Origin of the sequence: Allobosea thiooxidans, assembly GCF_900168195.1 — a bacterium.
Lineage (GTDB): Bacteria > Pseudomonadota > Alphaproteobacteria > Rhizobiales > Beijerinckiaceae > Allobosea > Allobosea thiooxidans.
This window is the reverse complement of record NZ_FUYX01000003.1, coordinates 392,333-448,226: the sequence shown is the minus strand read 5'-3', so window position 1 is coordinate 448,226 and position 55,894 is coordinate 392,333. Positions and strand designations below refer to the sequence as shown.

Genomic DNA, 55,894 nt, shown 5'->3' with positions numbered 1-55,894 from the left:
CATCAGCGCGAGGGAGAGGATCAAGGTCAGCGCGGGCCACAGGGCCATATGCCACCACATCGGCCAGTCGCCGTATTTCTCGGCGAGCAGGATGCCGCCGACGACGATGTGGCCGACGATGGTGATGACGATATAGGGCGGCAGGTCGTCCGCCTGCTGATGGTGCAGCGGCTCGCCGCAGGAAGCGCAGGTCTCGATCGGCTTCAGGAAGGCGCGGAACAGCCGGCCGTTGCCGCAATGCGGGCAGCGGCCCTTCAGGCCGCGCGATACCGCCTGGCGCCAGTCGCGCGCCTCGTCATGCGCTGCCGCCGCGTCGTGGAACTGGACGCCCATTACCGCCTCTTGCCGGAACCGCTCTTGCCCGCCCTGGCCTTGCCCTTCTTGAAGGCGGCGGGGCGGCTCATGCCATATGGCGCGCCGCCGCGGCGTTTGCCAGCGTGACCGGTCGTCACAAGCCGGCCGGCGGAGAGCAGTTCGAAACGCAGGGCGCCGGCCACGGGCGCGGCCTCGACCAGCTTCACATGCACCTTGTCGCCGAGCCGCCAGCTCTCGCCGGTGCGCTCGCCGATCAGGGCGTGGGCGGCTTCGTCATAGCGGTAGTAGTCGCCACCCAGCGTCGAGGCCGGGATGAAGCCGTCGGCGCCGGTGTCGTCGAGCTTCACGAAGAGTCCCGCGCGGTTCACGCCGCCGATGCGCCCATCGAAGCTCGCGCCGATCTGGCCGGCGAGGAAATGCGCGATCAGTCGGTCGGTGGTCTCGCGCTCGGCCGCCATGGCGCGGCGCTCTGCGGCGGAAATGCGGGTTGCGACCTCGCGGAGCTCCGCGAGCGTCGTGCTCCTCGGCAACCCGTCATCGCCGAGCTTCAGCGCCGTGATCAGGGCGCGATGCACGATCAGGTCGGCATAGCGGCGGATCGGCGAGGTGAAATGGGCGTAGCGGCGCAGGTTGAGGCCGAAATGGCCGTAATTCTCGGCGACATACTCGGCCTGGGCCTGGGTGCGCAGCACCACCTCGTTGATCAGCGTCTCGTTCTCCGAGCCCTTGATCATCGCCAGGATGCGGTTGAACAGCACCGGCCGCAGCGCCCCGTCCTTCGGCAGCTTGATGCCGATCGAAGCCAGCACCTCGCCGAGCGCGCGCATCTTCTCGAGCGAGGGCTCGTCATGGCAGCGATAGACCAGCAGGCTGCCGGCCTTCTCCAGCGTCTCGGCCGCCGCGACATTGGCGAGGATCATGAATTCCTCGATCAGCCGGTGCGCCGCCAGCCGCTCCGGCACGATGACGCGATCGACCGAGCCGTCCGGCTTCAGGATCAGCTTGCGTTCGGGCAGGTCCAGTTCGAGCGGCTGGCGCTGGTCGCGGGCGCGGGCCGCGATGCCATAGGCGGCCCAGAGCGGCATCAGCACGCTCTCGCGGATCGGCGCGGTCTTCTCGTCCGGCTTGCCGTCGATGGCGGCCTGCGCCTGCTGGTAGGAGAGCTTGGCGGCCGAGCGCATCAGCACGCGGTGGAAGGAATGGCTCTTCTTCGAGCCGTCCACCTTGAGCACGATCCGGACCGCTATGGCGGGCCGGTCCTCGTTCTCGCGCAGCGAGCACAGGTCGTTCGAGATCCGCTCCGGCAGCATCGGCACGACGCGGTCGGGGAAATAGACCGAGTTGCCGCGCTCCAGCGCCTCGCGGTCGAGCGTCGAGCCCGGCCGGACGTAAGACGCGACATCGGCGATGGCGACCGTGACGACGAAGCCGCCAGCATTGCCCGGGTCCTCGTCCGGCGCGGCGTGGACCGCGTCGTCATGGTCCTTGGCGTCGGCCGGGTCGATGGTGACGAGCGGCAGCGCGCGCCAGTCCTCGCGCCCCTTCAGGCTCGCGATCGGGGCGTCGGCCGCCTCTTGCAGGGCGGCGGGCGGGAATTCGTGCGGGATGCCGTGGGCGTGGATCGCGATCAGGCTGACCGCGCGCTCGGACTTGATCGAGCCCAGGCGCTCGCGCACCTGCGCTTCCGGCGGGCCGAAGCGGCTCTCGCGCCGCAGCGAAACGGAGACGAGGTCGCCATCCTGTGCCTCGCCGGTTCGGCCCTTCGGGATCAGCGCCTCGCGGCCCTGCGCCTTCTTGTCGATCGGCACCAGCCGGCCCGAGCCGTCGGGCAGCGCCCGGAAGATGCCGAGCACGGCCGCTCTCGCCTTGCCCATGATCTTGAGCACGCGGCCGGAATAGGCGAAGCCCTCGACGCCCCGCAGCCGGGTCAGTTTCAGGATGACCTGGTCGCCGACGCCGGGGGCGGGCGCCGCGCCCTTCTGCTTGCGCCGGCCCTCGCGGGCGCGCTCGACGAGGATCTGCGGCGGCGGGCCGGCTTCCTCCGCGTCCCATTCGAGCGGCTGGGCGACGAGATCGCCCTCGCGGTCGCGGCGCTTGATCTCGGAGAGCAGGACCGGGGGCAGGGCGCCGCGCGGATGCACCGGGCGTTCCTTGCCGTCGCCGCCGATCTCGCCCTCCTGCTCCATCTCGCGCAGCAGGCGCTTCAGCCAGATCTTGCCGCCCTGGTCGAGGCCGAAGGCACGCGCGATCTCGCGGCGGCCGACCTCGCGGCCGGCGGCACGCTCCTCCTCGATGAAGTCGAGGATCGCCGCGCGGCTCGGTTCAGGAACGGACAAGGCCGGTACTCATCGGGCAAAGTTGGAAGCAGGACACGATGCCTGTCTGCCATGCCTCGCGCCGTCGCGCCAGCATTCGCGAGATCAAAAGAAGAAGGGCCGCCCTTTCGGACAGCCCTTCCATTGTCGAACCGCGATCCAGCGAGCCGGATCAAAGGTGCGAAAACTCACGCGGAACAGGAACCCCAGCAAGAAGAGGTCCAGGTCCACCCGCCTTGCACCAGCGGTTGATGACAATGAGACACTGGATCACCTCCTTTCAGTTGTTGCCGACAAGGATGAGGCTAAGGCGATTCTCTCGGAGTCGTAAATGCCAAAAAAGTCACTGTGCCCCGCCAAAGCCGGGAGCCTTTGACCGCTGAAATCATGAGCAAATGCTGCGATGCACAAAAAGCGGGCGGGCAAGCTGGCGCTCGAATAGGCAATTTGGCTTCGATGAGCCCAATGATTGCGTTGAGACGGCGGTGTTTCGCAGGAAGTTCAGGAAAATTCTGTCAAACGACAGGGATTTGCGCTGTTGCCGCCATGTCTGCCGAGCTTGGCACAGGCCTTGCGAAAGTTGCTTCCGGGCCGGCGAGGCCTGCCGGCGTCGAGGGGCGCCGCCAACAAGCATTGCTTCGGGAGATGTCCGTGAACAGCAATCGTCGCGAATTCCTCGGCACGGCTCTGGCCGGTGCCACCTTCCTCGGCGCCTCCCGCCTGCCGGCGGCGGCGCAGCAGGAGACCATCAAGGTCGGCATCCTTCACTCGCTCTCGGGCACGATGGCGATCTCCGAGACGACGCTGAAGGACGTCATGCTCATGCTCATCGAGGAGCAGAACAAGAAGGGCGGCCTGCTCGGCAAGAAGCTGGAGGCCGTCGTCGTCGACCCCGCCTCGAACTGGCCGCTCTTCGCCGAGAAGGCGCGCGAGCTGATCACCAAGGACAAGGTCGCGGCCACCTTCGGCTGCTGGACCTCGGTCTCGCGCAAATCGGTGCTGCCGGTCTTCAAGGAGCTCAACAACATCCTGTTCTACCCCGTCCAGTACGAGGGCGAGGAGAGCGAGCGCAACGTCTTCTATACCGGCGCCGCACCGAACCAGCAGGCGATCCCGGCCGTCGATTATCTCGCCAAGGAGGAGAAGGTCGAGCGCTGGGTGCTGGCCGGCACCGACTACGTCTATCCGCGCACGACCAACAAGATCCTCGAGGCGTATCTGAAGTCCAAGGGCGTGAAGCCCGAGGACATCCTGATCAACTACACGCCCTTCGGCCATTCCGACTGGCAGACCATCGTCTCCGACATCAAGAAGTTCGGCTCGGCCGGCAAGAAGACGGCGGTGGTCTCGACCATCAACGGCGACGCCAACGTGCCGTTCTACAAGGAGCTCGGCAACCAGGGCATCAAGGCGACCGATATCCCCGTCGTCGCCTTCTCGGTCGGCGAGGAGGAGCTCGCCGGCATCGACACCAAGCCGCTTGTCGGCCATCTCGCCGCCTGGAACTACTTCCAGTCGATCAAGACGCCGGAGAACGAGGCCTTCATCAAGCAGTGGCAGGCCTTCACCAAGAACCCGAAGCGCGTCACCAACGATCCGATGGAAGCCCATGTCGTTGGCTTCAACATGTGGGTGAAGGCGGTCGAGAAGGTGAAGTCGACCGACCCGGACAAGGTCATCGACGCGCTGCCCGGCATCGAGGCGCCGAACCTGACCGGCGGCATCTCGAAGATGCTCCCCAACCACCACATCACCAAGCCGGTCTTCATCGGCGAGATCAAGGATGACGGCCAGTTCGACGTGGTCTGGAAGACCGACGGCCTCGTCCCCGGCGATGCCTGGTCGAAGGAGCTCGACGGCTCGAAGGATCTCGTCGGCGACTGGGTCGAGAAGAAGTGCGGCAACTTCAACGTCAAGACCGGCAAATGCGGCGCCGCCTGAGATCATGAGGGGGAAGGGCGGCACGGGAAAGATCCCGGCCGCCCTTCGGTTTTCGCCGCCTGCCAAAGCGGCTTCGCAGTCGAGCCCTCATCCTGAGGAGCGAGCAAAGCTCGCGTCTCGAAGGATGCTCCAGAGAGCGCTGGACCATCCTTCGAGACGCCGCTGTGCGGCTCCTCAGGTTGAGGGCTGGAGCCAGGTCCAGCTGTGAGACGAGCCAGGTTGATGTCCTTCCTTCACCGCCTGAAGCACGCACTCGTTATCCTCGTCGCGCTGGTCGCGGCCTCGGTCGCGTCGATCGCACAGACCACCGACGAAGCCTTCAAGCGGCTGGCGGCCGACAGCTATTCCGACACCTCCCGCGCCATCGAGATGCTCGTGGCGAGCGCCCATCCCAACGCCGCGCAGATCGTCGAGGCGCTGGGTGACGGACGGCTGTTGGCTGGACCGTCCGACGTGGTGGTGAAGACCACCGCCGGCGGCTTCGTCGATGCCCGCACGGGGCAGGCGCTGGGCGCCGCCCCCGACGGGTTGAAGCCGGTGCGCCTCAACAATGCCGTGCGTCGTGCGGTGCAGGCCGCGCTCGGCGGCCTCGGCCTGCTCAATCCCGATCCGGCGAAGCGGATCGCTGCCGCGGAAGCCGTGTTCAAGTCGCGCGATGCCGGCCTGCTGCCCGTCGTCGAGGCCGCAATCGGCCGCGAGACCGATCCGCCTGCGCTGAAAGCGCTCCGCCAGGCCCAGGCCGCGATCCTGATCGCCCGTCCCGATGCCCAGCCGCTCGATCGGCTCGCCGCCGTCGAGGTGCTCTACGAGCGTGGGGATCAGGACGCATTGGCGACGCTGCGCGCCCTGCCGGGCGACGCGACGCCGGCCCTCAGGGAGGCGCAGGCCAAGGCCATCGCCGCCATCGAGGGCCGCCTCAGGCTCTGGGCCATCGTCCAGAATCTCTGGTACGGGCTTTCGCTCGGCTCGGTGCTGTTGCTGGCGGCCATCGGCCTCGCCATCACCTTCGGCGTCATGGGCGTCATCAACATGGCCCATGGCGAGATGGTGATGCTCGGCGCCTACACCACCTTCGTCGTGCAGGAGCTGATCCGCGCGAACGCGCCCGGCCTGTTCGACTGGTCGCTGGCGATCGCGCTGCCGGCCGCCTTCATCGTCGCCGGTGCGGTCGGCATCGCCATCGAGCGCGGCGTCATTCGCTTCTTGTACGGCCGCCCGCTGGAGACGCTGCTCGCGACCTGGGGCATCAGCCTCATCCTGCAGCAGGCGGTGCGCACTGCCTTCGGCCCGACCAATCGCGAGGTCGGCGCGCCCGCCTTCATGTCGGGCGCCTTCGAGCTCGGCGGTCTGGCCATCACCTATAACCGGCTCTGGATCATCGTCTTCGCCGCGCTGGTCTTCGCGGCGTTGCTCGCCATCCTGAAGCTGACGCCGATGGGCCTGCAGATGCGCGCGGTCACCCAGAACCGGCGCATGGCCTCGGCCATGGGCATCCGCACCGGCCGCATCGACGCGCTGACCTTCGGGCTGGGCTCGGGCGTGGCGGGATTGGCCGGCGTCGCGCTCTCGCAGATCGACAATGTCAGCCCCAATCTCGGCCAGAGCTACATCATCGACTCGTTCATGGTCGTGGTCTTCGGCGGCGTCGGCAATCTCTGGGGCACGCTGGTCGGCGCCATGACGCTCGGCGTCGCCAACAAGCTGCTCGAACCCTATGCGGGTGCCGTGCTCGGCAAGATCGCGCTCTTGGTCTGCATCATCCTGTTCATCCAGAAGCGCCCGCGCGGCCTGTTCGCGCTCAAGGGCCGGGCGGTGGAAGCATGATCGCCCGCTTCCTCCTCCAGAACATGGACCGGCGCGCCGGCATCTTCCTCGCCATCCTGCTGGCCTTGGCCGTGTTGGTGCCGGCGGCGAACCTGCTCCTGCCGGCAAGCTCGCCCTTCCATGTCCCGACCTCGACCCTGGCGCTCTGGGGCAAGTATCTCTGCTACGCGCTGCTGGCGGTCTCGCTCGATCTGGTCTGGGGTTATTGCGGCATCCTCAGCCTCGGCCACGGCGCCTTCTTCGCGCTCGGGGGGTACGCCATGGGCCTCTATCTGATGCGCCAGATCGGCACCCGCGGCGTCTATGGCAATCCCGTCCTACCCGACTTCATGGTCTTCCTGAACTGGCAGGAACTGCCTTGGTACTGGTGGGGCTTCTCCTCCTTCCCCTTCGCCATGCTGATGGTGCTGCTGGTGCCCGGCCTGCTCGCCTTCGTCTTCGGCTGGTTCGCCTTCCGCTCGCGCGTCACCGGCGTCTATCTGTCGATCATCACGCAGGCGCTGACCTATGCGCTGCTGCTCGCCTTCTTCCGCAACGACATGGGCTTCGGCGGCAATAACGGCCTGACCGACTTCAAGGACATCCTCGGCTTCAACGTCCAGGCGCAAGCGACTCGCGCAGCTCTGTTTTCCATGACCTGCGTCATGCTGGCAGCGGGCTTCCTGATCGCCCGCGGCATCGTCGTCTCGAAGCTCGGCAAGGTGGTGATCGCGGTCCGCGACGCCGAGTCCCGCACCCGCTTCCTCGGCTACCGGGTCGACCGCTTCAAGCTCTTCGTCTTCACCGTCTCGGCCTGCATGGCGGGGGTGGCCGGCGCGCTCTACGTCCCGCAGGTCGGCATCATCAACCCCAGCGAATTCGCCCCGGCCAACTCGATCGAGACGGTGATCTGGGTCGCGGTCGGCGGGCGCGGCACGCTGGTCGGTGCGGCGCTGGGCGCTGTCGTGGTGAACGGTGCCAAGACCATGTTCACCTCGGGCTTCATGGCGCCTTACTGGCTTTTTGCGCTCGGCGGTCTCTTCGTCGTCGTCACGCTGTTCCTGCCCAAGGGCATCCTCGGTACGGCCGAGGCCCTGTGGCGCCGCCGCCGCAAGCCGGAAACCATGCCGGCGGCCGAGCCGGCCCCGGCGGAGTGAAGGCGATGAACGCTCCCGTGCCCGGCGCACTCACCTCCTCGCTGCTCTATCTCGACGGCGTCAGCGTCTCCTTCGACGGCTTCAAGGCGATCCGCGGCCTGTCGCTGACCATCGAGCCCGACGAGATGCGCGCCATCATCGGTCCCAACGGTGCCGGCAAGACCACGATGATGGACATCATCACCGGCAAGACGAAGCCGGATGTCGGCACCGTGATGTTCGGCGGCACCGTCGACCTGACCAAGCTCGACGAGGCCGCGATCGCCAATCTGGGCATCGGCCGCAAATTCCAGAAGCCGACGGTCTTCGACAGCCATACGATCGAGGACAACATCCTGCTTGCGCTCAAATCGAAGCGCACCGTCGGCAAGACGCTGTTCTGGAAGACGGAGGAGCCGCAGCAGAAGCGCATCGACGACATCCTCGGCATCATTCGCCTCGCCGACAGGCGCGACCGGCTGGCCGGCTCGCTCTCGCATGGCCAGAAGCAGTGGCTGGAGATCGGCATGCTGCTGGCGCAGGACCCCAAGCTCCTGCTCGTCGACGAGCCCGCGGCCGGCATGACCGATGGCGAGACGGCTCAGACCGCGGTGCTGCTCAAGGAAATCGCCAGGGACCATTCGGTCATCGTGGTCGAGCACGACATGGGCTTCATCCGCGAGCTCGGCGTGAAGGTCACGGTGCTGCATGAGGGCTCGGTGCTGGCGGAAGGCCCGCTCGACCATGTCAGCGCCAATGAACGCGTCGTCGAAGTCTATCTGGGGCGGTGAGGATGGAATATTTGCTCAGCCCTCATCCTGAGGAGCCGCGAAGCGGCGTCTCGAAGGATGTTCCAGATCGTTCCAGAGCCTCCTGGAACATCCTTCGAGACGCGCTCCGGCGAAGCGCTCCTCAGGATGAGGACTATGGGGAGGGAGGTCCATGCTGACCGTCGACGCCATCGACCTGCATTACGGTGCCGCCCAGGCCCTGCGCCGCGTCTCCGTCACGGCCGAGACCGGCAAGGTCACCTGCGTGATGGGCCGCAATGGCGTCGGCAAGACCTCGCTGATGCGCGCCATCGTCGGCCATCAGCCGATTACCGCCGGCTATATCCGCCTCGATGGAGAGGACATCTCGGCCCTGCGCAGCGAAGAGCGCGCACGGGCCGGCATCGCCTATGTGCCGCAGGGGCGGGAGATCTTCCCGCTGCTGACGGTGAAGGAGAATCTGGAGACCGGCTTCGCGCCGCTGAAGCGCCGGGAGCGCTACGTTCCGGATGAACTCTTCGACCTCTTCCCCGTGCTGAAGTCGATGCTCGGCCGGCGCGGCGGAGACCTCTCGGGTGGCCAGCAGCAGCAGCTCGCGATCGCGCGGGCGCTGGTCACCCGACCCAGGTTGCTGGTGCTGGACGAGCCGACCGAGGGCATCCAGCCCTCGATCATCAAGGATATCGGCCGCGCCATCGACTATCTGCGCAGCAAGGGCGGCATGGCGATCGTGCTGGTCGAACAGTATTTCGACTTCGCCCGCGATCTCGCCGACACGATGTTCGTGATGGATCGCGGCGAAGTCGTGCTGTCGGGACCGATGGCCGAACTCGACGGCAATCAGGTCCAGCGGCTGATCCAGGTCTGAGAGCAAGACCCGCTGATCAAGAGTCGACGGGTCCAGAACATGCCACGCGTCAGGCTGCCATGTCGCGGGCGGCGAAGACTTCCTTCGCCGCGAAGAGACCGTTCAGCGCGGCCGGAAAGCCGGCATAGACCGCCATCTGCATCAGGATCTCGGTGATCTCCGCGCGCGAGAGCCCGACGTTCAGCCCGGCCTCGATATGCACCTTGAGCTGGGGCGCCGCATTGCCCATCGCTGCAAGCGCGGCGATCGTCGCGACCTCGCGGGCGCGCAGGTCGAGGCCGGGCCGCGAATAGATATCTCCGAACGAAAATTCGAACACGTAATCGGCGAAATCGGGTGCGATGTCGGCGAGAGCCGCGATCACCTTGTGGCCGGCTTCGCCATCGATCTCAGCGAGGGCGCGCTTGCCGCGCTCGAGACGACTGTTGGCGGCGTTGGAAAAGCTCTGCGTCATAATCATCGATCCTCTTATCGGAGTCGGCATAGCCGTCGATTTTGGTGTCGAGGACGAGAAGGCAGGCGTTGAGCTCGTCTACCCGGGCACGGACCTGTTCACGGTGCCGTTCCAGCAGGGCGCGACGCTGGGCTCCGGTTTCGGAGCCGAGTTCCCGCAAGGCGGCATAGCGCAGCATCTCGCGGATCGGCATGCCCGTGGTCTTGAGCTTGCCGAGGAACTCGATCCAGACGAGGATCGAAGCGTCGTAGTCGCGCTGGCTCGACCGGTCCCTGTCGGCATAGGGCAGGAGCCCGATCCGCTCGTAATAGCGGATCGTATGGGCCGATAGTCCCGAACGCCTGGACAGCTCGCCGATCTTCATGGGCGCCTTCTTCTCATCACGACGCCCGGGAAGCTACGGCTTCGAGCGCGCTCTAAGTCAAGCGCCCATCAAGGCGGAAAATCCGGCCGGGTCGGCCCGCATGACGGAGGAGCTCGACGGTTGAATCGAAATCTCAACCGTGGAGCTTCAAGCCCTTGACGATCTTGTCGATCTCCTTGCGCTCGGCATGGAGCCCGAGGCCGACGAGATCGAGATCGGCCGTCGCGACCGCTGCCACCGCGGCGCGGTTGTCGCTGTCGTTGCCGGTGGCGAACAGCTCGTTCGTGTAGAGATGGGGCCGCACGCCGCGACCCTGGGCGCGCTGCAGCACCTGCTTCAGCTCCTCGCTCGTGGCGGCGAAGATCAGCACAGGCTGCCGGACGAGCGGGCCGTAGAACCGCCCCGAGCCGTCGCGATAGGGCTCTCCGGAAATCTCCGGCGCCGCGCCGACGAGCCCGCCGGCGAGGAAGCTGGCGACGTTGAGTTTCTGCCAGGTCGCGAGATTCTCGCGCACCACGATGGCGATCTTGGTATCGTAACGCATGGACCGAGCGGTAGCCGAGGCAGGAAAGGCGCGTCTTGAACGATCGTGCGGATCGGGCGCCGAGGATTGGGTGAAGCTCGGCACCGGCGCCGACGGCCTCGAGCGGATCGAGGCCTTCTTCCGCGGCTACGCCTATGATCCCCACAGACACGATACCTATGCCTTCGGCCTGACGCTCTCCGGCGTGCAGCGCTTCGACTATCGCGGCGCCCGGCGCGACAGCCTCAGCGGCCATGCGATCGTCATCCACCCGGACGAGATCCATAACGGCCGCTCCGGCATCGCCGAGGGCTTCCGCTATCGCATGCTCTATGTCGAGCCGCGGCTGATCCGGGACGCGATGGGCGAGCGGGGCAGGGCCTTGCCCTTCGTCTCGGCCGCCGTCTCGCAGGACCGGCGGCTGCTCGGTGCCATCGTCTCGGCCTTGCAGGATCTCGATGGGCCGCTCGATGCGCTGGCGGCGGATTCCATGGTCGCGCGCCTCGCCGATGCGCTGCTCGCGCTCGACCCGTCGGCAGGCAGGATGCGGCCGGGCCGCGTCGATCTCGCTGCGCTGGCGCGGGCCCGCGGCCATCTCGACGCCCATGCGACGCAGGCGGTGGATTCGGGGCAGCTCGAAGCGGTGACGGGGCTCGACCGCTTCGCGCTGGCGCGGCAGTTCCGCGCCGCTTTCGGCACGAGTCCCTACAATTACCTGGTGATGCGCCGGCTCGATCGGGCCCGCAGGATGCTGGCGCGGGATGCATCCCTCTCGGACGCCGCCTTCGCCTGCGGCTTCGCCGATCAGAGTCATCTGACCCGCCAGTTCCGCCGCGCCTATGGCATCACGCCGGGACGCTGGCGCGCCCTGCGCAAGCAGGCCGAACGCTAGCGCCGGCTTGCTCAGCCGGCCGCCTCCATGCTTGAAGCAGCGACAAAAGCGGTCTTCGCGGAGTGTCGGACATGCAGCTTGGAGTGATCGGCCTCGGCCGGATGGGCGGCAACATCGTGCGTCGGCTGATGCGCGCCGGCCATGAATGCGTGGTCTATGACCGCGATCCGAAGCCGGGCCAGGCGCTCGCCGCCGACGGTGCGCTCCTGGCGGCCGATCTCAGGGACATGGTCGCCAAGCTGAAGGCGCCGCGCGCGATCTGGGTGATGCTGCCGGCCGGCAAGATCACCGAGGCGACGCTCGCCGAGCTCGCCGGCCTCGTCGAGGCGGGCGACACGCTGATCGACGGCGGCAACGCCTTCTGGAAGGACGATGTCCGCCGTGGCAAGGAGCTCGCCGCCAAGGGCATCCACTACATGGATATCGGCACCTCCGGCGGCGTCCACGGGCTGGAGCGCGGCTATTGCCTGATGATCGGCGGCGACAAGGAAGCCTTCGACCGGCTGGAGTCGATCTTCAGGGCGCTGGCGCCGGGCAAGGGCGAGATCGAGCCGACGAAGCACCGCGAGGGTCGCAACCCGACGAGCGAGCAAGGCTACCTGCATTGCGGCCCGACCGGTTCCGGCCATTTCGTCAAGATGATCCATAACGGCATCGAATACGGCATGATGCAGGCCTTCGCCGAGGGCTTCGACCTGCTGCGCAACGCCTCCGCCAAGGAGGGCCTGCCGGCCGAATACGGCTTCGATTTCGACGTGGCCGAGATTGCCGAGGTCTGGCGCCGTGGCTCGGTCGTCACCTCCTGGCTGCTCGACCTGACGGCCGAGGCTCTGGCCGCCGACGAGGAGCTGTCCTCCTATACCGGCAACGTCTCGGATTCGGGCGAGGGCCGCTGGACGGTCGACGCCGCCGTCGAGACCGCGACCCCGGCCGAAGTGCTGACCTCGGCGCTGTTCGCCCGCTTCCGTTCGCGCGTCGACCACACCTTCGGCGAGAAGATCCTTTCCGCCATGCGCGCCGGCTTCGGCGGCCATGTCGAGCCGAAGAAGCAGGGCTGAGCCGCGTGAGTGCAGAGCATAAGGGCGGACGCCCGTCCGTCATCGTCGTCATGGGCGTCGCCAGCTCCGGCAAGACCTCGCTGGGCGAGCGGCTGGCCGCGCGCCTCGGCTGGCCCTTCCGCGACGCCGATTCCTTCCACCCGCCCGAGAACGTCGCCAAGATGGCGGGCGGCACGCCGCTGACCGACGAGGATCGCAAGCCCTGGCTCGCCGCGATCGCCGCCTGGATCGACGAGCTGCGCGCCAAGGGCGAGCACGGCATCGTCACCTGCTCGGCGCTGAAGCGCGCCTATCGGCAGGTGATCGTCGGTGACCGGCCCGATGTGACGCTGGTCTATCTCAAGGGTTCGCGCGAATTGATCGGTCGCCGCATGGCTGCCCGCCAGCACCACTTCATGCCGCCGGCCCTGCTCGACAGCCAGTTCGCCACGCTGGAGGAGCCGGGCGCCGACGAGCGGCCGGTGGTCGTCTCGGTGGAGGACAGCAAGGACGCGATCGTGCAGGACGTGGTCGAGCGGCTGGGGCTGTAGCTCCTTACGATTGTTGCCTCGCCGCGCCATTCCGGGGTTGCGCACAGCGAAGAGCGGGAGGCCACGAGCACGACCTCTCCGTCATGGTCGGGCTTGTCCCGACCATCCCCGTCTTCGCTGATCGAAGGTCGTGTTCAAGACGTGGATGCTCGCCACAAGGGCGAGCATGACGCGAACTGGATAGCCGTCGTGTTTATGGGCCGGTTCGGACCTCCGGTCCGCCCCGGGGGCGCAGTGTCACGTCACCTCGAACCAGCTCCACAGCCCGAGGTCGAAGCGCTCCAGCACGGTGGAGGAGATCAGCCAGCGGCCTGGATTGTCGGCGATGAAGGCGATGTGCAGCTTCTTGCGCTCCGGGATCTGCACGGTGTCGAGGAAATAGTTCTCCCAGCCGTCGTCGAGCGGATGCAGCAGCCGGAAGCTGTGGCCGTGGACATGGAAGGGCTGGACGAAGGCCGTGCGGTTGTCGATCGCCATGACGATCGGCGTGCCGCGCTTGACGCTGAACAGCGGCTTGCTTTCGAGGCTGCCGACGCCTCCGTTGATGCGCCACGGCTTCGCCAGATCGACGCCCGAGAAGTCGAGCTTCTGGTCGTCGCCCAGCGTCGCGCCGCCCTCGACGACGATCTCCGGGCGCAGCGCATCCTGCATCCGCACGCCGAGCGGCAGGGCCGGGTTGAGCTTCAGGGCGGGCATGGCGGCGCGCGGCACCTGCGGCTCGCCTGCGGTCACGATCCGCACCAGAGGCAGGCCGCCGCCGATCAGGGCGGTGACGTTCACCGCGGCGCCGTCCTCCACCGGCAGGTCGAGGACGACGTCGTAGCGTGTGCCGGGAGCGAAAGGCAGCTGCGACCGGACCGGGGCGAAGCTCTCCGTCGGCTGGCTGTCGACGGCGATGACGGTCGGCTGGCCGCCATCGAAGCGCAGCCGCATGATCCGGGCATTGCAGGCATTGGCGAGCCGCAGCCGGACGCGTGCGCCGGGGCGGGCCGTGATCGGCGCCGGTGGCGAGCGGCGGTTCACCGTGACCCAGCTCCCGAGGCGGCCGACGGATGCGCCGGCCTGGCCTTGCAGGACGAAGGGCTGGATAGACTGGTCGTCGCCCAGCAGCCAATCCGACACCAGCACGGGCAGGTCGAGATCGACGCCCAGCGGCTCCTTCTCCTCGACGACGATGAGGCCGCCGAGACCCCGTCCGCAGGGTTCGGAGGAGGCGCCGAGCACGAGTGGCCGGTAGAGCAGGGTGCCGCTGTCCGGCGGCGTCAACCGGATCTCGCCGGTCTCGCCGGGGGCGATGGGCGGCTGGGTGAAGCCGCCGACGCCGTCGCGCACCGCTTCGCCGCGCAGTCCGTAGCAATGCAGCCCGAGCGGCGCCGTGGTCCGGTTCTCCAGCTTCAGGCTCAGCGTCTCGCCTTGCTTGATTCGCAGGGAAGGTGCCGGGTTGGCGCCGTCGAAGGCCCAGATCTCGGTATCCGGCGCCGGCGCCGGCCGCAGCCGCGTCCTGGTTGGGGCGGCCGTCAGCGGACCGGGCTGCGCTTTCGGCATCTCGGCCGGCGTCTGCGCGAGCGAGCCGGCGGACGACAGCACAGCCGCGCCGCCGATCCCGGCCAGCAGATGGCGGCGGGAGAGGAGGGCCGGTCGGGTGGAGCGCAGCATCGTCATGCCCATCGCATAATCCGGCAGGCGGGCGCTGGCGAGAGGCAGGTCCGGCCCGCCCGGGAAAAGCGGCGGGCGCGCCTTCTTTGCAGAACCGTCATTTTTTTGCTGCAACCGCCAGCCGAAATGCGTATAGCGCTGCGGCTTGACGATGGCCGCGCTGCGTTTGCTCGCGCGCAGCGCTATCGGCCGGCGGGCGTGGCGGAACTGGTAGACGCACTGGATTTAGGTTCCAGCGGCGAAAGTCGTGGGGGTTCGATTCCCTCCGCCCGCACCATCGGTCTACGATCATCGCGCGCCCGTCAGGGCGAAAAACGATGATCGATGTGAAGAGTTTTTCGCGAGCGCGGCGGCGGTCGATCCGGCGTCGCGCTTTGGACATTGAGACGTAACGAGCTGTTGGCGGTACAAAAATGAACGTGACCGAAACCCTGTCCCAGGGCCTCAAGCGCGAATTCCAGGTGGTGCTGAACGCCGCCGACCTGAAGACCAGGCTCGACGACAGCCTCCAGGACCTTCAGGGCAAGGCCAAGATCAACGGCTTCCGCCCGGGCAAGGTGCCGGTCGCCCATCTGCGCCGCCTCTATGGCCGCTCGGTCATGTCCGACGTCCTGCAGAACGCCGTCAACGAGGCGAACCAGAAGATCGTCGCCGACAACAACCTGAAGCTCGCCTTTGAGCCGCAGATCCGCTTCCCCGAGAACAAGGAAGAGATCGAGGCCGCGATGGAGGCCAAGGGCGATCTCGCCTTCACCGTCGCGCTCGAGGTGCTCCCGAAGATCGAGCTCGCCGACCTGTCGGACGTCTCGCTCGTGAAGCCCGTCGCCGAGGTTCCGGACGCCGATGTCGATGCCGCGCTGCTGCGCATGGCCGCCGGCAACCGCAGCTACGCCACCAAGGGCGAGAAGGCCAAGGCCGAGAAGGGCGACCGCCTGATCATCTCCTTCGTCGGCACGCTCGACGGTGAGAAGTTCGACGGCGGCACGGGCGAGGGCATCCCGCTCGATCTCGGCGCCGGCCAGTTCATCCCGGGCTTCGAGGAGCAGCTCGAGGGCGCCAAGACCGGCGAGAAGCGCACCGTCAAGGTGACCTTCCCCGAGAACTACGCGGCCGAGAACCTCGCCGGCAAGCCGGCCGAGTTCGAGGTCACCGTGACCGACGTTCAGGCCCCCGAAGCCGTCAAGATCGACGACGAACTCGCCAAGGCCTTCGGCATGGAGTCGCTCGACAAGCTCAAGGAAGCGGTGAGCGAGCAGATCGGCCGTGACTTCGCCGCCCAGTCGCGTCGCAAGCTCAAGAAGGGCCTGCTCGACGCGCTCGACGGCAAGTACAGCTTCGAGCTGCCGCCGACCCTGGTCGAGCAGGAGTTCTCCAGCGTCTGGAACCAGGTCGAGGCCGACATGAAGGCCGCCAACAAGACCTTCGCCGACGAGGACACCACCGAGGACGCCGCCCGCGCCGACTACCGCAAGATCGCCGAGCGCCGCGTGCGCCTGGGCCTCGTGCTGGCGGAGATCGGCGAGCAGGCCAAGGTCCAGATCTCGGATGACGAGGTCACCCAGGCCCTGATCGAGCGCGCTCGCCAGTTCCCGGGCCAGGAGAAGCAGGTCTGGGAGTTCTATCGCAAGAACCCGCAGGCTCTCGCCGAGATCCGCGCCCCGATCTTCGAGGAGAAGGTCGTCGACCACCTCCTCGGTCAGGTGAAGGTCGAGGACCAGACGGTTTCGCGTGAGGCGCTCTACGCCGACGAGGATGCCGAGGAGACCACCGAGGCCAAGCCGAAGAAGGCCGCCGCCAAGAAGACCAAGAAGGCCGAGGCCAAGGCCGACGAAAAGGCTGACGACGCCTCTGCCTGAGGTCGTCTTGCAGCTCTGACGCCGCATTCGCGCCGCCGGCCTTCGCGACCGGCGGCGCTTCCCTTTTCAGGCGCGACTGCCGTGCTTATGTGGTTGTCTTCCGAGACGGCCGTCGATTCGAACAAACCGCCGTTATCCGGCGCCTGCACCCGAGGACTGACCATGCTTCGCGATCCGATCGAGACCTACAACAATCTCGTCCCGATGGTGGTCGAGCAGTCGAGCCGCGGCGAGCGGGCCTTCGACATCTATTCGCGCCTGCTGCGCGAGCGCATCATCTTCCTGACCGGGCCGGTCGAGGACGTCTCGGCCTCTCTGGTCGTGGCCCAGCTGCTGTTCCTCGAGGCCGAGAACCCGAAGAAGGAAATCTCCTTCTACATCAACTCGCCCGGCGGCGTGGTCACCTCCGGCCTGTCGATCTACGACACGATGCAGTTCATCCGCTGCCCGGTGACGACGCTCTGCGTCGGCCAGGCGGCCTCGATGGGCTCGCTGCTGCTGACCGCCGGCGCCAAGGACATGCGCTTCGCGCTGCCGAATGCGCGCATCATGGTCCACCAGCCCTCCGGCGGCTATCAGGGCCAGGTCACCGACATCCTGATCCACGCCAAGGAAGTCGAGAGCCTGAAGAAGCGGCTCAACGAGATCTATGTGAAGCACACCGGGCGTCCCTACGAGGACATCCACAACGCCCTGGAGCGCGATAATTTCATGACCGCCGATCAGGCCAAGGAGTTCGGCCTGATCGATCAGGTCATCGAAAAGCGCCCCGAAGACGCCGCCTGAGGGCTGCGACGCGTGGTCTCGAAGCTGTGGGTTGGCGTGCCGACCCGCAGGGACCATATTGAACGAGGATCGGCCCCGTGTTTGCATGGGGTCGGGGGTGAGCGGACGGGCGCTCCATCATGATCCGGTTTGGATCGACCCTGCGTATCCGGATGTATCGGAACGGGTCGTTAACCCAATCATCGTGATCTGAGCGCTTATTGATGACGGAGAGACGACGGTTGCATCCGCCTCGGCTGGTGTGGTCCCGGTCTCCGGAACTGGAGATGGACAATGGCTAACAAGCCCGGCGGCGACTCGAAGAGCACGCTGTACTGCTCTTTCTGCGGCAAGAGCCAACACGAGGTCCGCAAGCTCATCGCGGGCCCGACCGTGTTCATCTGCGATGAATGCGTCGAGCTCTGCATGGACATCATCCGCGAGGAATCGAAATCCGCGCTGGTGAAGTCGAAGGACGGCGTGCCGACTCCCAAGGAGATCCGCAAGGTTCTCGACGACTACGTCATCGGCCAGGAGCACGCCAAGAAGGTGCTCTCCGTGGCGGTCCACAACCACTACAAGCGCCTCAGCCACGCGACGAAGCACAACGACGTCGAGCTGGCGAAGTCGAACATCCTGCTGATCGGGCCGACCGGCTCGGGCAAGACGCTGCTCGCGCAGACGCTCGCCCGCATCCTCGACGTGCCCTTCACCATGGCGGATGCGACGACGCTGACCGAGGCGGGCTATGTCGGCGAGGATGTCGAGAACATCATCCTCAAGCTGCTCCAGGCCTCCGACTACAATGTCGAGCGGGCGCAGCGCGGCATCGTCTATATCGACGAGATCGACAAGATCAGCCGCAAGTCGGACAACCCGTCGATAACCCGCGACGTCTCGGGCGAGGGCGTGCAGCAGGCGCTGCTGAAGATCATGGAAGGCACCGTCGCCTCCGTGCCGCCGCAGGGCGGGCGCAAGCATCCGCAGCAGGAGTTCCTGCAGGTCGACACGACCAACATCCTGTTCATCTGCGGCGGCGCCTTCGCCGGCCTCGACAAGATCATCTCGAGCCGCGGCAAGGGCACCTCGATCGGCTTCGGCGCCAAGGTTCAGGCGCCTGACGATCGCCGCACCGGCGCGATCTTCCGCGAGGTCGAGCCCGAGGATCTGCTGAAGTTCGGCCTGATCCCCGAATTCGTCGGCCGCCTGCCGGTGCTGGCGACGCTCGAGGACCTCGACGAGGCGGCGCTGAAGACGATCTTGACCGAGCCGAAGAACGCGCTGGTCAAGCAGTATCAGCGCCTCTTCGAGATGGAGGACACCCAGCTGACCTTCACCGACGAGGCCGTCAGCCTGATCGCCCGCAAGGCGATCGAGCGGAAGACCGGCGCGCGCGGGCTGCGCTCGATCATGGAGGGCATCCTGCTCGAGACCATGTACGAGCTGCCCGGCCTTGAAGGCGTCGAGCAGGTCGTGATCGGCCCCGAGGCGGTGGAGAGCAAGGCACGCCCGCTCTTCATCTATGCGGAGCGCGAGGACGAGACGAAGTCGGCTTCGGCCTGACCTCTTCCCCGGTTGCGACAACAGGACGCGCGCCATTGGCGCGCGTTTTGCGTTGTGATGGGGCAAGGCCCGCCCGCGGTCCCGTATCGCGGCGGGGCGGTTCGAAACTGAAACACTCACGCGTTTCCGATCGGGCCATGAACGTCATGCGAGCACCCGGGTGCTGCCGTCGGCAGAGCTGTGTGGAAGCTCCTGTGAAGCAACCCGCAGAGCTTGGGCGGATCTGTTCAGTCCGGCAGCCTGTGGATCTCTTCCCGGAGTCGCTTCTCGCCATGACGTTTCAGGTCGTCCGCTAGGAAAACGCTCTGAATTCGACGCCGGGTGGAGACGATTTTTCCGGCTTTCCGCCAACGCAAGGCAGCGGTGCATGAACCGGATGCCTCGCTTGAAAGCCGGCGAGGAAGTCTCCACCTTAGGTGCACTTGCGAGAGTCGCATGCCTATCGAGGGTGCGGCGCGCAGGGGCGGAGGGCGAATGGTCGCCCGGCCGCATACGTCCGATCGCTCCGCCCATTTTGGGGGTCCGCCGGGCGCAACTGCAAAGGAACTGCCATGACTGGCTCGACGCCCCGCGCTCCCTTCGTCCCAGGCGAGACCGGCACCTATCCGGTTCTGCCTTTGCGCGACATCGTCGTTTTTCCCCATATGATCGTCCCGCTCTTCGTCGGCCGCGAGAAGTCCATCCGCGCGCTCGAGGAAGTGGTGAAGACGGACGGGCTCATCCTGCTGGCGACCCAGAAGAACGCTGGCGACGATGACCCGCAGCCCAACGAGATCTACGAGATCGGCACGCTCGCCCGCGTGCTGCAGCTGCTCAAGCTGCCCGACTCCACCGTCAAGGTGCTGGTCGAGGGCGTCGGCCGTGCCAAGGCGTCGTCCTACTCCGCCGCCGAGGCCTTCTACGAGGCCGAGGCTACCGGCCTTGCCGAGGAGGAAGGCAAGAAGGTCGAGGTCGAGGCGCTGGCCCGTTCGGTCGTCAGCGAGTTCGAGAGCTATGTGAAGCTCAACAAGAAGATCTCGGGCGAGATCGTCGCTGCGGTCTCGCAGATCGACGAGCCGGCCAAGCTCGCCGATACGGTCGCCTCGCATCTCGCGGTGAAGATCGCGGATCGGCAGGGCGTGCTCGAGATCGCCAATGTCGCCCATCGTCTGGAGAAGGTGCTTTCGCTCATGGAGAGCGAGATGTCCGTGCTCCAGGTCGAGAAGCGCATCCGCTCGCGCGTCAAGCGCCAGATGGAGAAGACCCAGCGCGAGTACTACCTGAACGAGCAGATGAAGGCGATCCAGAAGGAGCTGGGCGACGGCGAGGAAGGCCGTGACGAGCTGGCCGAGCTGGAAGAGCGCATCGCCCGTACCAAGCTCACCAAGGAAGCGCGCGACAAGGCGACGGCGGAGCTGAAGAAGCTGCGCCAGATGTCGCCGATGTCGGCCGAGGCGACCGTGGTGCGCAATTATCTCGACTGGATGCTCGGCATTCCGTGGGGCAAGCGCTCGAAGATCAAGAAGGACCTCAACGCCGCCCAGGCGGTGCTGGACGACGATCACTTCGGCCTCGACAAGGTCAAGGATCGCATCGTCGAGTATCTCGCTGTGCAGCAGCGCGCCAACAAGCTCGCCGGCCCGATCCTGTGCCTCGTCGGCCCTCCCGGCGTCGGCAAGACCTCGCTCGGCAAGTCGATCGCCAAGGCGACGGGGCGCGAGTTCGTCCGCATGTCGCTCGGCGGCGTGCGTGACGAGGCCGAGATCCGCGGTCACCGCCGCACCTATATCGGCTCGATGCCCGGCAAGATCATCCAGTCGATGAAGAAGGCCAAGACCTCGAACCCGCTCATCCTGCTCGACGAGATCGACAAGATGGGTCAGGACTTCCGTGGCGATCCCTCGGCGGCCCTGCTCGAGGTGCTCGATCCCGAGCAGAACTCGACCTTTAACGACCATTACCTCGAGGTCGACTACGACCTGTCGAACGTGATGTTCGTGACGACGGCGAACACGCTGAACATCCCCCCGGCCCTGCTGGACCGGATGGAGGTGATCCGCATCGCCGGCTACACGGAGGAAGAGAAGACCGAGATCTCGCGCAAGCACCTGATCCCGAGTGCGATCAAGAAGCACGGGCTCAGTGGCAAGGAGTGGTCGGTCACCGACGAGGCTCTGCAGACGCTGGTGCGGCGCTACACCCGCGAGGCCGGCGTCCGCAATCTCGAGCGCGAGATCTCCAACACGGTCCGCAAGGGCGTGAAGGACATCGTGCTCGGCAAGAAGGCGAAGGTCGTCGTCGACGAGACGGTGCTCGAGGATTATCTCGGCCCGCCGCGCTATCGCTACGGCATGGCGGAGACGGAGGATCAGGTCGGTGTCGTCACCGGTCTGGCCTGGACCGAGGTCGGCGGCGAACTGCTGACGATCGAGGGCGTCATGGTGCCCGGCAAGGGCCGCATGACCGTCACCGGCAACCTGCGCGACGTGATGAAGGAATCGATCTCGGCGGCGGCGTCCTATGTCCGCTCGCGGGCCGTCGATTTCGGCATCGAGCCGCCGCTCTTCGACCGGCGTGACATCCACGTCCACGTGCCCGAGGGGGCGACCCCGAAGGACGGGCCGTCGGCCGGCATCGCGATGGCGACGGCGATCGTCTCCATCCTGACCGGCATCCCGACCAATCGCGACGTCGCCATGACCGGCGAGGTCACGCTGCGGGGCAGGGTGCTGCCGATCGGCGGGTTGAAGGAGAAGCTGCTGGCGGCGCTCCGGGGTGGCATCAAGAAGGTGCTGATCCCCGAGGAGAACGCCAAGGACCTGATCGACCTGCCGAAGTCGGTCCGTGACGGGCTGGAGATCGTTCCGGTCGCGCGCATGGAGCAGGTGCTCCAGCACGCGCTGACCCGCCAGCCGGTCCCGATCGTCTGGGAAGAGGACCTGAAGGCCGTGCCCGCTCCGAGCGCGGACGATGAGGCGGCGGGCGTCGTCGCCCACTGATCCCCGGCTCCACCGAATGAGAACCGCCGGCGCGCAAGCGCCGGCGGTTTTCTTTTGTCCGCAGACTGGATGGATCACCGGTGGGGCCTGGAAACTGGCGCGGGCGACGGGGCTCGAACCCGCGACCTCCGGCGTGACAGGCCGGCACTCTGACCGACTGAGCTACGCCCGCGTTTGGCTGCGACGCGCGGTCGGCAGCAGAGTCTGGACCATGGCCAAGCCAGGATGTCCGAAAAGGCTGGTGGGCGGTGACGGGCTCGAACCGCCGACATCCTCGGTGTAAACGAGGCGCTCTACCAACTGAGCTAACCGCCCTCGGGGCTCGCGTTTAAGGCTTCGGGCGCTGCACCGCAAGCGCCCGCGCGCTGCCGCTGTGAATTGCCCATCGGCGGAATTCCGCCACTTTCATCGTCAGGCTGGCGGCCGTGAAAGCGTCATCCTCGATCAGCCGCGGCCTTGGCCGGTGTCTCCTTCTCGCCGGGCTCGGCGCCGCGCCGGGGGCGCAGCCCGTGCTCGCGCAGTCATTGTTGCCGGACGCCTTCTTCCGGGACCGCCCGGCCTTCTCCCAGCCGGAGCAGCCGGCGAAGCCCGCGAGCTGCGCGGACGTCGCAAGGCAGCTGCCCGAGTCGGTGCCGGCCGATTCGCGAGTCGACATGGCGATCACCGGCCCGATCAGCCTGATCCAGACGGATGGTGCGCTCTGGTATGTCGCGGTCTGCGCCGAGCCGGGCGTGCGTGTGCTGTGCGTGACCTACAGCGCCAACGACCTCAAACTGGGCGATCAGGCCGTGCTGCGGGGCGGTTACAGCCGCCAGGGACGGCTGCATGTCATGCTCGATCCCTGCCTTGCCTCGCCGGCAAAAGAGGAGGGCGGACCCGAGCCGTGAGCGCCGTCGAAAGGATTTTTCCCCAGACGAGATTTTGCCGGCATCCCGCGCTTGACACTTCAGGCCGGGGGCAATACTCACCACGTCGCTGACGGCGAATGCCTCAGCCGCCCAGCGCGGGCGTAGCTCAGTTGGTTAGAGTGCCGGCCTGTCACGCCGGAGGTCGCGGGTTCGAGCCCCGTCGCCCGCGCCATATAAATCAAGGGTTTACACGAGCCGTGGCCTGGTTGAGGCGGTTCGCGTAAGCCCTTTTTCGTTACGGGCTGCCGTGTCCGTCCTCCCCCCATTGCGATCGAGGCCAGCCGGGTTTGCGAGGCCGCATGCGCGCTTCGCCGTCCCGCGCGGGTATGGTCGTGTGCGGGGCCTGGAGGCGCCTGAGCGGATGAGAGTCGCGCTCGCCGCTGAGCGCTGTCGCCGGAGTCTCCGTCCTGGCTGCGGCCTCAGTGCTGGAAGGTCCAGAGCAGGCTGCGGCTGAGATCCTTCAGAGCCTCGACGGCATCCGGTCGCTCACGCGCGATCGCCGTGATCAGGGCGTCCGCCAGGGCGAAGACGGCGGTCGGCGAATTGGGCAGGAGCGGGCTGCGCGCCGGCGCGAACAGCGCGAAATCGGCGATCGGGGCCAGCGGGGAGGTCGGTCCGTCCGTCAGCGCCACCACGGTCGCGCCCTTCTCCCGGCTGTGCGAGGCGAGCTGCACGGTCGTGCGCGAATAGCGCGGCACCGAGATCGCGATCGTCAGGTCGCCCGGCCCGGCGGCGTTGAGGTGCCGGAAGGCCCGCTCCGGCCCGCCCCGCGCCGTGGCGAAGACGACGTCGGCCTCGCAATAGAGGGCCAGGCCGTCCTCGATGAAGCTGGCGACGTGGTGGCTCGCTCCCGAGGCGATGATGAAGATCCGGCGGGCCCCGAGGATGGCGGCGACGAGCCCGGCGATGCTGGCCGGGTCGAGGGCGGCCATCGCCTCCTCGATATTGGCGCGCTGCATCTTGAGCGCCGCGATGAAGGTGCCGCTGGCGGATTCGGTCATCGCCCGCGCATCGGCAAAGTCGTCGACGGGCTGCATGGCGAGCCTCAGCGCGTCCGAGAGCGCGACCCGGAACTCGCCATAGGAGGCATAGCCGAGCGCTCGCACGAAGCGTGTCACCGTCGCGTTCGAAGCGCCGCTGCGTTCCGCCAGCACCTCGATCGAGGCGGTGGCGCTCTCCAGCGGGAAGCCCAGGACATGGTCCGCGATCCGGCGGTGGCCGTTGCTCAGCGAGGGGTAGATGCGGGCGATCCGATTGGCGAGATCGGTGGTCGGCTTCAGGGCGTGGATCATCGCTTGACCACCGATTGACGAACTAAAATTTTCATGATGATTACGGGATGAAAAAATACCTGTCAAAATCGCCGGATCGGCAAGGGAACGGAGAAATCTTATGCGCACCACTCTTCTGACCACGCTGATGGCCAGCGTGTGCTTCCTGGCGGGCCCCGCCGCGGCCCAGACGCTGCGGATCGCGCTCGCTTCCGAGCCGACGGCGGTCGATCCGCACTACCATGACCTCTCGCCGAACAATGCCCTTGCAGCCCATCTCTTCGACGGGCTGACGTCGCAGGACGAGCAGCAGAAGGTCAAGCCCGGTCTCGCCACCTCCTGGGAGAACGACGGCAAGAACAAGTGGACGTTCAAGCTGCGCCAGGGCGTGACCTTCACAAACGGCAAGCCCTTCACCGCCGACGACGTGATCTTCACCTTCTGCCGCACGCTGAAGAACGAGACCAAGATCACCGGCTCCTTCGCCGACGTCACCGGCAACTTCGCCGCGGTGACGGCGCCCGACGCCCATACCATCGTGATCGAGACCAAGCAGCCGGAACCGTTGCTGCCGACGCTGGTCGGCACGGTCGGCATCATCAGCTCCGGGCTCGCCAAGCATGACAAGCTGTCCTTCGACGTCGAGAAGAATTGCGGCGTGACCGGCGAATGGCCGACGCTGTCGACCTTCAATGACGGCAGCTCCGCCATCGGCACCGGCCCCTACAAGCTGAAGAGCTATGTGCGCGGTTCCGCCATCGAGCTGGAGCGCAACGACAGCTATTGGGGCGGCAAGGAGCCCTGGGCCAGCGTGCGCTTCGTGCCCGTCACCAATGCAGGCCCGCGCCTCGCCGGCCTGCTCGCCGGCGACTATGACGTGATCGAGAACCCGGCTGCCCGCGACCTCGGCCGGATCGCCAACGACAAGCGCTTCGCCAGCGTGATCACGCCGTCGACCCGCGTGATCTACTTCCAGCTCGACGTCGCCCGCGCGCCGAGCCCCTTCGTCAAGGCCGAGAACGACAAGAACCCGCTGCAGGATGTCCGCGTTCGCCGCGCCATGTCGATGGCCATCGACCGCGACGCCATCGTCAAGCGTCTGATGGACGGCGCCGCGCAGCCGGCCTTCCAGTTCCTGCCGACGGGCATGTTCGGCACGCTGCCCAACCCGCCGGCGATCAAGTACGACCCCGCCGGGGCCAAGAAGCTCCTCGCCGAGGCGGGCTATCCGAACGGCTTCCAGGTCACGCTCTCCTCGACCAATGACCGCTACATCAATGACGGCCAGATCACCCAGGCGGTCGCGCAGTACCTGACCCAGGTCGGCATCAAGGCCGATGTCGACGCGATGACGCGCGCCATCTACTTCCCGCGCCGCGCCAAGAAGGAGTTCTCGGTCGCGATCGGCGGCTGGGGCTCGGGCACCGGTGAGGCCTCGTCCTTCCTGCGCCAGTGGGCGGCGACGCCCGACGAGGCCAAGACCATCGGCGGCTCGAACTATGGCGGCTGGCAGGATGCCGAGTTCGACAAGCTGATCCGCGAGGCGATCCAGACCCTCGACGATGCCAAGCGCGACCAGCTGCTGCAGAAGGCCGGCGCGCGCGTGCTGGAAGGGGCTGCGTTCATCCCGCTGCACTTCGAAAGCACGATCTGGGCTTCGAAGGCCGAGTACAAGGTCACCGGCCGCGCCGATCAGTTCACGCTCGCCATGTCGGTCAAGCCGGCGAAGTGAGGCACCTTCGCGCTCCCGGGCCGGGTCTCGCCCTGGCCCGGGGCGTTTCCGGCGGAGGTTCGCGCGGGCCAGCGAATGGCCAGGTCCGCGCCAGCCAGGCCACCGCCGGCGCGTTCCGGAGCCCGGGCTTCGGGGCGACACCCCATCACGGAAGACAAGTGCCATGACCGCCTTTGTCCTGCAGCGGCTGATCCAGAGCGTCTTCGTGCTGCTCGCGGTTTCGGTCGTGGTGTTCTTCGCCGTCTACGGCATCGGCGACCCGATCGAGCTCCTCGTTCCGCCGCAGGTCAGCGATGCCGAGCGGCAGGCGCTGATCCAGCGCCTGGGTCTCGACCTGCCGGTCTGGCAGCAATATTTCACCTTCATGGCCAATGCGCTCAAGGGCGACCTCGGCCGCTCCTTCGTTCATGGCGTGCCGGCCATCGAGCTCATCCTGGCGCGGCTCCCGGCGACGGTCGAGCTCGTCCTGCTGGCGATGGCGCTCGCGATCCTCGTCGGCGTGCCGCTCGGCCTCTATGCCGGGCTCGATCCTGACAGCCGCCCGTCGCGGCTGATCATGGCCGGCACGGTGCTCGGCTTCTCCCTGCCGAATTTCTGGAAGGGGATGATGCTGATCCTGCTCTTCTCCGTGGTGCTCGGGTTGCTGCCGACGGCGGGGCGGGGCGAGACGGTGAGCGTGCTCGGCGTGCAGACGAGCCTGCTGACCGCCAACGGGCTGAAGCATCTCATCCTCCCGGCGCTCAACCTCTCGATCCCGAACATGGCGCTGCTGACGCGGCTCGTTGCCGCCGGCACGAGCGAGGCGATGGGGCAGGACTATGTCCGCTATGCCCGCGCCAAGGGCGTGCGCCCCCGCCGCATCGTCGGCCGCCATGTGCTGCGCAACATCCTGATCCCGGTCGTCACGGTTGTCGGCATCGAGTTCGGCAGCCTCGTCGCCTTCTCGACCATCACCGAGACGGTCTTCGCCTGGCCCGGCATGGGCAAACTCCTGATCGACTCGATCTACCAGCTCGACCGGCCGGTGGTCGTCGCCTACGTCATGCTGGCGACGCTGCTCTTCGTCTCGGTCAATTTCCTCGTCGACGTGCTCTACGCCGCGCTCGATCCGCGCGTGAAGCTTGCGGGAGACAGCGCATGAGCATCGCCCCCGAAGCCATGACGCCACTGCGCGAGAAGGTGCTGCGGCGGATCCGCAGCAGGCCCACCCTGCGCGGCGCCGCGATCCTGCTCGGCATCCTCGTCGCGCTCGCGCTGCTGGCGCCGGTGATCGCGCCGCAGAACCCGCATGACCTCGCCTCGCTCAGCGTCATGGACAATCGCCTGCCGCCGGGCGCCACCGCCATGAACGGGATGACCTATTGGCTCGGTACCGACGCCCAGGGGCGCGACATGCTGTCGGCGATCTTCTACGGCCTGCGCACCAGCCTGATGGTCGGGCTCTCGGCGACGCTCGGCGCGCTCGTCATCGGCGTCGCCGCGGGGCTGATGGCGGCTCAGTTCGGCGGGGCGATCGACGCCGCGATCATGCGCGTCGTCGACTTCATGCTCGGCTTCCCCTCGATCCTGGTCGCGCTCGTCCTGCTCGCCTCGATCGGCCGCGGCGTCGACAAGGTCATCCTCGCGATCGTGATGGTCCAATGGGCGCAGTACGCCCGGCTGATGCGGGCCTCGGCGCTGGTCGAGCGGCGTAAGGAATATATCGAGGCCGCGGTCAATTTCGGCCTGCCGACCCGGCACATCATGCTGGCGCATCTGCTGCCGAACGCCATCGGCTCCGTGCTCGTCGTCGCCTCGATCAGCATCGCCGGCGCGATCACGCTGGAGGCGACCTTGTCCTTCCTCGGCGTCGGCGTGCCGGTGACGCAGCCCTCGCTCGGCCTGCTGATCGCGAACGGCTTCGAGTTCCTGCTCTCCGGCGAATACTGGATCGCCGTCTTCCCCGGTATCGCGTTGGTATTGCTGATCATGTCGCTCAATCTCGTCGGGGACAGGCTGCGCCGCAGCCTGAACGTGCGCTCGTGAACGCCGACGCGCAGACCCTGCTCGAGGTGCGCGGCCTGCGCACCGTCTTCCATGCGCTCGACGGCGCCTGGCCCGCGGTCGACGGCGTCGATCTTTCGGTGTCGCGTGGCGAGGTGCTCGGCCTCGTCGGGGAATCCGGTTCCGGCAAATCGGTGACGGGCTTCTCGCTGGTCCAGCTGATCGACCCGCCCGGCGAGATCATCCAGGGCAGCGTCGCCTTCAAGGGCGAGGATCTGCGGGCGGCGACGCCCGAGCGCCTGCGCGCCTTGCGGGGGGACCGCATCGCGATGATCTTCCAGGATCCGCTGATGACGCTGAACCCGGTGCTCAGCGTCGGCGAGCAGATGGCGGAGGCGATCCTCGAGCACCGCGCCATGCCGCGCGCCGAGGCCCTGAAGCTGGCGGCGCAGGCGCTGGCGCGGGTCGGCATCCCGTCGCCCGAGGCCCGGCTGAAGCAGTTCCCGCACGAGTTTTCCGGCGGCATGCGCCAGCGTGTCGCCATCGCGACGGCGTTGCTCAACGAGCCGGACCTGATCATCGCCGACGAGCCGACGACGGCGCTCGACGTCACGATCCAGAGCCAGATCCTCTACGAGGTGCAGAAGCTCGCGCGCGAGACCGGCACGGCGGTGATCTGGATCACGCATGATCTCGCGGTGGTCGCCGAGCTCGCCGACCGGATCGCGGTGATGTATGCCGGCCGCATCGTCGAGACCGGCCCGGTCGATCTTGTCCTCGACGCGCCGCGCCATCCCTATACCCAGGGCCTGCTCGGCTCCTCGGCGACGCTGGTCGCGCCTGGTGGCCGGCTGAACCAGATCGAGGGCATGGCGCCGCGCATCGATTCGCGCCCGAGCGGCTGCCCGTTCCGGCCGCGCTGCCCCCGCTCGCTGCCCGTCTGTGCGGAGATCGATCCGCCGCCGACGTTCGACGGCGCCCGCCAGTTCCGCTGCCACAACCCGGCGCAGCCGATGGTGACGACCCCATGAGCGCGCCTCTTTTCGAACTGCGCGGTATCCGCAAGCACTTCAAGGGCAAGGCCAACATCGCGCAGCGGCTGCTGGCGGCGATCGGGCAGGGCGAACCGCCGCGGACGCTGAAGGCGGTCGACGGCGTCGATCTCGCGGTGATGAAGGGCGAGGTGCTCGGGCTCGTCGGCGAATCCGGCTGCGGCAAGTCCACGCTCGCGCGGATCGCCACCGGCATCCTGAAGCCGAGCGAGGGCGAGGCGGTCTATGACGGCCGGCCGGTCTCGACGCTGAAGGGCCGGGAGCGGCTGGATTTCCTGCTGAAGGTCCAGATGATCTTCCAGGACCCGCATGCCTCCCTGAATCCCCGGATGAAGGTGAGCCGCATCGTCGGCGAGGCGCTCGCGGTCCACCGGCTGGTGCCGCCCCGCGAGATCGATGCCGCGGTCGACCAGGTGCTCGGCGAGGTCGGGCTCGATCTCGCCTATCGCGACCGCTTCCCGCATCAGTTCTCCGGCGGCCAGCGCCAGCGCATCGGCATCGCCCGCGCGCTCGCGGTCAAGCCCGACTTTCTCGTCTGCGACGAGCCGGTCTCGGCGCTCGACGTCTCGATCCAGGCGCAGGTGATCAATCTGTTCATGGACATCCGTGAGCGGCGCGGGCTGACCTATCTCTTCGTCAGCCACGATCTCGGGCTGGTGCGCCACATCAGCGACCGCGTCGCGATCATGTATCTCGGCCGCATCGTCGAGATCGGGCCGGCGCAGGACGTCTTCGCCGAGCCGGCGCATCCGTATAGCGCCGCGCTGATCAAGGCGATTCCCTCGGCTCAGCGTCGCAAGCGCAGCTTCGAGCCCGTCTCCGGCGAGATGCCGTCGCCGCTCGCGCCGCCGCCCGGCTGCCCGTTCCACCCGCGCTGCCCGCAGGCCATGCCGGTCTGCCGGCAGGTCAGGCCCGAACTCGTCGAGATCGCGCCCGGCCGCAGCGCCGCCTGCCACCTGCACAGCATCCAGGACGCCGCATGACCACCACCACGACGCTGACGCTCCCCCGCGGCCGCGGGAGCGTGCCCTTCATCGATGCGCAGCATCCCGAGCGCCCGCTCGAGATCAATTTCTACCGCCCCGAGCGGCACGAGCCCGACGACGAGGTCGTCTTCGTCCAGCACGGCATGATGCGCAACGGCGACGACTATCGCGATTTCTGGATCGACGCGGCCGAAAAGCACAACCTGCTGATCGTCGCGCCGACCTTCGGCACCACGCATTTCGAGGGCGCGCACGGCTACAACAACGGGCTCGTGCTTGACGCCGATGGCGCCGTCGCGCCGCCGGAGGCCTGGCTCTATGCCGTGCCGGAGCGGGTGCTCGCCGCGCTCAGGGCCGGCGGCGTCACGCGGCGCACGCAGGTCAAGATCTATGGCCATTCGGCCGGCGGCCAGTTCCTTCACCGCCTGCTCGCCACGCAGGAGGCCGGCTCCTACGAGGCGGCCATGGCCGGAAATCCCGGCTGGTACACGCTGCCGACGCTGGAGCGGCCCTTTCCCGAGGGGCTCGGCAATCTCGGCCTCGACGAGCGCGCGATCGCGCGCTGGCTCGCCTATCCGATGACGATCCTGGCCGGCGACCAGGACATCGCGACCGAGGATCCGAACCTGCCCTCGAATCCCGAGGCGCTGGCGCAGGGGCCACATCGCTTCGGCCGGGCGCATTTCATGTACGAGTTCGCGAAGGGTGAGGCGGCCAGGCGCGGTCTGCCCTGCAACTGGCAGCTCACCGTCGTGCCGGGCATCGGCCATGACGGGGCCGCGATGTCGCGCGCCGCCGCCGCGCTCTGGTTCGAGAACCGGCTGCCCGGGCCGGAGGAACTCGGGAAGGCGAGTGGCGCGCCGCAGTGGTAGGCGCGCCCGCCGTACAGCGGTGAATCTCAGGCCTGCGTTTCCGGCTCGCCCAGCGAGAGCATCAGCCGGTTCGCCCAGTTGAAGAACGAGGCGGCGTGGATCAGGTCGGCGATCGCGAGATCGTCGAGGCCGAGATCGCGCAGCTTGCGGACATGCTCGGGGCCGAAGGCGATCGGCGTCGCGGTCAGCGCGACGGAGGCCTCGATCACCGCGTTCCACAGCGGGTCGATATCGACGCCGGTGCCCTCGTCGAGCAGGCGCTGGACGTCGTCCCTGCGCTTCGAGAAGGTGCTGGCGAAGCGGGCATGCACCGAGGCGCAGTAGATGCAGCCATTGCTGCGCGAGACGGCGGCCGCGGCGAGTTCCCGCTCCGCGCGCGGCAGGCCGGCGCGGCTGTTGTAGAAGATGTCCTTGTCGGCCAGCGTGCGGGCGCGAAGGATGTCCGGGTCATGCGCGAGCAGCCGGAAATACGCGCTCTTGGCGCGCGCGATATCGACCAGCCCTTCCTTCTGCCGCTCGGTCAGTGCCGCCTCGGGAACCGGATCGATCCAGGCTTCCCAGCCGAGCTCGGCCTGGGTGAAGGCGTTCGGCGCGGTCGCGGCCGGGCGCTCGAGAGTGATATCGCTCATCGTCGTGCTCCGTCGGGTTCAGGCGGCGAGGACGCGCAGGCCATGCGCGGCGCGGATCTGGAAGGCGAGATAGGCGACGAGCTGCGAGAGCGTGACGATCGCCGCCGTGCTCCAGCCGGCCGTCTGCAAGGCGGCGAGATCGGCAGCTGCCGCATCGCGCGGATGCAGGACGAGTCGATGCGCATGCGCCAGCGCGGCTGAGAGCCGCTCGCCCAGCGCGGCGCGGTCGGCACCTTCCACGGCGAAGACCGGCCCGGCCACGTCCTCCCGCGAGAGCGGCCCGGGCGGATAGGCGCCGTAGGGGCCGCTCCCGGCGGCCTGCCTGGCCTGGTTGCGGATCGCCGCGGCGAGCGCTGCGCCATCGGGGTGCGCTTCCAGCAGGTCGAGGTAATGCGCGGCGACGGGAACGCCGCCATGCAGCAGCGCGACGAAGCTCGCGACCGCCAGCCGCTCGCTCGGCGTCACGCCGGTCTCGTCGGGAGCCTCGAACAGGGCGGCATAGCTCGCCTGCACGTTGTCGCGCGTCTGCGGGCGCTCGCGCCGCAGCGCATCAAGGGCCGAGCCGGGAACGACGCCGGCGAGGCGATCGAGGATGTCGGTGGTGTCTTGCACGCTCATAGGGGGACCTCATGCGTTGGCGGCGGCGAGCCGGACGGGCGGCGCGGCGGGTTTGTCCTTCCAGCCGAGCGCCGGGGCGACGATCGCGGCGGTGAGCTCGATCGAGCGCAGGACGAGCGGCGCCGGCGGATCGACCGAATGCACCTGGAAGACCACGTCGGTGGCCCGCGGCAGTACCGAATCCTCGGCGAGTGAGGCGATGACGTCCTCGGGCGCGCCGACATGGGTGTCGAGCGTCCGGATCAGCCCGGAAAGGCTACGGTCCTCGATGCGGTGGCCGCTGGCGATGAAGCGCTCGAGCACATGGTTGAGGCCGCGCTCGGCCTGACCCAGCGCTTCCGCGCGGCTGTCGGCGACGAAGAGCGAGCGCGAGGCCATGATGCGCGGGGCGACGCCGGCCGGCAGGTTGGCGAGATAGGCGTCGATGATCGGATGCTGGATCTCGGGCAGCGTCGCATCCGGCTTGTCGGCGCTGCGTGGCTGGGTGCGCGAGAGCATCAGCCCGGCGCCGGCCCGGCCGATGCGCTCCGCGCCTGCGGCCGAGAAGGTCGCGTGCCAGGTGCGCTGCGGCAACGTGCCGGCCTCTGGATAGAGCCGGTTCTGCTCATGGCCGAGCCCCGCGCCGCTCCAGGCTTCGTGGAGCTTGTCGAGGTTGCGCGCGAAGATCTCCGTGCGCTGCTCCTTGTCGAGGCCGAAGGCGAGGAAGGTCTCCGGCGTCGCGCCGGTGCCGAGCCCGACTTCGAGGCGGCCGCCTGAGAGCAGGTCGACGACGACCGTGTCCTCGGCGGTGCGGACCGGATCCTCCATCGGCAGGATGATGATGCCGGTGCCGAGCCGGATGCGGCTGGTCCGGGCCGCGACATAGGCCAGGAAGGGCAGGGGCGAGGGCAGCCCGCCCTCGTCGCGATGGAAATGATGCTGGGCGACCCAGGCGCTGTCGAAGCCGTGGCGCTCGGCATGGACGATCTGCTCGGCCGCGAGGCGGTAGCGCTCCGCCGCCGGGGCGTCGTCGAGCAGGCGGGTGAAGAAGCCGAGGCGTTTCGCGCTCATGGCGTGACCTTTCAGGCGTCGGCGACCGCGCGTTGCGGCGCAAGCTGCGGGTGCGAGGGAGGGGCGGCGGCGATGCCGGCGTGGTCGATCTTCAGATTCTGCCGGGTCATGCCGCCTCCGCGCCGCCGAGATAGGCATCCCTGATCCGCGCATCGGTCAGGAGGTCGGCGGCCCTGCCCTCGAGAACGATGCGGCCGGTCTGCAGGACATAGCCGCGATGGGCGATCTGGAGCGCCAGGCTCGCATTCTGCTCGACCATGAAGATGGCGACGCCTTGGCCGTTGATCTGGCGGATCAGCTCCAGCACGCGGTCGACCCAGAGCGGCGAGAGCCCCATGGTCGGCTCGTCCATGATGATCACGCGCGGCCGGCCCATCAGGGCTCGCGCCATCGCGACCATCTGCTGCTCGCCGCCCGAGAGCGTCCCGGCCTGCTGGTCCAACCGCTGGGCGACGCGCGGGAACAGGCCGAGCACGCGGTCGAGATCGGCCGTGATGCCGGCCTTGTCGTTGCGCACGAAGGCGCCCATCAGCAGGTTCTCGCGCACGCTCATCGCGCCGAAGAGCCGCCGCGCCTCCGGCACGGTGCCGACGCCGAGCCGCACGATCTCCGGCGTCTTCAGCTTCAGCGTCGAGATGCCGCCGACCAGCACGTCGCCGGCGGCAGGCTTCACCAGGCCGAGGATGATCTTCATCGTCGTCGACTTGCCGCTGGCGTTGCCGCCGAGCAGGCTGACGATCTCGCCTTGCCCGACATGGAGGGAAAGCCCGAAATGCGCCTGCACGGGGCCGTAGAAGGTGTCGATGTCCTTCAGGGCGAGGATCGGCTGCGTTTCGCTCATCTCGGCCTCACGCGGACAGGGGAAGGGGCTGCTCGGCCGACGGCGCGTCGTCGCCCGCCCTGGCCGCGCTCCCGACCGCGCCATGGCCGAGATAGGCTTCGATCACGGCCGGGTCGTTGCGCACGGCGAGCGGCAGGCCCTCGGCGATCTTCCGGCCGTCGTCGAGAACGACGACGCGGTCCGAGAGCCGCATCACCATGTCGAGCTTGTGCTCGATCAGCAGGATGGTCTGGCCGCGCGCCTTCAGCGCGGCGATGATCTCCAGCATCTCGGCGGTCTCGGTCTGGTTCATGCCGGCGGTGGGCTCGTCGAGCAGCAGGAGCTTCGGGCGGGCCGCCAGCGCGCGGGCGATCTCGACGCGGCGGCGATTGGCGTAGGAGAGGCTGTAGGCCGGCTGGTCGATGCGGGGTAGCAGCCGCTCGCCGAAGATCGCCAGGATCTCGCGGACCTCCTCGCGCAGCGCCGCCTCCTCCGCCTTGACCGAAGGCGGCCGGATCAGCGCGAGCGCCAGCTCCGCCAGCGGGCCGACGACCGGCCAGGCCGGGCGCACGGCCGTAAGCCGGCGATGCGCGCCGACCAGGACATTGTCCGCCACGCTCAGATTGGCGAAGACGCGCCCGTGCTGGAAGGTGCGGACGAGGCCGGCGACGGCCACGGCCTCGGGCGGCCGGCCGGTGATGTCGGCGCCGTCGAAGCAGATCGAGCCTTCGTCCGGGCGGTCGAGGCCGCTGATCAGGTTGAAGGCCGTCGTCTTGCCGGCGCCGTTGGGGCCGATGACGCTGACGAGCTCGCCGGCGGCGATCGAGAGATCGATGCCGGCCACGGCGGTGAGGCCGCCGAAGCGGCGCACCAGCCCACGCGCTTCGAGCAGCGGATGGGGCGCGGCAGCGGCCGGCAGCGGGAAGGGAGCGGTCACGGGCATCTCCTCAGACGGTTCCGAGTAGGCCCTGCGGCCGGAAGCGCACGAGCAGCAGCAGCGCGATGCCGTAGAGCAGGATGCGGTACTCGGCGGCGACGCGGAACACCTCGGGCAGCCCGATCAGAGCGAGCGAGCCGAGGATCGCGCCGCCGACATTGCCCATGCCGCCGAGGATCGCGATGGTCAGCGCCAGCACCGAGATCTGCGTGTTGAAGGTCTCGTGGTTGATGTAGGAATACATATGGGCGGTGAAGGCGCCGCTGAGGCCGGCGAAGAAGCCGCCGAAGGCGAAGGCCAGCCCCTTGTAGCGGTTGAGCCCGATGCCGAAGGAACGCGCCGCCACATCGTCGTCGCGCACCGCCCTGAGCGTGCGGCCGAGATGCGAGCCGAGCAGGCGCAGCTGCAGCAGCGCCAGCGCCGCCATCAGCGCCAGGGCGAACCAGTAGATCGCGTTGGTGTCGTAGAGCTCGTAGCCGAAGAGCGAGAGCGGCGGGATGCCGGCGACGCCGATCGGCCCGCGCGTCACGCTCTCCCAGTTCAGGATGACCAGGGCGACGATCTCGCCGATGCCGAGCGTCGCGATCGAGACATAGTGGCCGCGCAGGCGGAAGGCCGGCGAGACCAGCAGCGTGCCCAGCGCCGCGGCGACGAGGCCGCCGCAGAACAGGGTCAGCCAGACCGGCCAGCCCAGGTTGAGCGCCAGCAGCGCCGAGGTGTAACCGCCGATGGCGAGCAGGGCGGCATGGCCGAGCGAGACCTGCCCGCTGGTGCCGGCGACGAGCGTCAGGCTCAGGCCCAGCAGCGCATAGAGCCAGACATTGGTCAGGGTCTGGATCAGGTAGCCGCTGTCGACCAGCAGGGGCAGGGCGATGGCCAAAGCGGCGGCCGCCGCGACCAGCGGGACGGGCAGGCGCACCGGCCGGCTCGGCGCGACGAAGGTGCCGGTCATCGGCTCGGGCGGCAGCTGTCGGCGGCTGGCGAAGAGCCCGTTCGGCCTGAGCACGAGGATGACGATCAGCAGGATGAAGGCGAAGAGGTTGCGATAGCTCGTGCCGAGCAGGGCGACGCCGTAGCTCTCGATGATGCCGAGCAGCAGCGAACCGACGATCGCGCCGGGCACGTTGCCGACGCCGCCGACCACCTCGGCGACGATGCCCTTCAGCGTCGCCTCGAAGCCCATGGTCGGCGTGATGACGTTGTAATACATGCCGACCAGTACGCCGCCGACGCCACCGAGCCCCGAGGCGACGGCGAAGACGATGCTGTTGACCTTGTCGACATCGACGCCCATCGCGCGGGCCGCATCGCGGTCGAGCGCGGTGGCGCGGACGGCCCAGCCCCATTTCGTCAGCTTGAGGAAGGCGAAGAGCGCGCTGGCGGCGGTGATGCCGATGCCGCCGATCAGCAGGTCGAGCACGCCGATCGAGCCGCCGCCGATGGCGACGCGCCAGTTCGGCAGCTGCATCGGCACCGCTCGGGGATCGGGACTGAACAGGATCTGCACCGTCTGGTCGAGGACGAAGCTCAGGCCGATCGTGGCGAGCAGCGGCGCGATCCGCGGGGCGCCCGCCAAGGGCCGGATGCCGAAGCGCTCGACCACGACGCCGAGCACGGCGGTCAGGGCGACCACGATGACCAGCGTCAGGGGGAAGGGGGTATGCAGCACGGAAACCGCCACCCAGCCGACATAGGCTCCGACGACATAGACGGAGCCATGGGCGAAGTTGATCAGCCGGCTCACGCCGAAGATCAGCGCCAGCCCCACCGCCAGCAGGGCGTAGATGTTGCCGATGATCAGGCCGTTGATGGTGTGGTCGAACCAGGAGGTCATGAAACGATCGCTTGAAGCATTGGACCGAAAGGACGGTCATCGCGAGGAGGCGCAGCCGACGAAGCAGTCCGGGCGCGGCCGGACTGGACCGCTCAGGCCGTTCCCCCTGGATTGCTTCGCTTCGCGCGCAATGACGGCGTCGAAGCGGGTCAGTTCGTCGCCTTGCCGCCGCCCCAGAGCGTGAAGCTGCCGCCCTTGACGACGAGCTCGGCGTTGCGCGCTCCGGCGACGCGCCGCGTCTTCGTGTCGAAGCTCGCCTTGCCATAGACGACGCTCGGCACGTCCTTCACCCGGGCGAGCGTGTCGCGGACGGTCCTGCGGTCGAGCTCCGGCGCCTCGCGCAGCACCTGCCCGAACAGGACCATGGTGTCGTAGGCATAGGCGTTGAAGGCGTCCGGCTCCTTGCCGTACTTCGCCTTGAAGCTGGTCACGAAGGTCTGCACCTCCGGGCGCGGATCGGCCGGGAAGAAGCGGGCGGCGGTGAACACGCCCTCCGCCGCCTCGCCGCCGAGCTCGACGAATTTGGGCGAGTAGATCGAGCTCGAAGCCGCCACCGGCACGGCAAGCCCGGTCTGGCGCGCCGCCCGCACGATCAGCGCGGCGTCGGCATAGTAGGAGACGAGGAACAGGCTGTCGGGATTGGCGTCGCGCACCCGCACCAGCGTCGAGCGGAAGTCCTTCTCCTCCGGCAGATAGCCTTCCGTCGCCACGATCTCGGCGCCGAGATTCTTCGCGGCGGCGACGAAATGGTCCTTGCTGGTGCGCCCCCAATCCGTGTTGAGGTGGAGCACGGCGATGCGCTTGAAGCCCAGCCGCTTGACGGCGAAGGCGGCGTTGAGCGGCTGCTCGTCAGCCTGGCTGACCGAGTTGCTCCAGATGAAATCGCCCGTCTTGGTGAAGTCGGGATGGGAGTTGGTCAGGCCGAACTGGACCAGGCCGGCACGCTGGTAGATCGGGGAGGCGGCCATCGAGGCCGGGCTGGCGAAATCGCCGAGCTCGGCGACGATGCGCTTGTCCGCCACGAATTTTTGGGCCACCGCGACGGTCTGCTTCGGGTCGCTCTGGGTGTCCTCGAAGAGGTAGCGCAGCGGCCGGCCCTTGATGCCGCCCGAGCCGTTGATCTGGTCCAGCGCCAGGTCGAAGCCCTGCTTCCATTGAGCGCCGTATTGCGCGTTGGGGCCGGTCAGCGGGCCGCTGACGCCGAGATAGACCGGCTCGCCCGCCGGTTCGGAGGCTTGGGCGAAGCCGCCGGCGGTCGAAATGGCGATGGTCGCGGTACCGGTCTGCAGGAAGAGACGACGGCTGATCATGTTCTGCTCCGCTAGGGCGTCCGGGGGGGCATGCGCCCTGTCGAGGCGCCTCCCCGAAAAGGTGCGCCCGGGAACCCCTTTGCGTCAACAAAACGTTCTTTCAAAAGAACGATGTGTTTGGAAAAACTCCTTCACCCTGTGCGGTAGCCGTAGGAAATCCTGCTGCGAGCCTCATTTCGTCGGCTGCGCGGAAAGAATATTGTCGCTCGGGGACATGCCTCCGACGGTGGGTTCTTGCTTGTCGTTCTCTAAACAGAACGATGGCCTTGGCGCCCTCCGGGGTGCGGCCTGCCGCATGCCCATGCCGGCGCACGGATCGCGTGCCGATCCGCGGCCGGAGCGGTGGCGTCACCAGGGGCGGCGCGGGCCGGTGTCGATATGGATCAGGCCGTTCCAGTAGACGTGGTGGCCGCCGACCTCTGGCAGGCTGCGGGCCCATTCCAGCACCGCGCGCGGCCGTGTCCCCGGCACCCGGAAGTCCATCGCCTGGCAGCCCTTGTGATAGGAGCCGCGCCTGGCGCGCCATGGCGGTCGCCATGTCGAGGTCACCTTCACGGCGCCGTAGCGGTCGGCGATCTTGTTCAGGATCTGTTTGAGCTGGTCGGGCAGGCAGGCCGTCGAGGTCCCCGGATCGGTCGAGATGCCGGGTCGCTCGGCCTTCTCGTTCGGGTCGAAATCGGGCTCGGCGCCTGCCTTCTGGCCAGGCGTCAGCTTGGGCCATTCGGGTCCTTCGTCGTCATCGGGTTCGCCCGGAGGAGCAGGCGCTGTCGGTGCTTCGGCGGAAGCCGGGGCGTCCGACGATTCCCGCGACGCTTCCTGCACGGCTTCCTGGACCGCCTCCCGGGCGGTCTCCTTGGGGGCCGGCGGCACGATGATCGCCGGCAGCTTCGGCGTGCCCGCGAGGTCGAGGTCGAAGGGGCGCTGCGGCGGCAGCGGCGCGCGCATGGGTTCGCCCTCCTGGGCGAAGACCGGTGCGCTGCAGGTCAGGACGAGGATCGCGGGCGCGAGGCCGGCGCGCAGGCAGGCGAGACTCATCGCGCCGCGGGGGCTGCATGGCTTTCGGTTTTGGCGGCAGGGTGGGGCGATCGAAACATGGCAGGCCTTTTGGCAAATCGGAGGCGGGCCCGGCCGGAACGATTCGGCACGGAGAACGGATTGCTGCCGTCCCCGCGGGCTGGAATGACGCGTTTTCGACCGATTTCCGCCCCGGTATGCGGGGCGATGTCGAGACGCGGGGCAATTCTGCCGCATCCTGCGCTGCGTTCAACCCACTCGCGCGATTGTGCGGCGCGGCGGAGTCTTGCTTCATTCTAATCGAGGGTCTAAGCGACTGGGCAGCGAGCCGCCGCGCGGCCGTCTGAAGTGAGTTCGACCATGCAAGCTCTCCCGGTGCCGTCCCTTCTGAGCGATTACCTGCCGCTGGTGCTGTTCATCGGCGTCTCGGCGGTCATCGGCCTGGCCCTGCTGATCGCGCCCTTCGCGATCGCCTATTCGAAGCCGGATGCGGAAAAGCTCTCGGCCTATGAATGCGGCTTCAACGCCTTCGACGACGCGCGCATGAAGTTCGACGTCCGGTTCTATCTGGTCGCGATTCTCTTCATCATCTTCGATCTGGAGGTCGCGTTCCTGTTTCCCTGGGCCGTCGCCTTCGGTGGGCTCGGCTGGTATGGTTTTTGGTCGATGATGGTCTTCCTCGGCGTGCTGACCGTGGGCTTCGTCTACGAGTGGCGCAAGGGCGCGCTGGAGTGGGACTAACTGTCCGATCGCGAGGCGGCGCTCCGCTTCCTATCTGGCAGGGTTAAGGTTCACGAGGATTAGGTCATGGCAATCACAGCGATCGATCGCGGCGACCCGCTCGTCGCGCCGGCACCGCGGGGGCTTCTCGGCCCTGACGGCAAGCCGGTCGGCGCACGTGATCCGTTCTTCGTCGAGATCAACAACGAGCTGGCCGACAAGGGCTTTCTCGTCACCGCCACCGACGATCTGGTCAACTGGGCCCGCACCGGCTCGCTGATGTGGATGACCTTCGGTCTGGCCTGCTGCGCGGTCGAGATGATGCAGCTCTCGATGCCGCGTTACGACGTCGAGCGCTTCGGCTTCGCCCCGCGTGCCTCCCCGCGCCAATCCGACGTGATGATCGTGGCGGGCACGCTGACCAACAAGATGGCTCCCGCGCTCCGCAAGGTCTACGACCAGATGCCGGAGCCGCGCTACGTCATCTCGATGGGCTCCTGCGCCAATGGCGGCGGCTACTACCACTACAGCTATTCGGTGGTGCGCGGCTGCGACCGCATCGTCCCGATCGACATCTATGTCCCGGGCTGCCCCCCGACGGCCGAGGCGCTGCTCTACGGCGTCCTGCTGCTGCAGAAGAAGATCCGCCGCACCGGCACGATCGAGCGCTGAGCGCTCTTTCGGTCGATGCTGCAGGCGATGAAGGTGAGACGATGAGCGAAGCGCTCGTACAACTCGGCGAAGAGATCAAGGCCGCGCTGCCCGGCGCGGTGACGGAGGCGGTGGTCGCCTTCGAGGAGCTGACGATCCATGCCGAGGCGGCTTCGATCGTCGAGGTCCTGCGCACGCTCTACAGCGACCCGCGCTTCCGCTTCGTGAACTTCACCGACATCGCCGGCGCCGACTATCCCGGCCGCGAGAAGCGCTTCGACGTCGTCTACCACCTGCTGGCGCCGCACCATAACCGGCGCATCCGCGTGAAGGTGCAGGCCGACGAGGCCACGCCCGTTCCCTCCGTTGTCGACGTCTTCCCGGCGGCGAACTGGTTCGAGCGCGAGGCCTACGATTTCTACGGCGTCCTCTTCTCCGGCCATCCGGACCTGCGTCGCATCCTCACCGACTACGGTTTCGAGGGCTATCCGCTGCGCAAGGACTTCCCGCTCACCGGCTTCGTCGAGGTCCGCTACGACGACGAGCAGAAGCGCGTCGTCTACGAGCCGGTGAAGCTCAACCAGGAATTCCGCAACTTCGATTTCCTCTCGCCCTGGGAAGGCACGGACTACGTGCTCCCGGGCGACGAGAAGGCGACGGGAGCCTGACGCGATGGCGGCAGGCCACAAAGCTCTGTCCGGCGGCTGTCTCTGCGGCGCGGTCCGTTTCACGGCGACGCCGGAGAAGCTCGACATGGACGTCTGCCATTGCGGCATGTGCCGGAAATGGAGCGGCGGCGTCTTCATGGCCGTGCCCTGCGCCGGCGTGAGCGTCGAGGACGAGGCCCAGCTGGGCAGCTATGACTCGTCCGACTGGGCGAAGCGCCAGTTCTGCCGGACCTGCGGGACCAGCCTGTTCTGGCGCCTGCGCGAGGGCGACGGCCATGTCGCGGTGGCCTTCCAGGCCTTCGACGACCTGTCGTCCTTCACCTTCGCCGAAGAGATCTTCATCGACGAGAAGCCTGCCCTCTACGCCTTCGCTGGCGAGCGGCCGCGCAAGACGGGCGCGCAGGTGATCGCCGAATTCGCCGCGAAACAGGCGGGCTGAGCATGACCGAGCACAATATCCGCAACTTCTCGATCAATTTCGGCCCGCAGCATCCGGCGGCGCACGGCGTGCTGCGCCTCGTGCTGGAGCTGGACGGCGAGGTCGTCGAGCGCGTCGACCCGCATATCGGCCTGCTGCATCGCGGCACCGAGAAGCTGATCGAGGCCAAGACCTATCTCCAGGCCGTGCCCTATTTCGATCGGCTCGACTATGTCGCGCCGATGAACCAGGAGCATGCCTTCGCGCTCGCGGTCGAGCGCCTGGCCGGGGTGACCGTGCCGCGCCGCGGCCAGCTCATCCGCGTGCTCTATTCCGAGATCGGCCGCATCCTGTCCCACCTGCTCAACGTCACGACGCAGGCGATGGACGTCGGCGCGCTCACGCCTCCGCTCTGGGGCTTCGAGGAGCGCGAGAAGCTGATGATCTTCTACGAGCGGGCCTGCGGCGCGCGCATGCACGCGGCCTATGTCCGCCCCGGCGGCGTGCACCAGGACATTCCGGTCTCGCTGATCCATGACATCGCCGAGTGGTGCGACCCGTTCCTCAAGGTCTGCGACGACCTCGAAGGGCTGCTCAGCGACAACCGCATCTTCAAGCAGCGCAACGTCGATATCGGCGTGGTCGATCTCGAGACCTGCTGGAAATGGGGTTTTTCGGGCGTGATGGTGCGCGGCTCGGGCGCGCCCTGGGACCTGCGCAAGTCGCAGCCCTATGAGTGCTACGAGGAGATGGAATTCGACATCCCCGTCGGCAAGAACGGCGACTGCTTCGATCGCTACCACATCCGCATGGAAGAGATGCGCCAGTCGGTGCGCATCATGAAGCAGTGCTGCGCGAAGCTGCTGGCGGCGGATGGCGGCGGCCCGGTTTCCTCGCTCGACGGCAAGATGGTGCCGCCCAAGCGCGGCGAGATGAAGCGCTCGATGGAAGCGCTCATCCATCACTTCAAGCTCTACACCGAGGGCTACAAGGTGCCGGCCGGCGAGGTCTATGCCGCCGTCGAGGCGCCGAAGGGCGAGTTCGGCGTCTATCTGGTCTCCGACGGCACCAACAAGCCCTATCGCTGCAAGATCAAGGCCCCGGGCTTCGCCCATCTCCAGGCCATGGATTTCATGTGCCGCAAGCACATGCTCGCCGACGTCTCCGCGATCCTCGGCTCGCTGGACATCGTGTTCGGGGAGGTCGATCGGTGATTGCTGCTCCCGTCATGGCCGGCCTTGTGCCGACCATCCACGTCTTGAACGTGGCCGATGTTGCGAAGGCGTGGATGCTCGGGACAAGCCCGAGCATGACGTCGAGAGAGAACTGATATGTCCGTCCGTCGTCTCGCACCCGATCCGGTCCAGCCCGCTTCCTTCGCCTTCACCCCGGCGAACGAGAACTGGATCGACCAGCAGATCGCCAAGTACCCGCAGGGCCGCCAGGCCTCCGCCGTCATCCCGCTGCTGTGGAAGGCGCAGGAGCAGGAAGGCTGGGTCTCGCGCGCCGTGATCGAGACCGTCGCCAGGCGCCTCGGCATGGCGCCGATGCGGGTGATGGAGGTCGCGACCTTCTACACCATGTTCAACCTGCAGCCGGTGGGCGAGTATTTCGTCCAGCTCTGCGGCACGACGCCCTGCGCGCTGCGCGGCGCCGAGGCGCTGAAGAAGGTTTGCGAGGACGTCATCGGCCCGCAATCGACCGTCACCGCCGACGGCAAGCTCTCCTGGCTCGAGGTCGAGTGCCTCGGCGCCTGCTGCAACGCGCCGATGGCGCAGATCAATGTCGACTACTACGAGGATCTGACGCCGGATAACTTCCGCAAGCTCCTCGACGACCTGCGCAGCGGCCGCCCGACCAAGCCCGGCCCGCAGAACGGCCGCACCGGTTCCGAGCCGGAAGGCGGGCCGAACACGCTGACCGACAAGGCGCTCTACGACGGCTCCATGATCGGCGCCGGCGACTGGCAGAAGCGCGTCGCCGAGCAGCGCAAGGCCGCTGCCGAGGCCGCCGCCGCCAAGGCCGCCGCCGAGGCGGAAGCGAAGAAGGCCGCCGAGGCCGAAGCCAGCAAGGCCGAAGCCACTCCGGCCGCCGTCGCGGCCAAGCCCGCCAGCGAGACCGCCGCCGCCGGCCGCCCGAAGCCGTCAGAGCCGGCCCAGCCGTCGGGCGCTGCGAACGACACCCCGGCCGCCAAGGGCAAGGTCGAGGCGAAGGACGTCGCCGAGGCTGCCAAGCCCGCGACCGACGAGAGCAAGCCCGAGTTGCTGACCGCTGCGCGCGGCGGCAAGGGCGACGATCTCGAACTGATCTGGGGCGTCGGGCCGAAGCTGGCCAAGATGCTCAACGAGATGGGGATCTGGCACTACGACCAGATCGCCAAATGGACACCGGCGGAGCTCGCCTGGGTCGATGCGCGCCTGACCGGCTTCAAGGGCAGGGCGGAGCGCGACGACTGGATTGCTCAGTCGAAGAAGCTCGCGACGGGCTGGCGCCCGGAGTCGAAGCTTGGCGACAAGCCGGCAGAGTGAGGCACTAGGACATGCTCGCAGATCGCGACCGCATCTTCACCAACCTCTACGGCCTGCACGACCGCACCCTGAAGGGTGCGATCCAGCGCGGCCATTGGGACGGCACCAAGTTCCTGCTGGAGCAGGGGCGGGACTGGATCATCGACGAGATGAAGAAGTCCGGCCTGCGCGGCCGCGGCGGCGCCGGCTTCCCGACCGGCCTGAAATGGTCGTTCATGCCCAAGCAGAACGACGGGCGCCCGCATTATCTCGTCGTCAATGCCGACGAGTCGGAGCCCGGCACCTGCAAGGACCGCGAGATCATGCGCAACGACCCGCATACGCTGGTCGAGGGCTGCCTGATCGCCTCCTTCGCCATGGGTGCGCATGCGGCCTATATCTATATCCGCGGCGAATATGTCCGTGAGCGCGAGGCGCTGCAGCGCGCCGTCGACGAGGCCTATGCGGCCAAGCTCATCGGCAAGGACAACGTCCACGGCTATCCCTTTGATCTCTATGTGCATCACGGTGCCGGCGCCTATATCTGCGGCGAGGAGACGGCGCTGCTGGAGAGCCTCGAGGGCAAGAAGGGCATGCCGCGGCTGAAGCCGCCTTTCCCGGCGAATGTCGGCCTCTATGGCTGCCCGACCACGGTGAACAACGTCGAGTCGATCGCGGTCGCCCCGACCATCCTGCGCCGCGGCGCCGCCTGGTTCTCCTCGATCGGCAACCCGAACAATGTCGGCACCAAGCTCTTCTGCGTCTCCGGGCATGTGAACAAGCCCTGCAACGTCGAAGAGGCGATGGGCATCACCTTCCGCGAGCTGATCGACCGCCATTGCGGCGGCATCCGCGGCGGTTGGGACAACCTCAAGGCCGTGATCCCCGGCGGCTCCTCGGTGCGCATGGTGCCGGCCGAGCAGATCATCGACACGCCGATGGATTTCGACTCGCTCTCGAAGCTGCGCTCGGGCCTCGGCACGGCGGCGGTGATCGTGATGGACAAGTCGACCGACATCGTCCGCGCCATCGCCCGCATCAGCCATTTCTACAAGCATGAGAGCTGCGGCCAGTGCACGCCTTGCCGTGAGGGCACGGGCTGGATGTGGCGCGTCATGGAGCGCATGGCCGAGGGCCGCGCCCAGAAGCGCGAGATCGACATGCTGCTCGACGTCACCAAGCAGATCGAAGGCCACACCATCTGCGCGCTCGGCGACGCCGCCGCCTGGCCGATCCAGGGCCTGATCGCGCATTTCCGGCACGAGATCGAGCAGCGCATCGACGACTATGCCGCCAACCCGCACAGCGAGCCTGTGCGCCTGATGGCGGCGGAGTGAGACCATGACGAAACTCCTCATCGACGGCGTCGAGGTCGACGTCCCGGCCGAGTACACCGTCCTCCAGGCCTGTGAGGCGGCCGGCGCCGAGGTGCCGCGCTTCTGCTTCCACGAGCGCCTCTCGATCGCCGGCAACTGCCGCATGTGCCTCGTCGAGGTGAAGGGCGGCCCGCCGAAGCCGCAGGCCTCCTGCGCCATCGGCGTGCGCGACCTGCGCCCCGGCCCGAACGGCGAACCGCCAGTCGTTCTGACCAAGTCGCCGATGGTCAAGAAGGCCCGCGAAGGGGTGATGGAGTTCCTGCTCATCAACCACCCGCTGGACTGCCCGATCTGCGACCAGGGCGGCGAGTGCGACCTGCAGGACCAGGCCATGGCCTATGGCGTGGACACCTCCCGCTTCGCCGAGAACAAGCGCGCGGTCGAGGACAAGTATATCGGCCCGCTGGTCAAGACCTCGATGACGCGCTGCATCCAGTGCACGCGCTGCGTCCGCTTCACCACCGAGGTCGCCGGCGCCTCCGACCTCGGCGCCATCGGCCGCGGCGAGGACATGGAGATCACGACCTATCTCGAACAGGCGATGTCGTCGGAGCTGCAGGGCAATGTCGTCGATCTCTGCCCGGTCGGCGCGCTGACCTCGAAGCCCTACCAGAACAAGGCCCGCCCCTGGGAGCTCTCCAAGACCGAGAGCATCGACGTGATGGATGCGGTCGGCTCGGCCATCCGCGTCGACTCGCGCGGCAAGGAAGTGATGCGCATCCTGCCTCGTCTCAACGAGGCGGTGAACGAGGAGTGGATCTCCGACAAGACCCGCCATGTCGCCGACGGCCTCAAGACCCAGCGCCTCGACCGGCCCTATATCCGCGAGAACGGGCGCCTGCGCCCGGCGAGCTGGAACGAGGCCTTCGCCGCCATCGCCGCCAAGGTGAAGGCGACCAGCCCTGAGAAGATCGGCGCCATCGCCGGCGATCTCGCGGCGGTCGAGGAGATGTTCGCGCTCAAGGCGCTCATCGCCTCGCTCGGCTCGACCCATCTCGACGCGCGCCAGGACGGCACGAAACTGCATCCGAAGTTCGGCCGCGCCTCCTATGTCCTCAACGCCGGCATTGCCGGCATCGAGGACGCGACCTCGCTGCTGATCATCGGCTCCAATCCGCGCCGCGAGGCGCCGATCCTGAACGCCCGCATCCGCAAGCGCTGGCTGCGCGGCGACTTCAAGATCAGCGTCATCGGCGAGAAGGCCGACCTGACCTATTCCTACGATTATCTCGGCGCCGGCCCGGAGACTCTGGCCGATGTCGTCAAGTCGGCGGCCGCTGCCGGCGGCAAGCCGATGGTGCTGGTCGGGCAGGGCGCTCTCGCCCGCGCCGACGGCGAGGCCGTGCTCTCGCTCGCCGCCAAGGCGGCGCAGGCGCTGGGCGCGATCGGTGAGGAATGGAACGGCTTCGGCGTGATCCATACCGCTGCCGCCCGCGTCGGCGCGCTCGATCTCGGCTTCGTGCCGGGCGAGGGGGGCCTCGATGCCGCGGCTATGGCCCAGCCGGGCGCGCTCGACGTGCTCTTCCTGCTCGGCGCCGACGAGATCGAGGTGCCGGAAGGTGCCTTCGTGGTCTATCAGGGCACGCATGGCGACCGTGGCGCGCACCGCGCCGACGTCATCCTGCCGGGTGCGGCCTATACCGAGAAATCGGGCACCTATGTGAACACCGAGGGCCGCGTGCAGATGGCCGATCGCGCCACCTTCCCGCCGGGCGATGCCCGCGAGGACTGGGCGATCCTGCGGGCCCTCTCGGCCGCGCTCGGCAAGACGCTGCCCTTCGACTCGCTGTCGGGCCTGCGCCGGGTGCTCTACGAGGCGCATCCGCATTTCGCCGCGCTCGACGGCCTGTCGGCCAACGACACGGCCGGGTTCGGCGGGCTCGCAGGCCTCGGCGGCAAGACCGACAAGGCGGGCTTCGTCTCGACCGTGAGCGACTTCTATCAGACCAACCCGATCGCGCGCGCCTCCGCCGTGATGGCGGAATGCTCGGCGCTGGCCTCCGGCCGGCACCAGCAGGCGGCGGAGTAAGCGGCCATGAACTGGGACCTCGTCCTCGATATCGCGATCATCCTGGGCAAGAGCCTGCTGCTGCTGGTCTGCCTGCTGGTCTTCATCGCCTATATCCTGCTCGCCGACCGCAAGGTCTGGGCGGCGGTGCAGCTGCGCCGCGGCCCGAACGTCGTCGGACCCTGGGGCCTGTTCCAGAGCTTCGCGGACCTGATGAAGTTCGCGTTCAAGGAGCCGATCATCCCGTCCGGCGCCAACAAGGGCATCTTCCTGCTGGCGCCCTTCATCTCCTGCCTCTTGGCGCTCGGCGCCTGGGCGGTGATCCCGGTGGCGGAAGGCTGGGCGATCGCCGACATCAATGTCGGCATCCTCTACATCCTCGCGATCTCCTCGCTCGGCGTCTACGGCATCATCATGGCCGGCTGGGCCTCGAACTCGAAATATCCGTTCATGAGCGCGCTGCGCTCGGCGGCGCAGATGGTCTCCTACGAGGTCTCGATCGGCTTCGTCATCATCACCGTGCTGCTCTGCGTCGGCTCGCTGAACCTCTCGGCGATCGTCGAGGCGCAGCAGAATCGCGGCCTCGCCCATGCGCTCGGCGTGCCGTGGCTCAGCTTCCTGAACTGGTACTTCCTGCCGCTCTTCCCGATGTTTGTCGTCTTTTTCGTCTCGGCGCTGGCCGAGACGAACCGGCCGCCCTTCGATCTGGCCGAGGCGGAATCGGAACTCGTGGCGGGCTTCATGGTCGAGTATTCTTCGACCCCGTACCTGCTCTTCATGCTCGGCGAATACGTGGCGATCATGACCATGTGCTCGCTGACGACGATCCTGTTCCTCGGCGGCTGGGCGCCTCCGGTCGCGTTGCCGCCCTTCACCTGGCTGCCCGGCGTGTTCTGGTTCGCGCTCAAGGTCTGCCTGGTGTTCTTCATGTTCGCGCTGGTGAAGGCCTTCGTGCCGCGCTACCGCTACGACCAGTTGATGCGCCTGGGCTGGAAGGTCTTCCTGCCGCTCTCGATCGCCTGCGTCGTCATCGTGGCGCTGGTGCTGCAGCTGACGGGCTGGGGCCCGGTCGGCGGATGAGTTTGGCGGGCCCGCTCGGTGCCGTGATCGGCTTCGCGCTGGGCCTGCTGGAATACCGGCTGATGTCGGCCGTGGTGATCGGGGCGCTGAGGCGCACGGATCGCTCGCAGACCGCAGCCGAGAAGGACGATTACGAGCGCCGCATCCGCATCCTGCGGGCGGTGCTGGTTGTGATGACGATCGGCCTCATGCCGGTCCTGGGTTTCGTGATCGGCCGGACGTTGTTCGGCTGAGGATGGAAGGACGAAGGCGATGTCACTCGCGCAAGCCGCAAGGGGCCTGCTGCTGAAGGAGTTCGTCGGGGCAATCGGCCTGTCGATGCGCTACTTCTTCAAGCCGAAGGCGACGCTGAACTATCCGTTCGAGAAGGGCCAGCTCTCGCCGCGCTTCCGTGGCGAGCACGCGCTGCGCCGCTATCCGAACGGCGAGGAGCGCTGCATCGCGTGCAAGCTCTGCGAGGCGATCTGCCCGGCGCAGGCCATCACCATCGAGGCCGGCCCGCGCCGCAACGACGGCACGCGCCGCACCACCCGCTACGACATCGACATGACGAAGTGCATCTATTGCGGCTTCTGCCAGGAGGCTTGCCCGGTCGATGCCATCGTCGAGGGGCCGAATTTCGAGTTCGCGACCGAGACCCGCGAGGAGCTGTTCTACGACAAGGACAAGCTGCTCGCGAACGGCGCGCGCTGGGAACGCGAGATCGCGCGCAACATCGCGATGGACGCGCCCTATCGGTGAGACCAGTTGCCGTCATGCTCGGGCTTGCCCCGAGCATCTCTTCGACCAGAGCCCTCTGGTCCTGAGGTTCCCGGGCCTGCGCTTCGCTCCGCCCGAGAATGACGCCCTCCGAATGAGACCAGACCCGCCGTGCGGTTGTCCCGCCCGGCGGGCCTGATTATAGACGCTCCAAATTGTCCCGGACCTTTTGAGTCCCGGGGCACGAACCAAACGAGGACCGCGCCGAAAAGGGGCGGGAAGGGCTGGCCGAGATGAATGCCGCAGCGGCTTTCTTCTATCTCTTCGCAGGCATCACCGTGGCGTCCGCCTTCATGGTGGTGACCTCGCGCAATCCCGTGCATTCGGTGCTGTTCCTGATCCTGACCTTCGTCAACGCGGCCGGGCTCTTCGTGCTGCTCGGCGCCGAGTTCCTCGCGATGCTGCTGGTCGTGGTCTATGTCGGCGCGGTCGCGGTGCTCTTCCTCTTCGTGGTGATGATGCTCGACGTCGACTTCGCCGAGTTCCGCCAGGGCTTCCTGAACTACCTGCCGATCGGCGCGCTGATCGGCTTCATCTTCGCGGTAGAGCTGCTGCTGGTCGTCGGCACCTGGGTCATCGATCCGCAGCTGGTCAAGGCGCCTGTCGCGGCGATTCCCGCGAATATCTCGAACACCGAGGCGCTCGGCCGCGTGCTCTACACGCAGTATGTCTACTACTTCCAGGCGGCCGGCCTCGTGCTGCTCGTCGCGATGATCGGTGCCATCGTGCTCACGCTGCGCGAGCGGAAGGGCATCAAGCGCCAGCACGTCCCGACCCAGAACGCCCGCACCAGGGACGCGGCGATGGAGGTCAAGCAGGTGCCCTCGCGCGCCGGCGTTCCCGAGGAGATGGCATGATGATGATCGGACTGGGCCACTATCTCGCGGTCAGCGCCATCCTGTTCACGCTCGGCGTGCTCGGCATCTTCATCAACCGCAAGAACGTCATCGTCATCCTGATGTCGATCGAGCTCATCCTGCTCTCGGTCAACATCAACTTCGTCGCCTTCTCGAGCTTCCTGAACGACATCGTCGGCCAGGTCTTCGCGCTGCTCGTGCTCACGGTGGCGGCGGCCGAGGCCGCGATCGGCCTCGCCATCCTCGTCGTCTACTTCCGCAACCGCGGCACCATCGCGGTGGAAGACATCAACATGATGAAAGGCTGAGCGCACCCGAGCGCCTGGACCTCACGACCATGTATCACGCGATCGTCTTCCTCCCCCTGATCGGCTTCCTGATCGCCGGCCTTCTCGGCCGACTGATCGGCGCGCGCGGCTCCGAGATCGTCACGACCTCGCTGCTCTTCGTCTCCGCCGTCCTCTCCTGGATCGCCCTGGCGCAGGTCGGCTTCGGCTCCGGCACCACGCGCATCCAGGTCGCGAACTGGATCTCCTCGGGCCAGCTCCAGGCCGACTGGGCCTTCCGGATCGACACGCTGACCGCGGTGATGCTGGTCGTCGTCAACACCGTCTCGTCGCTCGTGCACCTCTACTCGATCGGCTACATGCACGAGGATCCGCACCGGCCGCGCTTCTTCGCCTATCTGTCGCTCTTCACCTTCGCGATGCTGATGCTGGTGACGGCCGACAACCTCGTCCAGATGTTCTTCGGCTGGGAAGGCGTCGGCCTTGCTTCCTATCTGCTGATCGGCTTCTGGTACCAGAAGCCCTCGGCCAATGCCGCGGCGATCAAGGCCTTCGTGGTCAACCGCGTCGGCGATTTCGGCTTCCTGCTCGGCATCTTCCTGATCTTCGTCCTGTTCGGCGCCGTCACCTTCGACGCGATCTTCCCGCGCGCCGGCGAGTTCGTGAACACCAGCTTCCGCTTCCTCGGCTATGACTGGAACGCGCTGACGCTGACCTGCCTGCTGCTCTTCATGGGCGCCATGGGCAAGTCCGCGCAGTTCCTGCTGCACACCTGGCTGCCGGACGCCATGGAAGGCCCGACCCCGGTCTCGGCCCTCATCCATGCGGCGACCATGGTCACCGCCGGCGTCTTCATGGTGGCGCGTCTGTCGCCCGTCTTCGAATACGCCCCCGTCGCGCTGACGGTGGTGGTCGTCGTCGGCGCCACGACGGCCTTCTTCGCCGCCACGGTCGGCCTGGTGCAGAACGACATCAAGCGCGTCATCGCCTATTCGACCTGCTCGCAGCTCGGCTACATGTTCGTCGCGCTCGGCGTCGGCAACTACGGCGCCGGCATCTTCCACCTCTTCACCCACGCCTTCTTCAAGGCGCTGCTCTTCTTGGGCGCCGGCTCGGTCATCCACGCGATGCATCACGAGCAGGACATGCGCCATATGGGCGGCCTCAGGAAGCACATCCCGCTGACCGCGGCGGCGATGACGATCGGCACGCTGGCGCTGACCGGCGTCGGCATCCCCGGCACGATCTTCGGCTTCGCCGGCTTCTTCTCGAAGGACGCCATCATCGAGAGCGCCTACGCCTCGGTGGCGACCGGCGGCTTCGCCAGCTCCTACGCCTTCGTGCTGCTGGTGGTCGCGGCCTGCATGACCTCGTTCTATTCCTGGCGGCTCTACTTCATGACCTTCGAGGGCACGCCGCGCTGGGGCCACGGCCATGCTCACCAAGGCCATGACGACCATGCGCACGCCGCCCATGCTCACGATGATCACGGCCACGACGACCACGGCCATGACCACACCCCGCATGAGAGTCCCTGGACGATGCTGCTGCCTCTCGTCCTGCTCTCGATCGGCGCGATCGCGGCCGGCTTCGCCTTCAAGGAGGCGTTCATCGGCCACGACTTCGAGCATTTCTGGAAGTCGGCCCTGTTCATGGGCAAGGACAATCACATCCTCCATGCCATGCATGAGGTCCCGAAATGGGTGATCCTGTCGCCCTTCGTGGCGATGGTGATCGGCTTCCTGCTCGCCTACTGGATGTATGTCCGCCGGCCGGACATTCCTGGCAGGCTCGCGGCTGCGAACCCGGCGCTGTACCGGTTCCTGCTCAACAAGTGGTACTTCGACGAGCTCTACGACTTCCTGTTCGTGCGCCCGGCGAAGTGGCTCGGCCGCTTCCTCTGGAAGAAGGGCGATGGCCTGATCATCGACGGCTTCGGGCCGGATGGCGTCTCGGCCCGCGTGGTCGACGTGACCAACCGGGTGGTCCGGCTGCAGACCGGCTATCTCTATCACTATGCCTTCGCCATGCTGATCGGCGTCGCTGGGCTGGTGACCTGGTATCTTGTGACCCGCGGGTGAGATGATGTCCTTCGGTTTCGGTATCCTCACCGGTCTTCTGGTTCTGCCGCTGGTCGGCGCCGCCTTCATCCTGGTTCAGCGCGGCGACGAGGCTTCGGTCAGCTCCAACGCCCGCTGGGTGGCGCTGGTCACGACGCTGCTGACCTTCGCGCTCGCCTGCGTCGCCTGGGGCCGGTTCGACACGTCCAATCCCGGCTTCCAGCTGGTCGAGACCCATGGCTGGGTCTCGGACGCGATCAGGTTCAAGCTCGGCGTCGACGGCTTCTCCTTCCCCTTCATCGTGCTGACGGCCTTCCTGATGCCGTTCTGCATCCTCGCCTCCTGGACCTCGGTCGAGAAGCGGGTGCGCGAGTACATGGTCGCCTTCCTCGTGCTCGAGACGCTGATGATCGGCGTCTTCGCGGCGCTCGACCTCGTGCTGTTCTATGTGTTCTTCGAGGCCGGCCTGATCCCGATGTTCCTGATCATCGGCATCTGGGGCGGCAAGCGGCGCGTCTACGCCTCCTACAAGTTCTTCCTCTACACGCTGCTCGGCTCGGTGCTGATGCTGCTGGCGGTGATGGCGATGTACTGGAACGCCGGCACCACCGACATTCCGACGCTGCTGGCGCACAAGTTCCCGTCGGGCATGCAGAAGTGGCTCTGGATTGCCTTCTTCGCCTCCTTCGCGGTGAAGATGCCGATGTGGCCGGTCCATACCTGGCTGCCCGACGCGCACGTCGAGGCGCCGACCGCCGGCTCGGTCATCCTCGCGGCGATCCTGCTGAAGATGGGCGGCTACGGTTTCATCCGCTTCTCGATCCCGATGTTCCCGGAGGCCTCGGCCTATTTCGCGCCGCTGGTCTTCGCGCTCTCGGTCATCGCCATCGTCTACACCTCGCTGGTGGCGCTGATGCAGGAGGACATCAAGAAGCTGATCGCCTACTCCTCGGTGGCGCATATGGGCTTCGTCACCATGGGCCTCTTCACCCTGACGCCGCAGGGCATCCAGGGCGCGATGTTCCAGATGATGAGCCACGGCCTCGTCTCCGGCGCGCTCTTCCTCTGTGTCGGCGTGATCTACGACCGCATGCACACCCGCGAGATCGCCGCCTATGGCGGCCTGGTGAACCGCATGCCGCTCTATGCGGTGGTGTTCATGGTTTTCACCATGGCCAATGTCGGCCTTCCCGGCACCGCGGGCTTCGTCGGCGAGTTCCTGACGCTGCTTGGCGCCTTCCGCGCCAATCCCTGGGTCGCCTTCCTGGCCACCTCCGGCGTCATCCTCTCGGCGGGCTATGCGCTCTGGCTCTACCGCCGGGTCGTCTTCGGCGAGCTGGTCAAGCCCGAGCTCAAGGACATCAAGGACCTGAACGGCCGTGAGATCGCGATCCTGGTCCCGCTCGTCCTGCTGACGATCTGGTACGGCGTCCAGCCGCACACGATCCTCGACGCCTTCGCGGCGCCGACCGAGGCGCTCATCAAGAACTATCAGGCTGCGCTCGCCGTCGCGAAGACGGCGGTGGCGGCCGCGCAGTAAGGTCTCGTCATGGCTCTGCCCGCTCTCGGCCCGGCCCTGCCGGAAATCATCCTCGCCATCGGCGCCATCGTGATGGTGCTGATCGGCGCGATCCAGGGCGAGCGCGCCACGCGCCTGCTCGAAGGCCTCGCCTTGGCGCTGCTCGCGGTTGCCCTGGCGGTCGTCGTCTCGGCCGGCGGCAAGCTGCTGACCTTCAACGACGGCTTCATCGTCGACGGCTTCGCCCGCTTCATGAAGGTGCTGACTCTGCTCGGCGCCGGCGCGGCCATCCTGCTCTCGGCGGAGACGCTGCGCCGCGACGGCGCGATGCGCTTCGAGTTCCCGATCCTGGTCGTGCTCGCCACCATCGGCATGATGATGATGATCTCGGCCAATGATCTCATCGGCCTCTATGTCGGCCTCGAGCTGCAGTCGCTGGCGCTCTATGTCGTCGCCGCCTTCGACCGTGACAACGCCAGGTCGACGGAAGCCGGCCTGAAGTATTTCGTGCTCGGCGCGCTCTCCTCCGGCATGCTGCTCTATGGCGGCTCGCTGGTCTATGGCTTCACCGGCACCGTCACCTTCACCGGCATCGCCGCGGCGACCCAGGGCGGCCATGCCGGCATCGGCCTGATCTTCGGCATCGTCTTCATCGCCGCCGGCGTCGCCTTCAAGATCTCGGCCGTGCCGTTCCATATGTGGACGCCGGACGTCTACGAGGGCGCTCCGACCCCGGTCGCCGCCTTCTTCGCCTCGGCGCCGAAGATGGCCGCCATGGCGATGGTGATCCGCGTCTTCGTCGGAGCCTTCCCGGGCGCGATCCACGAGTGGCGCCAGATCATCGTCTTCATCTCGATCGCCTCGATGGCGCTCGGCGCCTTCGCCGCGATCGGCCAGCGCAACATCAAGCGCCTGCTCGCCTATTCCTCGATCGCGAACATGGGCTACGCGCTGGTCGGCCTCGCCGCCGGCACTCCCGACGGCGTGCGCGGCGTGATGACCTATATGGCGATCTATCTCGCCACGACGCTGGCTGCCTTCGCCTGCGTGCTGATGATGCGCCGCGACGGCAAGCTGGTCGAGGACATCTCGGAGCTCGCCGGCCTGTCCCGCACCAATGGCTGGATGGCGTTTGCGATGTCGATGATGATGTTCTCGCTCGCCGGCATCCCGCCGCTCGCCGGCTTCTGGGCGAAGTGGTACGTCTTCAGCGCCGCGATCGACGCCAAGCTCTACGTGCTGGCCGTCGTCGGCGTGCTCACCAGCGTGGTTGGCGCCTACTACTATCTGCGCCTGGTCAAGGTGATGTATTTCGACGAGCCGAAGCCGGCCTTCGAGGCCGCGGATTACGGCGTGCGCACCGTCCTGCTGCTCTCGACCATCTTCGTGCTGGCGCTCTCGTTCCTGCCGGCGCCGCTCTTCGATGCGGCCGAGGCGGCGGCGAAGTCGCTGTTCTAAGTGGAAGGCTGCGAGCATCGCCCTTTCCGTCATGGTCGGGCTTGTCCCGACCATCCACGTCTTCGCTGGTCGAAGCTCGTGTTCAAGATGTGGATGCTCGCCGCAGGGGCGAGCATGACAGCGTGGGCCAATTGCCATGCTCGGTGACGTTGCCCGCGCTGCCGGCTATCGGCTGATCATCCGCGACGAGGTCGGCTCCACCATGGAGGAGGCCCGTCGCGCACTCGATCAGGGCGAGCCGGGCAAGCTCTGGATCGTCGCCCGCAGCCAGAATGCGGGCAGGGGTCGGCACGGCCGGCAATGGGGCTCGCCGCCCGGCAATCTCTACGCCAGCCTGCTGCTGACGGACCCCTGCGAGCCGGCGCTGGCGCCCCAGCTTGGATTCGTCGTGGGTTTGGCCCTGCACGATGCCGCCGCCAGACTCCTCGGCCCGGTCGCGTCGGAACTGAAGCTGAAATGGCCGAACGACCTGCTGCTCGGCCGCGCCAAGACCTCGGGCCTGCTGCTTGAGGGCGACAGCCGGGCAGGGCGGCTCAACGTCATCGTCGGCTGCGGCGTCAACATCGCCTCCTGCCCCTCCGACACGCCTTACCCTGCGACCTTCCTCAAGGCCACCGCGCCGCAAGCCAGCGTCGAGGCGATGCTGGAAGGGCTGAGCGACGCCTTGGCCCGGCGCTTCGCAATCTGGTCCCAGCCGGGCGGCTTCGGACCGACACGCGCCGC

At 67.4% G+C, this 55,894-nt stretch carries 51 protein-coding genes and 4 tRNA genes (2 of these 55 cut by a window edge); 38 read left to right on the top strand and 17 right to left on the bottom strand.

All coding sequences use genetic code 11. The features are described from left to right. Together B5Y19_RS07985 and rnr are read right to left on the bottom strand one after the other, a co-directional pair. Nucleotides 1-333, bottom strand: partial view of a DUF983 domain-containing protein gene (locus B5Y19_RS07985; RefSeq protein ID WP_055727448.1) — the 5' portion only. It extends 117 nt beyond the left edge of the window; only the first 333 of its 450 coding nucleotides appear in the window; it begins with the start codon at nucleotides 331-333; its stop codon lies beyond the left edge, outside the window. Continuing rightward, nucleotides 333-2,651, bottom strand: coding sequence for a ribonuclease R (rnr, locus tag B5Y19_RS07980; protein WP_055727449.1), 2,319 nt, complete (start codon nucleotides 2,649-2,651; stop codon nucleotides 333-335). Before rnr ends, B5Y19_RS07985 begins: the two co-directional genes overlap by 1 nt. 624 nt (nucleotides 2,652-3,275) lie before the next feature. Here rnr and urtA point away from each other — a divergent pair. The 5 genes from urtA to urtE all read left to right on the top strand — a co-directional run bounded on the left by urtA (nucleotide 3,276) and on the right by urtE (nucleotide 9,148). Continuing rightward, on the top strand, nucleotides 3,276-4,571 hold the full coding sequence (gene urtA, locus B5Y19_RS07975; protein ID WP_055727450.1) for an urea ABC transporter substrate-binding protein: 1,296 nt from the start codon (nucleotides 3,276-3,278) through the stop codon (nucleotides 4,569-4,571). Nucleotides 4,572-4,793: 222 nt separating this feature from the next. After that, nucleotides 4,794-6,395 carry an urea ABC transporter permease subunit UrtB gene (gene urtB / locus B5Y19_RS07970; RefSeq protein WP_055727451.1) on the top strand — a complete coding sequence of 534 codons (1,602 nt, stop codon included), beginning with the start codon at nucleotides 4,794-4,796 and terminating at the stop codon, nucleotides 6,393-6,395. After that, the gene (gene urtC / locus B5Y19_RS07965) at nucleotides 6,392-7,531 is read left to right on the top strand and encodes an urea ABC transporter permease subunit UrtC (RefSeq protein ID WP_055727452.1); all 1,140 of its coding nucleotides are present in this window, start codon (nucleotides 6,392-6,394) and stop codon (nucleotides 7,529-7,531) included. Before urtB ends, urtC begins: the two co-directional genes overlap by 4 nt. Nucleotides 7,532-7,536: 5 nt before the next feature. Then, a complete protein-coding gene (gene urtD, locus B5Y19_RS07960) occupies nucleotides 7,537-8,301 on the top strand; it encodes an urea ABC transporter ATP-binding protein UrtD (RefSeq protein WP_055727543.1) in 765 nt (254 codons plus the stop codon). A gap of 151 nt (nucleotides 8,302-8,452) precedes the next feature. Next, the gene (urtE, locus tag B5Y19_RS07955; RefSeq protein ID WP_055727453.1) at nucleotides 8,453-9,148 is read left to right on the top strand and encodes an urea ABC transporter ATP-binding subunit UrtE; all 696 of its coding nucleotides are present in this window, start codon (nucleotides 8,453-8,455) and stop codon (nucleotides 9,146-9,148) included. A gap of 49 nt (nucleotides 9,149-9,197) precedes the next feature. Here urtE and B5Y19_RS07950 read toward each other — a convergent pair whose 3' ends face one another. The 3 genes from B5Y19_RS07950 to B5Y19_RS07940 all read right to left on the bottom strand — a co-directional run bounded on the left by B5Y19_RS07950 (nucleotide 9,198) and on the right by B5Y19_RS07940 (nucleotide 10,510). Further along, nucleotides 9,198-9,602 carry a carboxymuconolactone decarboxylase family protein gene (locus tag B5Y19_RS07950; RefSeq protein WP_055727544.1) on the bottom strand — a complete coding sequence of 135 codons (405 nt, stop codon included), beginning with the start codon at nucleotides 9,600-9,602 and terminating at the stop codon, nucleotides 9,198-9,200. Next, the gene (locus tag B5Y19_RS07945; protein ID WP_079591304.1) at nucleotides 9,538-9,966 is read right to left on the bottom strand and encodes a MerR family transcriptional regulator; all 429 of its coding nucleotides are present in this window, start codon (nucleotides 9,964-9,966) and stop codon (nucleotides 9,538-9,540) included. The genes B5Y19_RS07950 and B5Y19_RS07945 overlap by 65 nt, the downstream gene beginning before the upstream one ends. 133 nt (nucleotides 9,967-10,099) lie before the next feature. Next, complete coding sequence (locus tag B5Y19_RS07940) at nucleotides 10,100-10,510, bottom strand: PTH2-like family protein (RefSeq protein WP_055727454.1); 411 nt, start codon at nucleotides 10,508-10,510, stop codon at nucleotides 10,100-10,102. A gap of 70 nt (nucleotides 10,511-10,580) precedes the next feature. On the opposite strand from B5Y19_RS07940, the gene B5Y19_RS07935 reads away from it, so the two are divergent. The 3 genes from B5Y19_RS07935 to B5Y19_RS07925 all read left to right on the top strand — a co-directional run bounded on the left by B5Y19_RS07935 (nucleotide 10,581) and on the right by B5Y19_RS07925 (nucleotide 12,969). Then, a complete protein-coding gene (locus B5Y19_RS07935; protein ID WP_244555520.1) occupies nucleotides 10,581-11,381 on the top strand; it encodes an AraC family transcriptional regulator in 801 nt (266 codons plus the stop codon). Nucleotides 11,382-11,452: 71 nt separating this feature from the next. Next, entirely contained in the window at nucleotides 11,453-12,439 is a 987-nt protein-coding gene (gene gnd, locus B5Y19_RS07930; protein WP_055727456.1) for a phosphogluconate dehydrogenase (NAD(+)-dependent, decarboxylating), read from the top strand. 5 nt (nucleotides 12,440-12,444) lie between these two features. Continuing rightward, on the top strand, nucleotides 12,445-12,969 hold the full coding sequence (locus B5Y19_RS07925; RefSeq protein ID WP_244555519.1) for a gluconokinase: 525 nt from the start codon (nucleotides 12,445-12,447) through the stop codon (nucleotides 12,967-12,969). Between the two features lie 237 nt (nucleotides 12,970-13,206). Here the strand turns inward: B5Y19_RS07925 and B5Y19_RS07920 are convergent, their stop codons facing one another. Beyond that, nucleotides 13,207-14,637, bottom strand: a complete 1,431-nt coding sequence (locus B5Y19_RS07920; RefSeq protein WP_244555518.1) for a multicopper oxidase family protein — start codon at nucleotides 14,635-14,637, stop codon at nucleotides 13,207-13,209. A 180-nt stretch (nucleotides 14,638-14,817) separates the two neighbouring features. Between B5Y19_RS07920 and B5Y19_RS07915 the strand changes: the two genes are divergently transcribed. From B5Y19_RS07915 to lon, 5 genes are all read left to right on the top strand, one after another. Further along, nucleotides 14,818-14,902, top strand: a tRNA-Leu gene (locus B5Y19_RS07915). A gap of 136 nt (nucleotides 14,903-15,038) precedes the next feature. Continuing rightward, nucleotides 15,039-16,481, top strand: a complete 1,443-nt coding sequence (gene tig / locus B5Y19_RS07910) for a trigger factor (protein WP_079591302.1) — start codon at nucleotides 15,039-15,041, stop codon at nucleotides 16,479-16,481. A 162-nt stretch (nucleotides 16,482-16,643) separates the two neighbouring features. Further along, nucleotides 16,644-17,267, top strand: coding sequence for an ATP-dependent Clp protease proteolytic subunit (locus tag B5Y19_RS07905; RefSeq protein ID WP_055727459.1), 624 nt, complete (start codon nucleotides 16,644-16,646; stop codon nucleotides 17,265-17,267). A gap of 273 nt (nucleotides 17,268-17,540) precedes the next feature. Continuing rightward, the gene (gene clpX, locus B5Y19_RS07900) at nucleotides 17,541-18,809 is read left to right on the top strand and encodes an ATP-dependent Clp protease ATP-binding subunit ClpX (protein ID WP_055727460.1); all 1,269 of its coding nucleotides are present in this window, start codon (nucleotides 17,541-17,543) and stop codon (nucleotides 18,807-18,809) included. Nucleotides 18,810-19,360: 551 nt separating this feature from the next. Next, nucleotides 19,361-21,787, top strand: a complete 2,427-nt coding sequence (gene lon / locus B5Y19_RS07895; protein ID WP_055727461.1) for an endopeptidase La — start codon at nucleotides 19,361-19,363, stop codon at nucleotides 21,785-21,787. A gap of 95 nt (nucleotides 21,788-21,882) precedes the next feature. On the opposite strand, the gene B5Y19_RS07890 is transcribed toward lon, so the two are convergent. Further along, nucleotides 21,883-21,959 (bottom strand) — tRNA-Asp (locus tag B5Y19_RS07890). Nucleotides 21,960-22,026: 67 nt separating this feature from the next. Then, nucleotides 22,027-22,102: transfer RNA gene (locus B5Y19_RS07885), tRNA-Val, on the bottom strand. A 194-nt stretch (nucleotides 22,103-22,296) separates the two neighbouring features. On the opposite strand from B5Y19_RS07885, the gene B5Y19_RS07880 reads away from it, so the two are divergent. Together B5Y19_RS07880 and B5Y19_RS07875 are read left to right on the top strand one after the other, a co-directional pair. Further along, nucleotides 22,297-22,674, top strand: coding sequence for a hypothetical protein (locus tag B5Y19_RS07880; protein ID WP_139384297.1), 378 nt, complete (start codon nucleotides 22,297-22,299; stop codon nucleotides 22,672-22,674). Nucleotides 22,675-22,790: 116 nt separating this feature from the next. Beyond that, nucleotides 22,791-22,867: transfer RNA gene (locus B5Y19_RS07875), tRNA-Asp, on the top strand. Nucleotides 22,868-23,114: 247 nt separating this feature from the next. Here B5Y19_RS07875 and B5Y19_RS07870 read toward each other — a convergent pair. Next, a complete protein-coding gene (locus B5Y19_RS07870) occupies nucleotides 23,115-23,987 on the bottom strand; it encodes a MurR/RpiR family transcriptional regulator (RefSeq protein WP_055727463.1) in 873 nt (290 codons plus the stop codon). Nucleotides 23,988-24,087: 100 nt separating this feature from the next. Here B5Y19_RS07870 and B5Y19_RS07865 point away from each other — a divergent pair, with 100 nt between their 5' ends. The 6 genes from B5Y19_RS07865 to B5Y19_RS07840 all read left to right on the top strand — a co-directional run bounded on the left by B5Y19_RS07865 (nucleotide 24,088) and on the right by B5Y19_RS07840 (nucleotide 30,591). Further along, entirely contained in the window at nucleotides 24,088-25,698 is a 1,611-nt protein-coding gene (locus B5Y19_RS07865; RefSeq protein WP_055727464.1) for an ABC transporter substrate-binding protein, read from the top strand. 163 nt (nucleotides 25,699-25,861) lie between these two features. Next, on the top strand, nucleotides 25,862-26,839 hold the full coding sequence (locus B5Y19_RS07860; protein ID WP_055727465.1) for an ABC transporter permease: 978 nt from the start codon (nucleotides 25,862-25,864) through the stop codon (nucleotides 26,837-26,839). Next, the gene (locus B5Y19_RS07855; protein ID WP_055727466.1) at nucleotides 26,836-27,723 is read left to right on the top strand and encodes an ABC transporter permease; all 888 of its coding nucleotides are present in this window, start codon (nucleotides 26,836-26,838) and stop codon (nucleotides 27,721-27,723) included. The genes B5Y19_RS07860 and B5Y19_RS07855 overlap by 4 nt, the downstream gene beginning before the upstream one ends. Next, complete coding sequence (locus B5Y19_RS07850) at nucleotides 27,720-28,712, top strand: ABC transporter ATP-binding protein (RefSeq protein ID WP_055727467.1); 993 nt, start codon at nucleotides 27,720-27,722, stop codon at nucleotides 28,710-28,712. Before B5Y19_RS07855 ends, B5Y19_RS07850 begins: the two co-directional genes overlap by 4 nt. Beyond that, nucleotides 28,709-29,716, top strand: a complete 1,008-nt coding sequence (locus B5Y19_RS07845; protein ID WP_055727468.1) for an ABC transporter ATP-binding protein — start codon at nucleotides 28,709-28,711, stop codon at nucleotides 29,714-29,716. Before B5Y19_RS07850 ends, B5Y19_RS07845 begins: the two co-directional genes overlap by 4 nt. After that, nucleotides 29,713-30,591, top strand: coding sequence for an alpha/beta hydrolase (locus B5Y19_RS07840; RefSeq protein WP_055727469.1), 879 nt, complete (start codon nucleotides 29,713-29,715; stop codon nucleotides 30,589-30,591). Before B5Y19_RS07845 ends, B5Y19_RS07840 begins: the two co-directional genes overlap by 4 nt. Nucleotides 30,592-30,617: 26 nt before the next feature. On the opposite strand, the gene B5Y19_RS07835 is transcribed toward B5Y19_RS07840, so the two are convergent. From B5Y19_RS07835 to B5Y19_RS07800, 8 genes are all read right to left on the bottom strand, one after another. Beyond that, nucleotides 30,618-31,220 (bottom strand): alkylhydroperoxidase domain protein, encoded by a 603-nt coding sequence (locus tag B5Y19_RS07835; protein ID WP_055727470.1) that lies wholly within the window; start codon nucleotides 31,218-31,220, stop codon nucleotides 30,618-30,620. Nucleotides 31,221-31,238: 18 nt separating this feature from the next. Continuing rightward, nucleotides 31,239-31,838: a CMD domain protein gene (locus B5Y19_RS07830; RefSeq protein ID WP_055727471.1), complete on the bottom strand. Its 600-nt coding sequence runs from the start codon at nucleotides 31,836-31,838 to the stop codon at nucleotides 31,239-31,241. A 9-nt stretch (nucleotides 31,839-31,847) separates the two neighbouring features. Next, entirely contained in the window at nucleotides 31,848-32,888 is a 1,041-nt protein-coding gene (locus B5Y19_RS07825; protein WP_055727472.1) for a putative FMN-dependent luciferase-like monooxygenase, read from the bottom strand. 106 nt (nucleotides 32,889-32,994) lie between these two features. Next, complete coding sequence (locus B5Y19_RS07820) at nucleotides 32,995-33,729, bottom strand: ABC transporter ATP-binding protein (protein ID WP_055727473.1); 735 nt, start codon at nucleotides 33,727-33,729, stop codon at nucleotides 32,995-32,997. Between the two features lie 7 nt (nucleotides 33,730-33,736). Further along, nucleotides 33,737-34,645 carry an ABC transporter ATP-binding protein gene (locus tag B5Y19_RS07815; protein WP_244555517.1) on the bottom strand — a complete coding sequence of 303 codons (909 nt, stop codon included), beginning with the start codon at nucleotides 34,643-34,645 and terminating at the stop codon, nucleotides 33,737-33,739. 10 nt (nucleotides 34,646-34,655) lie between these two features. Continuing rightward, nucleotides 34,656-36,479 (bottom strand): ABC transporter permease, encoded by a 1,824-nt coding sequence (locus B5Y19_RS07810; RefSeq protein ID WP_055727475.1) that lies wholly within the window; start codon nucleotides 36,477-36,479, stop codon nucleotides 34,656-34,658. Between the two features lie 149 nt (nucleotides 36,480-36,628). Further along, nucleotides 36,629-37,789, bottom strand: a complete 1,161-nt coding sequence (locus B5Y19_RS07805; RefSeq protein ID WP_055727476.1) for an ABC transporter substrate-binding protein — start codon at nucleotides 37,787-37,789, stop codon at nucleotides 36,629-36,631. A 348-nt stretch (nucleotides 37,790-38,137) separates the two neighbouring features. Further along, complete coding sequence (locus B5Y19_RS07800) at nucleotides 38,138-38,824, bottom strand: YcbK family protein (protein ID WP_055727477.1); 687 nt, start codon at nucleotides 38,822-38,824, stop codon at nucleotides 38,138-38,140. A gap of 354 nt (nucleotides 38,825-39,178) precedes the next feature. Between B5Y19_RS07800 and B5Y19_RS07795 the strand changes: the two genes are divergently transcribed. The 17 genes from B5Y19_RS07795 to B5Y19_RS07715 form a co-directional block, all read left to right on the top strand. Beyond that, nucleotides 39,179-39,544, top strand: coding sequence for an NADH-quinone oxidoreductase subunit A (locus B5Y19_RS07795; RefSeq protein WP_139384311.1), 366 nt, complete (start codon nucleotides 39,179-39,181; stop codon nucleotides 39,542-39,544). Nucleotides 39,545-39,610: 66 nt separating this feature from the next. After that, on the top strand, nucleotides 39,611-40,195 hold the full coding sequence (locus B5Y19_RS07790; RefSeq protein ID WP_055727479.1) for a NuoB/complex I 20 kDa subunit family protein: 585 nt from the start codon (nucleotides 39,611-39,613) through the stop codon (nucleotides 40,193-40,195). A gap of 41 nt (nucleotides 40,196-40,236) precedes the next feature. Next, complete coding sequence (locus tag B5Y19_RS07785; RefSeq protein ID WP_055727480.1) at nucleotides 40,237-40,842, top strand: NADH-quinone oxidoreductase subunit C; 606 nt, start codon at nucleotides 40,237-40,239, stop codon at nucleotides 40,840-40,842. 4 nt (nucleotides 40,843-40,846) lie between these two features. Beyond that, nucleotides 40,847-41,281, top strand: coding sequence for a GFA family protein (locus B5Y19_RS07780; protein WP_055727481.1), 435 nt, complete (start codon nucleotides 40,847-40,849; stop codon nucleotides 41,279-41,281). Nucleotides 41,282-41,283: 2 nt separating this feature from the next. Beyond that, the gene (locus B5Y19_RS07775; RefSeq protein WP_079591300.1) at nucleotides 41,284-42,474 is read left to right on the top strand and encodes an NADH-quinone oxidoreductase subunit D; all 1,191 of its coding nucleotides are present in this window, start codon (nucleotides 41,284-41,286) and stop codon (nucleotides 42,472-42,474) included. A 117-nt stretch (nucleotides 42,475-42,591) separates the two neighbouring features. After that, on the top strand, nucleotides 42,592-43,788 hold the full coding sequence (gene nuoE, locus B5Y19_RS07770) for an NADH-quinone oxidoreductase subunit NuoE (protein ID WP_055727483.1): 1,197 nt from the start codon (nucleotides 42,592-42,594) through the stop codon (nucleotides 43,786-43,788). Nucleotides 43,789-43,799: 11 nt separating this feature from the next. Then, the gene (nuoF, locus tag B5Y19_RS07765; protein ID WP_055727484.1) at nucleotides 43,800-45,104 is read left to right on the top strand and encodes an NADH-quinone oxidoreductase subunit NuoF; all 1,305 of its coding nucleotides are present in this window, start codon (nucleotides 43,800-43,802) and stop codon (nucleotides 45,102-45,104) included. A 4-nt stretch (nucleotides 45,105-45,108) separates the two neighbouring features. Further along, nucleotides 45,109-47,172, top strand: coding sequence for an NADH-quinone oxidoreductase subunit NuoG (nuoG, locus tag B5Y19_RS07760; protein WP_055727485.1), 2,064 nt, complete (start codon nucleotides 45,109-45,111; stop codon nucleotides 47,170-47,172). A 6-nt stretch (nucleotides 47,173-47,178) separates the two neighbouring features. Next, on the top strand, nucleotides 47,179-48,231 hold the full coding sequence (gene nuoH, locus B5Y19_RS07755) for an NADH-quinone oxidoreductase subunit NuoH (RefSeq protein WP_055727486.1): 1,053 nt from the start codon (nucleotides 47,179-47,181) through the stop codon (nucleotides 48,229-48,231). Beyond that, nucleotides 48,228-48,464 (top strand): hypothetical protein, encoded by a 237-nt coding sequence (locus B5Y19_RS07750; protein WP_139384296.1) that lies wholly within the window; start codon nucleotides 48,228-48,230, stop codon nucleotides 48,462-48,464. Before nuoH ends, B5Y19_RS07750 begins: the two co-directional genes overlap by 4 nt. A 19-nt stretch (nucleotides 48,465-48,483) precedes the next feature. Next, the gene (gene nuoI / locus B5Y19_RS07745; RefSeq protein ID WP_038367698.1) at nucleotides 48,484-48,972 is read left to right on the top strand and encodes an NADH-quinone oxidoreductase subunit NuoI; all 489 of its coding nucleotides are present in this window, start codon (nucleotides 48,484-48,486) and stop codon (nucleotides 48,970-48,972) included. A 251-nt stretch (nucleotides 48,973-49,223) separates the two neighbouring features. Continuing rightward, the gene (locus B5Y19_RS07740; protein ID WP_055727488.1) at nucleotides 49,224-49,847 is read left to right on the top strand and encodes an NADH-quinone oxidoreductase subunit J; all 624 of its coding nucleotides are present in this window, start codon (nucleotides 49,224-49,226) and stop codon (nucleotides 49,845-49,847) included. Then, nucleotides 49,847-50,155, top strand: coding sequence for an NADH-quinone oxidoreductase subunit NuoK (gene nuoK, locus B5Y19_RS07735; RefSeq protein WP_055727546.1), 309 nt, complete (start codon nucleotides 49,847-49,849; stop codon nucleotides 50,153-50,155). Before B5Y19_RS07740 ends, nuoK begins: the two co-directional genes overlap by 1 nt. Before the next feature lie 29 nt (nucleotides 50,156-50,184). Then, the gene (nuoL, locus tag B5Y19_RS07730) at nucleotides 50,185-52,215 is read left to right on the top strand and encodes an NADH-quinone oxidoreductase subunit L (RefSeq protein ID WP_079591299.1); all 2,031 of its coding nucleotides are present in this window, start codon (nucleotides 50,185-50,187) and stop codon (nucleotides 52,213-52,215) included. Between the two features lie 4 nt (nucleotides 52,216-52,219). Further along, on the top strand, nucleotides 52,220-53,734 hold the full coding sequence (locus B5Y19_RS07725) for an NADH-quinone oxidoreductase subunit M (RefSeq protein WP_055727490.1): 1,515 nt from the start codon (nucleotides 52,220-52,222) through the stop codon (nucleotides 53,732-53,734). 9 nt (nucleotides 53,735-53,743) lie between these two features. After that, nucleotides 53,744-55,171, top strand: coding sequence for an NADH-quinone oxidoreductase subunit NuoN (nuoN, locus tag B5Y19_RS07720; protein ID WP_055727491.1), 1,428 nt, complete (start codon nucleotides 53,744-53,746; stop codon nucleotides 55,169-55,171). A gap of 136 nt (nucleotides 55,172-55,307) precedes the next feature. Further along, on the top strand, nucleotides 55,308-55,894 hold the 5' portion of the coding sequence (locus tag B5Y19_RS07715) for a biotin--[acetyl-CoA-carboxylase] ligase (protein WP_055727492.1). The gene runs 178 nt beyond the window's last position; the window shows 587 of its 765 coding nt (coding positions 1-587); the start codon lies at nucleotides 55,308-55,310; its stop codon lies off the right edge, out of view.

Coding starts and splice junctions, on each gene's coding strand:
- urtC (WP_055727452.1), top strand. CDS start 6,392: ATGATCGCCCGCTTCCTCCTCCAGAACATGGACCGGCGCGCCGGCATC.
- nuoK (WP_055727546.1), top strand. CDS start 49,847: ATGATGATCGGACTGGGCCACTATCTCGCGGTCAGCGCCATCCTGTTC.
- clpX (WP_055727460.1), top strand. CDS start 17,541: ATGGCTAACAAGCCCGGCGGCGACTCGAAGAGCACGCTGTACTGCTCT.
- nuoI (WP_038367698.1), top strand. CDS start 48,484: ATGTCACTCGCGCAAGCCGCAAGGGGCCTGCTGCTGAAGGAGTTCGTC.
- nuoE (WP_055727483.1), top strand. CDS start 42,592: ATGTCCGTCCGTCGTCTCGCACCCGATCCGGTCCAGCCCGCTTCCTTC.
- B5Y19_RS07750 (WP_139384296.1), top strand. CDS start 48,228: ATGAGTTTGGCGGGCCCGCTCGGTGCCGTGATCGGCTTCGCGCTGGGC.
- B5Y19_RS07830 (WP_055727471.1), bottom strand. CDS start 31,838: ATGAGCGTGCAAGACACCACCGACATCCTCGATCGCCTCGCCGGCGTC.
- B5Y19_RS07855 (WP_055727466.1), top strand. CDS start 26,836: ATGAGCATCGCCCCCGAAGCCATGACGCCACTGCGCGAGAAGGTGCTG.
- B5Y19_RS07800 (WP_055727477.1), bottom strand. CDS start 38,824: ATGAGTCTCGCCTGCCTGCGCGCCGGCCTCGCGCCCGCGATCCTCGTC.
- urtE (WP_055727453.1), top strand. CDS start 8,453: ATGCTGACCGTCGACGCCATCGACCTGCATTACGGTGCCGCCCAGGCC.
- B5Y19_RS07845 (WP_055727468.1), top strand. CDS start 28,709: ATGAGCGCGCCTCTTTTCGAACTGCGCGGTATCCGCAAGCACTTCAAG.
- urtD (WP_055727543.1), top strand. CDS start 7,537: ATGAACGCTCCCGTGCCCGGCGCACTCACCTCCTCGCTGCTCTATCTC.
- nuoL (WP_079591299.1), top strand. CDS start 50,185: ATGTATCACGCGATCGTCTTCCTCCCCCTGATCGGCTTCCTGATCGCC.
- B5Y19_RS07940 (WP_055727454.1), bottom strand. CDS start 10,510: ATGCGTTACGATACCAAGATCGCCATCGTGGTGCGCGAGAATCTCGCG.
- B5Y19_RS07820 (WP_055727473.1), bottom strand. CDS start 33,729: ATGAGCGAAACGCAGCCGATCCTCGCCCTGAAGGACATCGACACCTTC.
- B5Y19_RS07945 (WP_079591304.1), bottom strand. CDS start 9,966: ATGAAGATCGGCGAGCTGTCCAGGCGTTCGGGACTATCGGCCCATACG.
- B5Y19_RS07870 (WP_055727463.1), bottom strand. CDS start 23,987: ATGATCCACGCCCTGAAGCCGACCACCGATCTCGCCAATCGGATCGCC.
- urtB (WP_055727451.1), top strand. CDS start 4,794: ATGTCCTTCCTTCACCGCCTGAAGCACGCACTCGTTATCCTCGTCGCG.
- B5Y19_RS07865 (WP_055727464.1), top strand. CDS start 24,088: ATGCGCACCACTCTTCTGACCACGCTGATGGCCAGCGTGTGCTTCCTG.
- lon (WP_055727461.1), top strand. CDS start 19,361: ATGACTGGCTCGACGCCCCGCGCTCCCTTCGTCCCAGGCGAGACCGGC.
- B5Y19_RS07905 (WP_055727459.1), top strand. CDS start 16,644: ATGCTTCGCGATCCGATCGAGACCTACAACAATCTCGTCCCGATGGTG.
- B5Y19_RS07810 (WP_055727475.1), bottom strand. CDS start 36,479: ATGACCTCCTGGTTCGACCACACCATCAACGGCCTGATCATCGGCAAC.
- nuoF (WP_055727484.1), top strand. CDS start 43,800: ATGCTCGCAGATCGCGACCGCATCTTCACCAACCTCTACGGCCTGCAC.
- B5Y19_RS07825 (WP_055727472.1), bottom strand. CDS start 32,888: ATGAGCGCGAAACGCCTCGGCTTCTTCACCCGCCTGCTCGACGACGCC.
- gnd (WP_055727456.1), top strand. CDS start 11,453: ATGCAGCTTGGAGTGATCGGCCTCGGCCGGATGGGCGGCAACATCGTG.
- B5Y19_RS07785 (WP_055727480.1), top strand. CDS start 40,237: ATGAGCGAAGCGCTCGTACAACTCGGCGAAGAGATCAAGGCCGCGCTG.
- B5Y19_RS07790 (WP_055727479.1), top strand. CDS start 39,611: ATGGCAATCACAGCGATCGATCGCGGCGACCCGCTCGTCGCGCCGGCA.
- tig (WP_079591302.1), top strand. CDS start 15,039: ATGAACGTGACCGAAACCCTGTCCCAGGGCCTCAAGCGCGAATTCCAG.
- B5Y19_RS07920 (WP_244555518.1), bottom strand. CDS start 14,637: ATGGGCATGACGATGCTGCGCTCCACCCGACCGGCCCTCCTCTCCCGC.
- nuoN (WP_055727491.1), top strand. CDS start 53,744: ATGGCTCTGCCCGCTCTCGGCCCGGCCCTGCCGGAAATCATCCTCGCC.
- B5Y19_RS07775 (WP_079591300.1), top strand. CDS start 41,284: ATGACCGAGCACAATATCCGCAACTTCTCGATCAATTTCGGCCCGCAG.
- B5Y19_RS07780 (WP_055727481.1), top strand. CDS start 40,847: ATGGCGGCAGGCCACAAAGCTCTGTCCGGCGGCTGTCTCTGCGGCGCG.
- B5Y19_RS07840 (WP_055727469.1), top strand. CDS start 29,713: ATGACCACCACCACGACGCTGACGCTCCCCCGCGGCCGCGGGAGCGTG.
- urtA (WP_055727450.1), top strand. CDS start 3,276: ATGTCCGTGAACAGCAATCGTCGCGAATTCCTCGGCACGGCTCTGGCC.
- B5Y19_RS07835 (WP_055727470.1), bottom strand. CDS start 31,220: ATGAGCGATATCACTCTCGAGCGCCCGGCCGCGACCGCGCCGAACGCC.
- nuoH (WP_055727486.1), top strand. CDS start 47,179: ATGAACTGGGACCTCGTCCTCGATATCGCGATCATCCTGGGCAAGAGC.
- nuoG (WP_055727485.1), top strand. CDS start 45,109: ATGACGAAACTCCTCATCGACGGCGTCGAGGTCGACGTCCCGGCCGAG.
- B5Y19_RS07860 (WP_055727465.1), top strand. CDS start 25,862: ATGACCGCCTTTGTCCTGCAGCGGCTGATCCAGAGCGTCTTCGTGCTG.
- B5Y19_RS07740 (WP_055727488.1), top strand. CDS start 49,224: ATGAATGCCGCAGCGGCTTTCTTCTATCTCTTCGCAGGCATCACCGTG.
- B5Y19_RS07805 (WP_055727476.1), bottom strand. CDS start 37,789: ATGATCAGCCGTCGTCTCTTCCTGCAGACCGGTACCGCGACCATCGCC.
- B5Y19_RS07950 (WP_055727544.1), bottom strand. CDS start 9,602: ATGACGCAGAGCTTTTCCAACGCCGCCAACAGTCGTCTCGAGCGCGGC.
- B5Y19_RS07725 (WP_055727490.1), top strand. CDS start 52,220: ATGTCCTTCGGTTTCGGTATCCTCACCGGTCTTCTGGTTCTGCCGCTG.